Annotated in this window: 52 protein-coding genes and 1 tRNA gene (1 of these 53 running past the window's edge); 30 read left to right on the top strand and 23 right to left on the bottom strand. The window is 60.9% G+C overall.

The features are described from left to right. The 5 genes from BG455_RS02160 to recR form a co-directional block, all read left to right on the top strand. Positions 1-846: the 3' portion of a threonine ammonia-lyase gene (locus BG455_RS02160; RefSeq protein WP_084386089.1), read on the top strand. The gene continues 150 nt to the left of window position 1, outside the view; only the last 846 of its 996 coding nucleotides appear in the window; the start codon falls outside the window, past its left edge; its stop codon occupies positions 844-846. Then, positions 833-1621 (top strand): 3-oxoadipate enol-lactonase, encoded by a 789-nt coding sequence (gene pcaD / locus BG455_RS02155; RefSeq protein WP_071468319.1) that lies wholly within the window; start codon positions 833-835, stop codon positions 1619-1621. The genes BG455_RS02160 and pcaD overlap by 14 nt, the downstream gene beginning before the upstream one ends. A 141-nt stretch (positions 1622-1762) precedes the next feature. Further along, positions 1763-3526: a DNA polymerase III subunit gamma/tau gene (locus BG455_RS02150; RefSeq protein ID WP_071468318.1), complete on the top strand. Its 1764-nt coding sequence runs from the start codon at positions 1763-1765 to the stop codon at positions 3524-3526. 15 nt (positions 3527-3541) lie between these two features. Continuing rightward, positions 3542-3886, top strand: a complete 345-nt coding sequence (locus BG455_RS02145; protein WP_071468317.1) for a YbaB/EbfC family nucleoid-associated protein — start codon at positions 3542-3544, stop codon at positions 3884-3886. A 13-nt stretch (positions 3887-3899) separates the two neighbouring features. Further along, the gene (gene recR / locus BG455_RS02140) at positions 3900-4499 is read left to right on the top strand and encodes a recombination mediator RecR (RefSeq protein ID WP_071468316.1); all 600 of its coding nucleotides are present in this window, start codon (positions 3900-3902) and stop codon (positions 4497-4499) included. Positions 4500-4561: 62 nt separating this feature from the next. On the opposite strand, the gene BG455_RS02135 is transcribed toward recR, so the two are convergent. Continuing rightward, positions 4562-4954: a VOC family protein gene (locus BG455_RS02135; RefSeq protein ID WP_071468315.1), complete on the bottom strand. Its 393-nt coding sequence runs from the start codon at positions 4952-4954 to the stop codon at positions 4562-4564. A 16-nt stretch (positions 4955-4970) separates the two neighbouring features. Next, positions 4971-6452, bottom strand: a complete 1482-nt coding sequence (locus tag BG455_RS02130) for a replicative DNA helicase (RefSeq protein WP_071468314.1) — start codon at positions 6450-6452, stop codon at positions 4971-4973. A 241-nt stretch (positions 6453-6693) separates the two neighbouring features. Between BG455_RS02130 and hisS the strand changes: the two genes are divergently transcribed. From hisS to BG455_RS02105, 5 genes are all read left to right on the top strand, one after another. Continuing rightward, positions 6694-8184 carry a histidine--tRNA ligase gene (gene hisS, locus BG455_RS02125; RefSeq protein WP_071468313.1) on the top strand — a complete coding sequence of 497 codons (1491 nt, stop codon included), beginning with the start codon at positions 6694-6696 and terminating at the stop codon, positions 8182-8184. Continuing rightward, positions 8181-9266 carry an ATP phosphoribosyltransferase regulatory subunit gene (locus BG455_RS02120; protein ID WP_071468312.1) on the top strand — a complete coding sequence of 362 codons (1086 nt, stop codon included), beginning with the start codon at positions 8181-8183 and terminating at the stop codon, positions 9264-9266. Before hisS ends, BG455_RS02120 begins: the two co-directional genes overlap by 4 nt. Beyond that, positions 9263-9985 carry an ATP phosphoribosyltransferase gene (gene hisG / locus BG455_RS02115; RefSeq protein WP_071468311.1) on the top strand — a complete coding sequence of 241 codons (723 nt, stop codon included), beginning with the start codon at positions 9263-9265 and terminating at the stop codon, positions 9983-9985. Before BG455_RS02120 ends, hisG begins: the two co-directional genes overlap by 4 nt. Positions 9986-10157: 172 nt before the next feature. After that, on the top strand, positions 10158-11393 hold the full coding sequence (locus BG455_RS02110; RefSeq protein ID WP_177190865.1) for a hypothetical protein: 1236 nt from the start codon (positions 10158-10160) through the stop codon (positions 11391-11393). Then, complete coding sequence (locus BG455_RS02105) at positions 11390-12757, top strand: cytochrome P450 (protein ID WP_071468310.1); 1368 nt, start codon at positions 11390-11392, stop codon at positions 12755-12757. The genes BG455_RS02110 and BG455_RS02105 overlap by 4 nt, the downstream gene beginning before the upstream one ends. Before the next feature lie 321 nt (positions 12758-13078). Here BG455_RS02105 and BG455_RS02100 read toward each other — a convergent pair whose 3' ends face one another. Beyond that, positions 13079-14119, bottom strand: coding sequence for an NAD(P)/FAD-dependent oxidoreductase (locus tag BG455_RS02100; RefSeq protein WP_071468309.1), 1041 nt, complete (start codon positions 14117-14119; stop codon positions 13079-13081). A 52-nt stretch (positions 14120-14171) separates the two neighbouring features. Between BG455_RS02100 and mnmC2 the strand changes: the two genes are divergently transcribed. From mnmC2 to BG455_RS02085, 3 genes are all read left to right on the top strand, one after another. After that, entirely contained in the window at positions 14172-14828 is a 657-nt protein-coding gene (gene mnmC2 / locus BG455_RS02095; protein WP_071468308.1) for a tRNA (5-methylaminomethyl-2-thiouridine)(34)-methyltransferase MnmC2, read from the top strand. Then, positions 14825-15694 (top strand): DMT family transporter, encoded by an 870-nt coding sequence (locus tag BG455_RS02090; protein ID WP_071468307.1) that lies wholly within the window; start codon positions 14825-14827, stop codon positions 15692-15694. The genes mnmC2 and BG455_RS02090 overlap by 4 nt, the downstream gene beginning before the upstream one ends. A 76-nt stretch (positions 15695-15770) precedes the next feature. Continuing rightward, positions 15771-17273: a fused MFS/spermidine synthase gene (locus tag BG455_RS02085; RefSeq protein ID WP_071468306.1), complete on the top strand. Its 1503-nt coding sequence runs from the start codon at positions 15771-15773 to the stop codon at positions 17271-17273. A 303-nt stretch (positions 17274-17576) separates the two neighbouring features. Here BG455_RS02085 and BG455_RS02080 read toward each other — a convergent pair whose 3' ends face one another. From BG455_RS02080 to BG455_RS02030, 11 genes are all read right to left on the bottom strand, one after another. Beyond that, positions 17577-18839: an NAD(P)/FAD-dependent oxidoreductase gene (locus BG455_RS02080; protein WP_071468305.1), complete on the bottom strand. Its 1263-nt coding sequence runs from the start codon at positions 18837-18839 to the stop codon at positions 17577-17579. A 201-nt stretch (positions 18840-19040) separates the two neighbouring features. After that, complete coding sequence (locus BG455_RS02075; RefSeq protein ID WP_111361352.1) at positions 19041-19718, bottom strand: c-type cytochrome; 678 nt, start codon at positions 19716-19718, stop codon at positions 19041-19043. Between the two features lie 56 nt (positions 19719-19774). Then, entirely contained in the window at positions 19775-20815 is a 1041-nt protein-coding gene (locus tag BG455_RS02070; protein ID WP_342742035.1) for a c-type cytochrome, read from the bottom strand. Between the two features lie 22 nt (positions 20816-20837). Continuing rightward, the gene (soxC, locus tag BG455_RS02065; protein WP_071468304.1) at positions 20838-22124 is read right to left on the bottom strand and encodes a sulfite dehydrogenase; all 1287 of its coding nucleotides are present in this window, start codon (positions 22122-22124) and stop codon (positions 20838-20840) included. Between the two features lie 55 nt (positions 22125-22179). After that, positions 22180-23877, bottom strand: coding sequence for a thiosulfohydrolase SoxB (gene soxB, locus BG455_RS02060; RefSeq protein ID WP_071468303.1), 1698 nt, complete (start codon positions 23875-23877; stop codon positions 22180-22182). A gap of 141 nt (positions 23878-24018) precedes the next feature. Next, positions 24019-24876: a sulfur oxidation c-type cytochrome SoxA gene (gene soxA, locus BG455_RS02055; RefSeq protein ID WP_071468302.1), complete on the bottom strand. Its 858-nt coding sequence runs from the start codon at positions 24874-24876 to the stop codon at positions 24019-24021. 36 nt (positions 24877-24912) lie between these two features. Beyond that, positions 24913-25239 carry a thiosulfate oxidation carrier complex protein SoxZ gene (gene soxZ, locus BG455_RS02050; protein ID WP_071468301.1) on the bottom strand — a complete coding sequence of 109 codons (327 nt, stop codon included), beginning with the start codon at positions 25237-25239 and terminating at the stop codon, positions 24913-24915. A gap of 47 nt (positions 25240-25286) precedes the next feature. Beyond that, a complete protein-coding gene (soxY, locus tag BG455_RS02045) occupies positions 25287-25703 on the bottom strand; it encodes a thiosulfate oxidation carrier protein SoxY (protein ID WP_071468300.1) in 417 nt (138 codons plus the stop codon). 58 nt (positions 25704-25761) lie between these two features. Further along, positions 25762-26256, bottom strand: coding sequence for a sulfur oxidation c-type cytochrome SoxX (gene soxX, locus BG455_RS02040; RefSeq protein WP_071468299.1), 495 nt, complete (start codon positions 26254-26256; stop codon positions 25762-25764). A 193-nt stretch (positions 26257-26449) separates the two neighbouring features. After that, on the bottom strand, positions 26450-27019 hold the full coding sequence (locus BG455_RS02035; RefSeq protein ID WP_071468298.1) for a thioredoxin family protein: 570 nt from the start codon (positions 27017-27019) through the stop codon (positions 26450-26452). 24 nt (positions 27020-27043) lie between these two features. Then, positions 27044-27781 (bottom strand): cytochrome c biogenesis CcdA family protein, encoded by a 738-nt coding sequence (locus BG455_RS02030; protein WP_071468297.1) that lies wholly within the window; start codon positions 27779-27781, stop codon positions 27044-27046. Between the two features lie 94 nt (positions 27782-27875). Here BG455_RS02030 and BG455_RS02025 point away from each other — a divergent pair, with 94 nt between their 5' ends. The 4 genes from BG455_RS02025 to BG455_RS17235 all read left to right on the top strand — a co-directional run bounded on the left by BG455_RS02025 (position 27876) and on the right by BG455_RS17235 (position 31792). Next, complete coding sequence (locus BG455_RS02025) at positions 27876-28274, top strand: thioredoxin domain-containing protein (RefSeq protein WP_245735446.1); 399 nt, start codon at positions 27876-27878, stop codon at positions 28272-28274. Between the two features lie 151 nt (positions 28275-28425). After that, a complete protein-coding gene (locus tag BG455_RS02020; RefSeq protein WP_071468295.1) occupies positions 28426-28767 on the top strand; it encodes an ArsR/SmtB family transcription factor in 342 nt (113 codons plus the stop codon). A 76-nt stretch (positions 28768-28843) separates the two neighbouring features. Then, on the top strand, positions 28844-29911 hold the full coding sequence (locus BG455_RS02015; RefSeq protein WP_071468331.1) for a YeeE/YedE family protein: 1068 nt from the start codon (positions 28844-28846) through the stop codon (positions 29909-29911). Positions 29912-30223: 312 nt separating this feature from the next. After that, positions 30224-31792, top strand: a complete 1569-nt coding sequence (locus tag BG455_RS17235) for a hypothetical protein (protein ID WP_177190864.1) — start codon at positions 30224-30226, stop codon at positions 31790-31792. Positions 31793-31825: 33 nt separating this feature from the next. On the opposite strand, the gene gyrB is transcribed toward BG455_RS17235, so the two are convergent. The 5 genes from gyrB to speA form a co-directional block, all read right to left on the bottom strand. Then, positions 31826-34243 carry a DNA topoisomerase (ATP-hydrolyzing) subunit B gene (gene gyrB / locus BG455_RS02000; protein ID WP_071468292.1) on the bottom strand — a complete coding sequence of 806 codons (2418 nt, stop codon included), beginning with the start codon at positions 34241-34243 and terminating at the stop codon, positions 31826-31828. Positions 34244-34376: 133 nt separating this feature from the next. Next, entirely contained in the window at positions 34377-35234 is an 858-nt protein-coding gene (speB, locus tag BG455_RS01995) for an agmatinase (RefSeq protein WP_071468291.1), read from the bottom strand. Beyond that, the gene (locus tag BG455_RS01990; RefSeq protein WP_071468290.1) at positions 35231-36397 is read right to left on the bottom strand and encodes a carboxynorspermidine decarboxylase; all 1167 of its coding nucleotides are present in this window, start codon (positions 36395-36397) and stop codon (positions 35231-35233) included. Before BG455_RS01990 ends, speB begins: the two co-directional genes overlap by 4 nt. Further along, positions 36397-37620 carry a saccharopine dehydrogenase family protein gene (locus BG455_RS01985; RefSeq protein WP_071468289.1) on the bottom strand — a complete coding sequence of 408 codons (1224 nt, stop codon included), beginning with the start codon at positions 37618-37620 and terminating at the stop codon, positions 36397-36399. Before BG455_RS01985 ends, BG455_RS01990 begins: the two co-directional genes overlap by 1 nt. After that, positions 37613-39517, bottom strand: a complete 1905-nt coding sequence (speA, locus tag BG455_RS01980; RefSeq protein WP_071468330.1) for a biosynthetic arginine decarboxylase — start codon at positions 39515-39517, stop codon at positions 37613-37615. The genes BG455_RS01985 and speA overlap by 8 nt, the downstream gene beginning before the upstream one ends. A 138-nt stretch (positions 39518-39655) precedes the next feature. Between speA and BG455_RS01975 the strand changes: the two genes are divergently transcribed. From BG455_RS01975 to BG455_RS01915, 13 genes are all read left to right on the top strand, one after another. Further along, entirely contained in the window at positions 39656-40399 is a 744-nt protein-coding gene (locus BG455_RS01975; protein ID WP_071468329.1) for a TIM barrel protein, read from the top strand. A 142-nt stretch (positions 40400-40541) separates the two neighbouring features. Further along, a complete protein-coding gene (locus BG455_RS01970; protein ID WP_071468288.1) occupies positions 40542-42269 on the top strand; it encodes an AMP-binding protein in 1728 nt (575 codons plus the stop codon). A gap of 3 nt (positions 42270-42272) precedes the next feature. Next, the gene (locus BG455_RS01965) at positions 42273-43178 is read left to right on the top strand and encodes a bile acid:sodium symporter family protein (RefSeq protein WP_071468287.1); all 906 of its coding nucleotides are present in this window, start codon (positions 42273-42275) and stop codon (positions 43176-43178) included. 98 nt (positions 43179-43276) lie between these two features. Continuing rightward, the gene (locus BG455_RS01960; RefSeq protein ID WP_071468328.1) at positions 43277-44077 is read left to right on the top strand and encodes a TlpA disulfide reductase family protein; all 801 of its coding nucleotides are present in this window, start codon (positions 43277-43279) and stop codon (positions 44075-44077) included. Between the two features lie 89 nt (positions 44078-44166). Next, entirely contained in the window at positions 44167-45453 is a 1287-nt protein-coding gene (locus tag BG455_RS01955; RefSeq protein WP_071468286.1) for a homoserine dehydrogenase, read from the top strand. Between the two features lie 114 nt (positions 45454-45567). Continuing rightward, positions 45568-46530, top strand: a complete 963-nt coding sequence (gene glpX, locus BG455_RS01950) for a class II fructose-bisphosphatase (protein ID WP_071468285.1) — start codon at positions 45568-45570, stop codon at positions 46528-46530. A 158-nt stretch (positions 46531-46688) separates the two neighbouring features. Beyond that, on the top strand, positions 46689-48449 hold the full coding sequence (gene recJ, locus BG455_RS01945; RefSeq protein ID WP_071468284.1) for a single-stranded-DNA-specific exonuclease RecJ: 1761 nt from the start codon (positions 46689-46691) through the stop codon (positions 48447-48449). Between the two features lie 88 nt (positions 48450-48537). Continuing rightward, positions 48538-48612 (top strand) — tRNA-Glu (locus BG455_RS01940). A 381-nt stretch (positions 48613-48993) separates the two neighbouring features. Continuing rightward, entirely contained in the window at positions 48994-50367 is a 1374-nt protein-coding gene (locus tag BG455_RS01935) for a TolC family protein (protein WP_071468283.1), read from the top strand. Beyond that, positions 50364-52532 carry a type I secretion system permease/ATPase gene (locus tag BG455_RS01930; RefSeq protein WP_084386085.1) on the top strand — a complete coding sequence of 723 codons (2169 nt, stop codon included), beginning with the start codon at positions 50364-50366 and terminating at the stop codon, positions 52530-52532. Before BG455_RS01935 ends, BG455_RS01930 begins: the two co-directional genes overlap by 4 nt. Then, the gene (locus BG455_RS01925; protein WP_071468282.1) at positions 52516-53826 is read left to right on the top strand and encodes an HlyD family type I secretion periplasmic adaptor subunit; all 1311 of its coding nucleotides are present in this window, start codon (positions 52516-52518) and stop codon (positions 53824-53826) included. The genes BG455_RS01930 and BG455_RS01925 overlap by 17 nt, the downstream gene beginning before the upstream one ends. 117 nt (positions 53827-53943) lie before the next feature. Next, positions 53944-54375: a Flp family type IVb pilin gene (locus tag BG455_RS01920; RefSeq protein ID WP_071468281.1), complete on the top strand. Its 432-nt coding sequence runs from the start codon at positions 53944-53946 to the stop codon at positions 54373-54375. Positions 54376-54652: 277 nt separating this feature from the next. Next, entirely contained in the window at positions 54653-55114 is a 462-nt protein-coding gene (locus BG455_RS01915; RefSeq protein WP_143079863.1) for a hypothetical protein, read from the top strand. Positions 55115-55455: 341 nt separating this feature from the next. Here BG455_RS01915 and BG455_RS17230 read toward each other — a convergent pair whose 3' ends face one another. From BG455_RS17230 to BG455_RS17415, 4 genes are all read right to left on the bottom strand, one after another. Then, a complete protein-coding gene (locus BG455_RS17230; RefSeq protein ID WP_071468279.1) occupies positions 55456-55977 on the bottom strand; it encodes an NAD(P)H-dependent oxidoreductase in 522 nt (173 codons plus the stop codon). Positions 55978-56010: 33 nt separating this feature from the next. Further along, entirely contained in the window at positions 56011-57030 is a 1020-nt protein-coding gene (gene arsB / locus BG455_RS01905; protein ID WP_071468278.1) for an ACR3 family arsenite efflux transporter, read from the bottom strand. A gap of 10 nt (positions 57031-57040) precedes the next feature. Next, positions 57041-57364, bottom strand: a complete 324-nt coding sequence (locus BG455_RS01900) for an ArsR/SmtB family transcription factor (protein WP_071468277.1) — start codon at positions 57362-57364, stop codon at positions 57041-57043. A gap of 106 nt (positions 57365-57470) precedes the next feature. Next, on the bottom strand, positions 57471-57671 hold a 201-nt coding region (locus BG455_RS17415; protein WP_218147527.1), incomplete at its 5' end, for a transposase.

Genomic DNA, 57671 nt, shown 5'->3' with positions numbered 1-57671 from the left:
CATACCGGCAGCTTCAAGTTCCGGGGTGCATGGTCGGCCATGACCGCGCTGCCAGAGGCTGCGCGCGGGGTGATTGCGTTTTCGTCTGGCAATCATGCGCAGGGGGTGACCTATGCCGCGCGGCTGCGCGGGCTGCCTGCGCTGATCATTATGCCGCAAGATGCGCCTGCGGTGAAGATCGCCAATACCCGCGCCTTGGGGGCAGAAGTTGTGCTCTATGACCGCACGAGTGAAGATCGCGATGCGCTGGGCGCGGCGCTGGCCGCGGAACGCGGGCTGGAATTGATCCAGCCTTTCGACCATCCGCAGGTGATCGCGGGGCAGGGCACCACAGGTCTGGAAATTGCCGATCAGGCGCGCTGCGAGGGCGTCGCAGAGGCGCAGGTTCTGGTGTGCTGCGGAGGTGGGGGGCTGACCTCGGGCATTGCCCTTGCGCTGGAACAGGTCGCGCCACAGATGCGTGTCCGCACGGTCGAGCCGGAGGGGTTTGACGATGTGGCCCAATCGCTGGCGCAGGGCCGGGTGGTGGAAAACCCCACACGCTCTGGCCTGTGCGATGCGATTGTCACACCGCGCCCGGGCAGGCTGACATGGCCCATTTTGCAGCGTCTGTGCGGGCCGGGGCTGGTGGTCAGCGATGATGAGGCGCTGCGCGCGATGGCGCTGGCGCATGACCGGCTGAAACTGGTGCTGGAGCCAGGCGGCGCGGTGGCGCTGGCGGCGGCCCTGTTCCACCCCGGCCAGATTGCAGGTGAGGCTGTGATCGTCACCGCCTCGGGCGGGAATGTGGACTGCGCTGTGTTCCAGCGCGCCTTGGCAATGGGGGACGCGTATGCCGCTGGCTGATCTTGGCGAAATCCGTCTGCACTACCAGTTCACTGGCCCCGAGGGTGGGCTGCCTGTGGTGTTCTCGAACGGGCTTGGAACCGATCTGCACATGTGGGACCCGCTGATGCCGCATCTGCCGCCACATTGGCGCATCCTACGCTATGACAGGCGGGGGCACGCGCAATCCGATATCGCACCGCCCCCCTATTCCATGGGCCAGCTGGTGCGCGATACCGAAGCGCTGCTGGATCATCTGGGCCTGCGCGCATGCGTCTTTGTCGGCCTGTCGCTGGGGGGCATGGTTGCGCAAGGGCTGGCCGTCAAGCGCCCCGATCTGATCCGCGCGCTTGTCCTGTCGAACACGGCCGCGCGCATCGCCACCAAAGACATCTGGGAAGAGCGGGCGCGCCTTGCCCGCGCAGGCGGGCTGGAAGCGCTGGCCGATGCCTCGCTCGCGCGCTGGTTCTCGCCTGCCTTTCGCGCCAGCCCAGACGTGGCGCAGTGGCGCGCCATGTTCGTAGGGGCTCCGCTGGACGGCTGGCTGGGCGGTGCGGCGGCCATTGCGGGAACCGATTTCTACACCACCACGGCCAGCCTGCGCCTGCCAACCTTGGGCATTGCAGGGGACCGGGATGGATCGACCCCGCCTGATCTGGTGCGCGAGACGGTCGATCTGGTGCCCGGCGCTGAGTTTGCACTGATCCGGGGTGCAGGCCATCTGCCGCATGTGGAACAGCCCCGGAGATATGCTGAAATCCTGACGGGGTTCATCCACAAACACGGGCTGGAGTGATTGGCGCATGCCTCATTTTCTTGCTAAAAATACTCAAATAACCCCGCCTGCCAACACGGGCGAGGATGGGGGTGTGAAAACCCGTTTCCCATCCCGCCTCGGGCGCGCTAGGGTGGAGCATCCGACAACAGGCAGGCCCGCATGAGCGAGACGCAAACCCCCTATCAGGTTCTGGCGCGCAAATACCGCCCCGAGAGTTTTGCCGATCTGATCGGGCAGGATGCGATGGTGCGCACCTTGCGTAATGCATTCGCGGCAGACCGCATCCATCATGCTTTCGTCATGACGGGCATTCGCGGCACCGGCAAAACCACCACAGCGCGGATCATCGCCAAGGGGCTGAACTGCATTGGCGCAGACGGGCAGGGCGGCCCCACGACCGAGCCGTGTGGCGTGTGCGAGCATTGCCGCGCGATTACCGATGGCCGCCATGTCGATGTGCTGGAAATGGACGCGGCCTCGCGCACGGGTGTGGATGATATCCGCGAGATCATCGCCTCGGTCGCCTATCGCGCGGCCTCGGCACGCTATAAGATCTACATCATCGACGAAGTTCATATGCTGTCGAACAACGCATTCAACGCGCTGCTCAAGACATTGGAAGAACCGCCAGCGCATGTGAAATTCATCTTCGCCACCACCGAGATTCGCAAAGTGCCGGTCACGGTTCTGTCGCGTTGCCAGCGGTTTGACCTGCGCCGGATCGAACCGGAAATCATGATCGCGCATCTGGACCGTGTGGCGCAGGCCGAAGGGGGGCAGGTGGCGCAAGACGCGCTGGCGCTGATCACCCGCGCCGCCGAAGGGTCGGTGCGCGACGCGATGAGCCTTCTGGATCAGGCGATCAGCCATGGTGCGGGGGAGACCAGCGCCGATCAGGTGCGCGCGATGCTGGGGCTTGCGGACCGCGCGCGGGTGCTGGACCTGTTCGACCATATCATGCGGGGCGATGCGGGCGGGGCTTTGGCCGAACTGGCCGCGCAATATGCCGATGGCGCGGACCCGATGGCGGTGCTGCGTGATCTGGCCGAGATTACCCATTGGCTGAGTGTGACCAAGATCACCCCGGATGCGGGCAATGATCCCACCCTGAGCCCTGAAGAACGCGACAGGGGTGCCGCCATGGCGCAGGCCCTGCCGATGCGCACGCTGACACGCACATGGCAGATGCTGCTAAAGGCTTTGGAAGAGGTGGCCAGCGCCCCCAATGCGATGATGGCCGCCGAGATGGCGATCATCCGCCTGACCCATGTGGCCGACCTGCCCAGCCCCGAAGAGCTGGTGCGCAAATGGCATGACCAGACACCGCCCCCGCCCGGCACAACGCCGGGCGGGGGGGCGGACAGGCCAGCGCGTGCGCCAGAACCTGCCGGCGCGGGGCCGTCTGCGCAGCGCTCCGGTGGCGGCGGGCGGGGGGGCGGGGCGCAGGCCGCCTTGGCCGAGCCTGTGTCCGCCTTGGCGCATTATCCCGATTTCGACGCCGTGGTTGCAATGATCCGCGAGAAGCGCGACATGGCGCTGCTGATGGAGGTGGAAACCTGTTTGCGGCTGGTAAAATACTCTCCCGGCCGGATCGAGTTCCAACCGACCGAGACTGCCGCGCCCGATCTGGCAGCACGGCTTGCAGGTCGCTTGCAGGGCTGGACAGGGGCGCGCTGGGGGGTATCTGTCACTGCAACAGGCGGCGGCGCGACACTGGCCGAGCAGCGCGCCACAGAACTGGGCGTGAAAGAAGATGTGGCGTTGCAAAATGTCCTTGTGGCGGCCGTGTTTCAGTGCTTTCCCAATGCCAAGATATCCGAGATCAGGGATTTGAAAGATGCTGAAACCGCCGCTGCCGCCGAAGCGCTGCCCGAGGTGGAAGACGTGTTTGACCCCGACTGGGACCCGTTTGAAGAAACATGAAGAAAGGCTGACAAAATGTTGAAAGGTTTGGGCGGAATGGCCGATATGGCCAAGATGATGAAAGCCGCGCAGGATATGCAGGGCAAAATGGCGCAGCTTCAGGATGACTTGAAGTCGATCACTGTGACCGGCGAATCCGGCGCAGGGCTGGTCAAGGCGACGGCCACCGCGAAGGGCGAGTTGACCGCGCTGGATATTGACCCCTCGATCTTCAATTCCGACGACAAGGAAGTGGTGGAAGACCTGATCCTTGCCGCGATCAAGGATGCGCAGGTCAAGGCGGATGCGCGTGCCAAAGAAGAAATGGGCAAACTGACCGAGGCCATGGGCCTGCCGCGCGACATGAACCTGCCATTCTGAGCCGCGCAAGGGAATGGAGCGCGCGCCCAACGAGATAGAGGCGCTGATCGCGCAGATCGCGCGGCTTCCCGGTCTGGGGCCGCGCTCGGCGCGCAGGCTTGTGTTGCACCTGATCCAGCGCCGCGACCAAAGCCTGCGCCCGCTTCTGGCAGCACTCGATCGCGTGGCGCAAAGCGCGCAGACCTGCAGCGCATGTGGCAATATCTCGACCCTGCCTGTCTGCGAGATTTGCACCGCGCCAAAACGCGCCACAGGCGAGATTTGCGTGGTCGAGGATGTGGCCGATCTTTGGGCGATGGAACGTGGCGGTGTCTTTGTCGGGCGCTATCATGTGTTGGGGGGCACATTGTCGGCACTGGATGCGGTCGGCCCGGAAGAGTTGCGCATTCCCGAACTGGTGGCGCGGGTGCAGGCCGAAGGGGCGCGCGAAGTGATCCTTGCGCTGGCCGCCACAGTCGATGGACAAACCACCGCGCATTATATCGCAGACGCCTTGGCGGGGCTGGATGTGCAGGTCACGGCGCTGGCGCAAGGCGTGCCCATGGGGGGCGAGCTGGATTATCTGGACGATGGCACCATCGGGGCTGCCTTGCGCGCGCGCAAGGCGGTGTAAGGGGGCTTTGCCCCCCTGCGGCTGCGCCGCATTCCCCCCAGAGTATTTTCAGCAAGAAAATGTCAGAATACTTGCATCCCGTCCGGCGGGGATAGGCGGTAATGGGCAAGGCGGGATTCAAGACTGCCCAAATGCAGCTCCAGCTTATGGCCATCCGGGTCCAGCAGATAGAGCGAGGCACCTTCCGAGCGGTTGGTTTTCCATTGCCGCCAGTCTGTCAGCCGCGCGCAAAGGGTCTTGAAATCTTCGGCGGTGCAGGACAGCGCGATATGGCTGTCATCGGCCCGATGGGACGGTGTGCCCTGTTCCAGACACAGCCAAAGGCTGCCGCTTTCGAGATAGGCCGAGCACGGCCCTTGTGCGCGCAGCGACATGCCAAGGATGCTGGTATAGAATGTCACGGCGCGCGGCACTTCGGCAACCACCAAAGTGATATGGTTGACGCCGGTGATCATTGGCGCGCTGCCGCCATCAGAAATTCTGCTCGCCCTGCTGCCATGCCTTTGCCAGATTGCCAAAGCGGGTGAAGCGCCCCTCGAAGCTGAGTTCGACCGTGCCGATGGGGCCGTGGCGCTGCTTGCCGATGATCACCTCGGCCTTGCCATGGACGGTTTCCATCTTGGCTTGCCATGTGGCCATCTTTTCGTGCTCGTCCTCGCCGGGTTTTTCGCGTTCGCGGTAATATTCATCGCGGTAGACGAACATCACCACATCGGCATCCTGCTCGATCGAGCCGGATTCGCGCAGGTCCGACAGTTGCGGGCGTTTGTCTTCGCGCGATTCCACGTTCCGCGACAGCTGCGATAGCGCAATAACAGGGATGTTCAGCTCTTTGGCGATGGCCTTTAGCCCTTGGGTGATTTCCGAGACTTCCTGCACGCGGCTTTCCTTCGAGGTGCCGCGCAGAAGCTGGAGGTAGTCCACCATCAGCACATCCAGCCCATGCGTGCGCTTGAGGCGGCGCGCGCGGGCCGCAACCTGACTGATGGGCAGGGCGGGCGTGTCGTCAATGTAAAGCGGGCAGGCTTCCAGTGCCTTGGCGGCCTCGACGAAGCGGCGGAATTCGCCCTCGGTCATGTCGCCGCGCCGGATCTGTTCCGAGGGCACCTCGGAGGCCTCGGACAGGATGCGCGCGGCCAGCTGCTCGGCGCTCATCTCAAGGCTGAAAAAGCCCACCACCCCGCCATCCACAGCCCCTTCGGAGCCGTCATGTTTCAGCCCGTGTTTATAGGCTTTGGCGATGTTGAAAGCGACGTTTGTGGCCAGAGAGGTTTTGCCCATCGAGGGGCGTCCGGCAAGGATGATCAGGTCGGACGGGTGCAGCCCGCCCAGTTTTTTGTCCAGATCGATCAGCCCGGTTGAAATGCCCGCAAGCCCGCCTTCGCGCTGATAGGCGGCATTGGCCATGTTCACCGCATCTGTCACCGCCTTGAGGAAGCTTTGAAAGCCGCGTTCGGCCACGCCCTGTTCGGCCAGTTTATACAGCCGCTGTTCGGCCTCGACGATCTGTTCTTTCGGCTCGGACGTGACATCCATTTGGGCGGCGCGGGCGGATATGTCCTGTCCAAGGCGGATCAGGTCACGCCGCACTGCCAATTCGTAGATCATCTGTGCATAATCGCGCGCGGCATAGGCGGAAATCGCAGCCGCCGCGATGCGGGCCAGATAGGCGGGGCCGCCCAGTTCCTTCAGCCCCTCATCCTCTTCCATGAACGCCTTGAGCGTGACCGGAGAGGCGAGCGCGTTCTTGCGGATGCGGGTGCTGGCTATCTCGAATATGCGCTGGTGCACAGGGTCGTGGAAATGTTCGGGCTTCACCAGCGACGAGATGCGGTCATAGACATCGTTATTGACCAGAATCGCACCCAGAAGCTGCTGCTCTGCCTCGATGTTATGGGGCATCGGATTGGCTGTGCCATCGTTTTGCGACCGGATCGCCGTGATCTCGTTCATTGTGCCACCTGCCTGACCTGCTTTTGATTGGGGGTGTGATAGCAGATGGCAGGGGGGGCAGGCAAATTGTATAAGCCTGTGGGTTGCCTGTGGATAAGCTTTATCTGGTGGGGCGGCGTGTTTGTGCCGCAAAATGCAGGGGCGGCGCGCGAGAGGCAGGGGGCCGATGGCCTGCGCTCTTGCCCCTTGCCGCCCCTTGGGCTAAGGCCAAGCCGACCCCGAGGCCAAGGAGTGCGCGCGCATGGCGAAGAACAAGGGCCCCAGACGCCCCAAGGCAGAGACGCCCAAGGGCTTTCGTGACTATTTCGGCGCGGAAGTGACCGCGCGCAAGGCCATGCTGGACCGGATCGCGGCGGTGTATCATCGCTACGGATTCGACGCGCTGGAAACTTCCGCCGTGGAAACGGTCGAGGCATTGGGCAAGTTCCTGCCCGATGTGGACCGCCCGAATGAAGGCGTGTTTGCATGGGAAGAAGATGCCGACTGGCTGGCGCTGCGCTATGATCTGACAGCGCCGTTGGCCCGCGTGGCGGCGCAATATCGCAACGATCTGCCAAGCCCCTATCGCCGCTATGCAATGGGGCCGGTCTGGCGCAATGAGAAACCCGGGCCGGGGCGGTTCCGGCAGTTTTATCAATGTGATGCGGATACAGTGGGGGCGGCCAGCGTGGCCGCCGATGCCGAGATTTGCGCCATGCTCTCGGATGCCTTGGAAGAGGTGGGCATTCCGCGCGGGGATTATGTGATCCGCGTCAATAACCGCAAGGTGCTGAACGGGGTGATGGAGGTTGCGGGGATACTGGACCCCGCTGATCCGTCAAAGTTCGAGCACGAGCGCGGCATCGTGCTGCGCGCCATCGACAAGCTGGACCGGCTTGGGGTTGAAGGGGTGCGCGCGTTGCTGGGCGAGGGGCGCAAGGATGAGAGTGGGGATTTCACGAAGGGGGCGGGGCTGGGTGCTGTTCAGTCAGATGTGGTGATGGGTTTCATGGATGCCCTGCGCGACAGCGGCGCTGCAACCTGTGCGCGCCTTCGGGAACTGGTGGGCAGTTCACAGGGCGGCACGGAAGGTGTGGGCGAGTTGGTAGAAATTGCCGCCCTCCTTGACTCCCAAGGCTACGGCCCCGACCGCATCATCATCGACCCCTCGGTGGTGCGCGGGCTTGGCTACTACACCGGCCCTGTGTTCGAGGCTGAACTGACCTTTGAAATCCTTGATGAAAAAGGCCGACCGCGCCAGTTCGGCTCTGTGGCGGGTGGCGGGCGTTATGATGATCTGGTCAAGCGCTTTACCGGCCAGTCTGTGCCTGCAACTGGCGTCAGTATTGGCGTGGACCGGCTGCTCGCCGCACTCGCGGCCAAGGGGCGGCTGGACGATGCAGCACTTGGGCCGGTTGTGGTGACGGTCATGGACCGCACCCGCATGGCCGATTACATGGGCATGGTGAATGAGCTGCGCGCCGCAGGCATCCGCGCCGAAATGTATCTGGGCAACCCCAAGAATTTCGGCAACCAGTTGAAATATGCCGATAAACGCCAAAGCCCTGTCGCCATCATTCAGGGCGAGGATGAGGCCGCGCGCGATGTGGTGCAGGTGAAAGACCTGATCCTTGGCGCAAAGCTGGCGGTTGATGCCACAGTTGAAGAATGGAAATCCCAGCCCGCGCAAGTGGAAGTGCCGCGCGCCGATCTGGTGGCGACAGTGCGCGAGATTATGGGGCGGCACGGATGACACGCGCCCAAGCCATTGCAAGCGCCTTGCTGGCGCAGATGCAGGATGCGGGCGCGCTGCCTGTAGCGGCGGATATCCTGCAACCTGCGGAAACGCTGCTGGACCTGTATGGCGAGGATATCCGCGCGCGCGCCTATGTCACCCATGACCCCGCCTTGGGCGAGATGATGTTGCGGCCGGATTTTACAGTGCCGGTGGTGCAGGCGCATATGCGCGAGGGGGCAGAGCCTGCGCGCTATTGCTATTCGGGCGCGGTGTTTCGCAAGCAAGAGCGCGCAGGCGGGCGGGCGCGCGAATATCTGCAAGTGGGCTATGAGGTGTTTGCCCGCGATGACCCCGCGCGCGCAGATGCGGAAGTGTTCGCGCTGTTTGCGCGGCTGCTGGCAGAGTACGACTTGCGGCCTGTGACAGGTGACATGGGCATATTGAAAGCCGCTGTGGCAGGGTTGGAGACAAGCCCCCAGCGCAAGGCCGCACTGCTGCGCCATATCTGGCGGCCCCAGCGCTTTCGCGCGCTGCTGGAGCGGATGGGCGGGCATGGCCCCTTGGCGCAGGCCCGCGCCGACCTGATTGCGCAATTGCGCAGCCGCCCTGCTGACGCGCTGCTGCAAGAGGCAGGCCAGATGGTGGGCCTGCGCAGTGAAGATGACATTCGCGCGCGCATCACCACATTGCTGGCAGATGCCGCGACACCGCCCATCCCGCGCGCACAGGTGGCGGCGCTGGAAAACCTGCTATCGCTCAAAGCGCCTGCGCGTGCGGCGCTGGCTGCGATGCGCGTGCAGAACTGGGCCGCCCTTGCCCCCGCGCTTGACCGGCTGGAGGCGCGTCTGGATGCGCTGGACGCGGCTGGCATTGACAGTGCCAACCTGCCATTCGAGGCCAGTTTCGGGCGCACGACAATGGAATATTACGATGGCTTCGTGTTCGGTTTTGTCTCTGCGCGCGACGACCTGCCGCCTGTGGCCAGCGGCGGGCGCTATGACGCGCTGACGGCTGTGCTGGGGCAGGGGCGCGCCATTCCGGCAGTGGGCGGGGTGATCCGCCCCGGAACCCTGGCCGCACTGGAGGGCGCAGCATGACCCTGAAACTGGGTGTCCCGTCCAAGGGGCGGTTGATGGAGAAAACCTTTGAATGGTTCGCCGCGCGTGGTGTCAGCCTGTCGCGCACAGGCGAGGCGCGCGAATATGCCGGTGCGGTCGACGGGGTCGAGGGGGTCGAGCTGGTCTTGCTCTCTGCCTCTGAAATCCCGCGCGAACTGGCAGCGGGGCGGATTCATTTGGGCGTCACCGGCTCTGACCTTGTGCGCGAGGATCTGGCGGATTGGTCCGCGCAAGTGGCGGAACTGGCCCCGATGGGCTTTGGCCATGCCGATCTGATCGTGGCGGTGCCCAAAGCATGGGTCGATGTTGAAACGCTCGATGATCTGGATGCGGTCGCCAGCGCGTTTCGGGCACAGCACGGGTTCCGGCTGCGGATTGCCACGAAATACCATCGGCTGGTGCGCGACTATCTGCGCGCGCATGGGGTGGCGGATTATCAACTGGTGGACAGTCAGGGCGCGACCGAAGGCACTGTCAAGAACCTGACCGCCGAGGCAATTGCCGACATCACCTCCACTGGCGAGACATTGCGCGCCAATCATCTGAAAATCCTGCGCGATGCGCCGGTGCATTGCTCGCAAGCCACGCTATTTGCAGCGCGGGGCGCGGATTGGGGGCAGGTGGCCGCGCCAATGGCAAAGCTGGCGCAGCGCCTTGGCATCACGCTGCCGCAAGAGATGTCCCTGCAAGACAGCTAGAGCGGGGCGTCCCATTCCGGCGCGCCATGACCCCGGACTTGATCCGGGGTCTCCGTGTCGCTACCGTGGCGCATCAAGATTTGTCTGAAATCTTGGTTGTCCAAAAGCCGGATTGGCTTATTCTTGCCGTTTTTCCCCGGTATCATTCGCGCAATGACGGCAGGATTTTTAGATGCAAAGCATTCGGGACATTTCTTCCCCTTCCCCGCAAAACGTGCGCCGTAGGCGTGTTTTCTATATTCCCGGCTATGACCCGTTTCCTCCGCGCCGCTACCGCGAATTATACCGCTGCGAATCGACCGATCAGGCGCGCATTTCCGGCTACCAGATCACCCAGCGCCCGAAATCAGGCAGCGGGCCATATGGTTGGGTGGTCACCACAGATGTTGACGGGCACCACACCCAGAGCGAGATCAATATTCTACAATGGTCCGACATCGTGAAGGATTCGATGCAGGCCGGTATATTTGCCACCTATCTGCTTTTGGTGAAAACCGCATGGGTCTATTTGTCCACAGGGGTGTTGTTCCGGCTGTTCCGGCTGCGCGCGGGTCCGGGCATTGCGGCGATGTATCCGGTGGTCATGCTGCTGGGCCAGTTGGCGATTGCGATTCTGGCAGCGGGGCTGGTGGGCTGGGGTCTGGCTGCGCTCATGCCCCCATGGCTGGCCTATGTGCTGGGCCTTGGGGTTATCCCACCAGTCCTGCACGGGTTTCGCAAGATTGATGGCCGGTTTTTCGTGCATTACCTGCTGCTGGATTTCGCCTTTACCGCCAAGCACAAGGGCCGCAACCCGCCCGAACTGGAAGCGCGGCTGGATGAATTTGTAGACCTGATCGCCGCCGCCCTGCACGATGAGAGCCTTGATGAAGTGTTGGTCGTGGGCCATTCGTCCGGCGTGCATCTGGGCGTGTCGGTGCTGGCGCGGGTGATCCGCGCGGGCCATGCAGGAGCACATCAGAAACTGGCCTTTTTGTCCTTGGGCCATGCTGTGCCAATGCAATCCTACCTGCCAGAGGCACAGGGCTTGCGCGCGGATCTGCGCTACCTGTCGCAGCGCGACGAGCTGTTCTGGCTGGATGTGACCGCCCCCGGCGATGGGTGCTGCTACGCGCTATGCGATCCGGTGTCGTGTTCCGGGGCCGCGCCTGCCAGCGGCAAGCGCTGGCCCTTGATGATCTCGGCCGCTTTTACCCAAAGCCTGACGCCGCAAACTTACCGCAAATACAAGCGCCGCTATTTCCGGCTGCATTTCCAGTATCTCTGCGCGTTTGATGCGCCCAAGGATTACGATTATTTCCTGATTACCGCAGGCCCGCGCAGCTTGGCCGACCGCTATAGGGGGCGCAAACCCTCGGCCAGTGTCAGCACGGCCTGCTATTTACCCAAAAGCCAGCACTTGACATGACACGCCCCCCCATGCCCGACCACCGCCCCGAGCGCATTCGGTTCTGGCAGCATCTGGCCATGTTCCGGCGCGATATTCTGTCCACCCAGCCTGCGCGGCTGTATCGGGCGAAAATGGCCGAAGTGAAGCTGCCGTTTCTGCATTCTGTCATGGTGAATACGCCAAATCTGGTGCGTCTGGTGTTACAGGAACGCCCGCGCGATTTCCCGAAATCCGAACGTGTGCGCGAAGGGTTGCGGCCTTTGCTGGGCAATTCGGTCTTTGTCACCAACGGCCCCCTGTGGGAACGCCAGCGCCGCATGATCGACCCCGCCTTCGAGGGGGGGCGCCTGCGCGATACATTCCCCGCCATGTGGGACGCTGCCCAAGGCGCGGCAGCCCGCTTGCCCCAAGGCCCGACTGAGATTGAGGCGGTGATGAGCCATGCCGCCGCCGATGTCATTTTCCGCACCCTGTTTTCGGTGCCGATTGAAGATGACACGGCCCGGCAGGTCTATCAGACATTCCGTGCCCATCAACGCTCTGCCCCGATCCTGAACCTTGCCGCATTTGTGCGCTTGCCAAAGGTCTTTCCGCGCGTTTTTTCACGCAAGACGCGCGATACCGCAGCACAAATCCGCGCCTTGATCACACAGATGACCGCAGCGCGCATGGGCGCAATCCGCGATGGCACCGCCCCAGATGATCTGGCGACCAAGATCATGACCACCCGCGATCCGGTGACGGGGGACAGGTTCGACACGGATGAAATGGTCGATCAGGTGGCGATCTTCTTTCTGGCGGGCCATGAAACCAGCGCCTCTGCGCTGGCTTGGGCGCTGTATCTGATCGCCACCCACCCCGACTGGCAAGCGCAACTGGCCGACGAAGCCCAAGCCCTGCGCCCCTATCTGGAGGCAGGCACCGCGCCAGATTTCGGTGTGCTGCGCCGCTTCCCCCTGATCCGTGACACGTTCCGAGAGGCGTTGCGTCTTTATCCGCCTGTGCCGATGCTGGTGCGAGAGGCCGCACAGAGAGAGGCATTTCGCGGGCGCAAACTGGGACGGGGCACGCAAGTGGTGGTGTCGCTGTGGCATATGGGGCGGAATGAAAACATCTGGCCCGACCCGCATGAGTTCCGCCCCGAACGCTGGCAGCAGGACGACACAAAAGCCTGCGCGCGTGACGGGTTTTTGCCCTTTTCGGTGGGTGCGCGGGTTTGCCCGGGTGCAGGCTTTGCCATGGCCGAGGCTGTGCTGATTTTGGCGCGCCTGCTCTGCGACTACGAGTTTCGCCCCGTCGCAGGCCGCGTGCCGGTGCCGATGGCCCAAATGACCGTGCGCGCGCGCGATGGGATCTGGCTTGATCTGCGCGCGCGCCGCTGATGTTGTGCAACTGTCATTGGGTGCCGCCAATCGGTCACGAAGGTCGGTAAAGCGGGACTTTGCGGACATAGCAGTTATGGGTACTAAGCCGCGCAGCGTCGGGCCGCGGTGCGGCGATCCTCGCGCCCTGCTATAGCGCTTTATGCTGGCCAAATCCGCGTAAGATCAAAGCTTTGTGCATAGCCAAGCCAAATCGCCGTGCCGATGGTGCGGCCCGGCGATGCGCGGCGGGCCTGCGGCCCTTGATTCCGCGCAGGGTATGCCCCCAAGCCCGCCTTGCAGCCGTTAGGACTCTTGCGTGAGGTGCACAACACCAAATGCCTACAGCGCGCTGAAGCCGAAGCCTTGGGGGATCGTATCGCGCCCCTCCAGCACCAGATCGGCCATGCATCCGGCAAGGACAGGGGCCATTGCAAAGCCGATCTTGAAACCGCCATTGAAGACAAAATGCCCCTCGCGCCCCGGCCATGCGCCCAGCAGCGGCGCGCGGCTTTTGGCGCGGGGGCGCACGCCTGCCCATGCCTCTATCACAGGGGCGTCTTGCAGGGCGGGGCAGGTGGCGCGTGCACGCGCCAAAAGTGTGTCACATTGCCCGTCCACGCCAGCGGCGTCGGTAAATTCCCGCTCGCTGGTGGAGCCTATGGCCACAGTGCCATCGGCATGGGGAACGATATGCAAGCCGTCGGCAAATATCTGCGGGGCGTCGGGGCTGGCATGGCGCAGCAGGATCGACTGCCCCTTGACGCCGGACCCGATGGGCCGGCCCAGTGCCGCTGACAGATCATCCAGCCCTTCATGGCCCGTGGCCCAGACAGTCAGCCCATCACCCTGCGGCACCTCGCCTGTGCTGATCGTGCCCCCCAATGCTTGCACCGCCCCAGCCAGCGCCTGCCCTGCGCGCCTTGGGTGTAACCGCGCACTCAGCGTGTCATGGATCACCCAACCCGAGGGGGTGACCAGTGGCAGGCCCGGCGCGTCTTGCGCGCGCATGACCTGCCATGTTGCAAAGCCCTTCCACAAATGGGCGGCATTGTCCGCGCGGGCGTGCGCAAGCGCCAGCGCATCGGCAGAGACAGGCTGCACGCGCCCCAGCCGCGCATAGCCCGGATCAACCCCAGACACCCCTGCCACCCGCGCCCAGAAAGATGCCGCCATGCGCAGCGCCTCAAACTGGAACGCCTTTTTGTCGTTCCAGTTTTCCGGCACATGCGGGGCCAGCGCGCCGACCAGCCCACCGCTGGACCCCGCCCCGATATGGCGCTTCTCGATCACATGCACCCGCGCGCCGCGCTCGGCACAGACCAGCGCCAGCGCCAGCCCGAACACGCCCGCGCCCATGATCGTTACATCGGCCATTGTCATTTCCCTTCGCGCTCTGCATGACTGTTTCACATGTGACATAAAGCAGACCGGCATGAACGACCAGCACGCAGAACTCGACTGGAGAGAGGGCGAGATTCCCATCTCGACCCGCTTCGATGACCCCTATTTCTCGCTTGAAAGCGGGCTGGAGGAAACGCGCCATGTGTTCTTACGCGGCAACGGATTGCCCGAACGCGCGGGGCCGGATTTTCACATCGCAGAGCTTGGTTTCGGAACCGGCCTGAACCTGTTGACCACGCTGGCCGCCTTGGGCGACCGTGGGCCTGTCCGCTACACAAGTTTCGAGGCGTTTCCGATGTCGGGGCCAGATATGGCGCGCGCGCTGGCGGCCTTTCCCATGCTGGATGCGGCCCCTTTGCTGGCCGCATGGGGCAGCGGCGCGCGGCGCTTCACTTTGGGCGGGGCAGAGGTTGAGATTATCATCGGTGATGCGCGCGAAACCCTGCCGCGCTGGCAGGGCCTTGCAGATGCGTGGTATCTGGACGGCTTCTCCCCCGCGAAGAACCCCGAACTGTGGTCAGACGCTTTGATGCTGGAAGTGGGCCGCCACACTGCACGGGGCGGCAGTTTCGCCACCTATACCGCCGCAGGCCATGTGCGCCGCGCACTCAGCGCGGCAGGCTTCGACGTGACCCGCAGCGCCGGATACGGGCGCAAACGCCACATGAGCACAGGCCACAAACCATGACCGAGCAGAACAACACCCTTGGCATCTGGCTGATGATTGCCACAGCCTTTGTCTTTGCCATGCAAGACGGGCTGTCGCGCCATCTGGCAGGGGAATATAATGTCTTCATGATCATCATGATCCGCTACTGGTTCTTTGCCAGTTTCGTAATCGTGGTAGCCGCGCGGCAGGCGGGGGGGCTGCGCAGCGCAGTGGCGACGAAACAGCCGCTTGTGCAGATCTTTCGCGGCGTGCTGTTGGCGCTGGAAATCTGTGTGATGGTTACGGCCTTTGTCGTGCTTGGGCTGGTTGAAAGCCATGCCGTCTTTGCGGTCTATCCGTTGCTGATTGCAGCACTTTCCGGGCCGGTTTTGGGGGAAAAGGTGGGCTGGCGGCGCTGGGTTGCCATTGGGATCGGGTTTCTGGGGGTGTTGATCATCTTGCAGCCGGGCTTTGGGGTGTTCCAGCCTGCCGCGCTGATCCCCTTGCTGGCCGCCTTCATGTTCGCGCTGTATGGCCTGCTGACGCGCTATGTCGCGCGCGATGACAGCGCTGCTGTCAGCTTTTTCTGGACAGGCACTACGGGCGCTGTGACGATGACCGCCATCGGCATCTGGTTTTGGGAACCGATGGTGCAAAGCGACTGGCTGTGGATGGGGCTTTTATGCCTGACCTCGGCTTTCAGCCATTACCTGCTGATCCGCGCCTATGAGGTGGCAGAGGCCAGCGCCGTGCAACCCTTTGCCTATTTGCAACTGCCCTTCGCGGCAGCCCTTGGAATACTTGTGTTCCATGAGGCCATTCGCACCAATGTGCTGATTGGCGCAGGCGTCGTTGTGGGGGCGGGGCTGTTCACGCTGTGGCGCGCGCGCGTCAGCAAGGCGTAAGGTCTTCATATATTCGGATTGCACCATATAAACTGACACCCTAAGCTGCGCGACAGGGAAGAGACAGGAAGACACGATGCACAAGTTATGGGTTCTGGTTGCCATTCAGGCCACAGTTGCGGCAGCCTCGCTGGTGGTGGAGATTGTGGCGGGGCGGATGCTGGCCCCCTATGTGGGCATGTCGCTTTATACATGGACATCGGTGATTGCCGTGGTGCTGGCAGGGTTTTCCGCAGGCCATTGGGTGGGCGGGCGTCTGGCGGAATGGCCCGCTGACCGCGCCTTGCGCGCGAATGCATGGGCCATGCTGCTGGCCGCAGTCACAACCGCGGGCGCGGTGTTCTTGCTACGGGTCACGGCGGGGCCAGTGATTACAGTGCTGGAAGACCCTGTCGCCGCGATTGTCGCGCTGACCATGCTGGTGTTCTTCCTGCCATCCTTCTTTGCAGGTATTCCAGCACCGATCCTGTCGCAGATCGCTGTCATGCGCCACCCCGAACGCTCTGGCCGCGCTTTGGGGGCGATGTTTGCCGCAGGCGCATGGGGCGCGATTATCGGGACGCTGGCGGCGGGGTTTGTGTTCATCTCTTGGCTGGGGTCGGTGGGAACGCTGACTGTGGTGACAGTGGTTTACATTGCTGTCGCTTTCTACAGCTTCATGGCGGCAAACGGTGTCAGCCGTTGGCTGGTGCAGGGGGCGGTTGCATCGCTGGTGCCGCTGGCCTTGGCCGGTGCCGCCCTGTACCGGCCTGACCCTTGCACAGTCGAGAGCGATTATTTCTGCATCCGTGTGGTCGATATTTCCGCCACCGCAGATGAACCCGTGCGCCTGATGGTGCTGGACCACCTGGTGCATGGCATCTCGGACGGGACAGATGCCAGCGCCATGTTGACCCCGCATGGCATGATGCAGGACGGGCTGTCGCGCATGCGCATGGCAGGGCGCACGCATTGGGACGGGTTCATCATCGGGGGCGGCACCTATACGGTGCCGCGCGCATGGGTCGAGATGGGCGAGCCAGTGGATGTGACTGTCGCCGAAGTGGACCCTGCAGTGACGCAAGTGGCGGCTGAAAGCTTCTGGTTCGACCCGGATAGCATGCGCGTGGTCCATGCCGATGCGCGCAATGTGCTGGCGCGCGAGGACACAACCTATGACCTGATCCTTGGCGATGCCTTTACCGATATCGCGGCCCCGCCGCATCTGATCACGCGCGAGTTTTTTGATCTGGCGGCGTCACGGCTGAACCATGATGGCGCGTTTCTGATGACAATCATCGACCATATGGACCGGCTGGATGTTCTGGCCTCGCTAAGTGTGACCGCGCGCGAAGTGTTTGACGTGGTCGAAATCTGGGCCGATCCCAGCCATGATACCAGTCAGGCGCGGCGGGTGTTTCTGATGGTGGCGGGGGCCAGCCCTTCGCCTGTCAGCCAGATCCGCCATGACGGGCCGGAACCGCGTCAGGCCGTGCGGATCGCGGCATCCTCGCTGCAAGGGATTATCGAGGACCGCCGCGCGATTGTGCTGACAGATGACTTCGCGCCGATTGACCGCCTTCTGGGGCGCGGGGGCTGAGGGGGCGGTTCGAGGGCGTAAGGTACCATTGACTGTTGACTCAAGCCGCGCAGCGTCGGGCCGTGGTGCGGCGATCCTGGCGTCCTGCTACAGCACTTTATGCCAGCCAAATCCGCGTAAGATCAAGGCTTTGCGCATAGCCAAGCCAAATCGCCGTGCCGGGGGCGGCCCGGCGATGCGCGGCGGGCCTACGGCCCTCTATTCCGCGCAGGCGAACCGCTGAAACGTCCCGCATAGCAGCTACCACTAAAAAAAAGAGCGAGGCCGCAGCCTCGCCCTTACTCGTCATTGACTGAGTCCAGATCACCCGAAAATATCGGCCACGATCCCGTTATACCAGCCGATGCTTTCCTCATAGGTCTGCTGGCGCAGCTCTGCATCCTCGCCCGTCTGGCTTATGAAGCTGGAGACGGATTCGATCTGGTCTGCGCCTGCCTCGTAATTCGCGCCGACTTTCACACCGTCATTGGTGGCGATCAGCGACCAGCAGGTGTTGGAATAGCGCGCAGGGAAGATGCGGCTGCCCGTCAACTCGCCCCGGATGACGTTTGCCACAACCTTGGCCTGCGAATTGGCCGAGAAGCCCGATTTCGGCATGGCACCCTGTGCGCTGGCATCGCCCAGTACAAAGACATTCTCATCCATGCGCGAGCGCATGTCCGATGGCAGAACAGGTGCCCAGCCCGATGCATCGGTCAGCCCCGCCAGCTCCGCAATTTTACCGGCTTTCTGTGCAGGGATTACGTTGCACACATCGACAGCTTCGACCTGACCATCGATCACCACTTCCATGGAGTCGGGGCGCACCTCGACATTGTTGCCGCCGAAATCGGGGCCGATGCGGGTGACCATGCCGGGGTAGTGGCGTTCCCAGCCTTCTTCGAACAGGGCCTGTTTGGAATAATTTTCCTTCGGGTCCACGATCAGGATTTTGGCGGTCGGGTTGGTCTGTGACAGGACATGCGCCACCATCGATACACGCTCGCCCGGGCCGGGGGGGCAGCGATAGGGGTTCGGGGGCGCTACCATGCAGAATGTGCCGCCTTCGCGCATATTCTCGATCTGGTGTTTCAGCAGTTGCGCCTGCGTGCCGGATTTATAGGCATGGGGCATTTTGCTTTGCTGCGACACATCCCAACCGGGAACCGAGCCTTCGACAAAATCGATGCCGGGGGCCACAACCAGACGGTCATAGGCAATGGATTCGCCAGAGGCCAGCGCCACAGTCTGTGCATCGCGGTCCACACCCACGGCCCAGTCATGCACAACATTCACACCTGTGCGCGCGATATTGCCGTAATCATGGCCAAGCGCGTCAAAGTCCCAGAACCCGCCCAGATACAGGTTCGAGAAATAGCAGGTGTAATACATGCGCGATGGCTCGATCAGGGTCACATCGACTGCGCCATTGCTGTCTTTGGCGATGTAGCGCGCAACTGTTCCGCCGCCCGACCCACCGCCAATGACGACGACGCGGGGCTTGGCCTGACCCAAGGCCATGGGGGCTGAAAGGGCTGCCGAGGCTGCGGTCGCCGTGCCCAGAAATCTGCGTCTGTTCAGTATCATGAAGTCTCTCCCATTGGCGCCTTTTACAAGGCTGATTTCGCGCCCTCCCTCCCGGTTTGTCCAGAGCCTCGCGTGGTTTCAGGCAGGTCTTGACGGGAACATCATTCCTAGGAGCGCGATTTTTTCAGGAACGATGTATAGCTGCCCGCGTGCCAATCGCGTGCATGTGCTGCACCGGCCTGCGCCAGTGCAACACTATTCTTATTCACGGCCCAGTTTGTAAAAATACGCCGCAAGTGCGGCAATTTCTTCGTCATCAAGGCGTTGTGACACAGATTGCATCACCTCATGCGGGCGCAGTTTCTGCTTATAGGCATGCATCGCCACAACAAAGTCTTCTTGCGGCCAGCCCAAGATTCCGGGAATGCCGGAATGGTCGCCGCTGCGCTGGTGGCAGGTGGTGCATTCCGCACTCAGAAATTCGCCATATTCAACATCCCCCTCAAGGGCGAGGGTTTCTGCGGGAAGTTCCACCTCGCGCGCGATGGCGGTGGGCGAGGCTTCGGGGATGTTCTGGGGTTGATCAGAATAGGCGCGCATATAGGCGATAAGGTTTGCGCGCCTGTCTGCATCATTCAGGCCACGATAGGACATGCGGGTGCCGGAAACCAAGGCGCGCGGGTTTTCGATATAGGCATGCAAGCGCACCAGATCCCAGACCAGCCCATCGCGCCCCTGACGGACAAGCGCTTCGGAATAGCGGAAATCGTCATGGCTGCCTGCGCGCCGGTCGAAAATGCGGTTCAGATGCGGGCCGATGCGGTGCACTGCCCCCTCTCCGATTTGGTGACAACTGGCGCATTCACGCTGATACACTTGCGCGCCTGCGGCCGCATCGCCAATGGGGGTGGCTTGCCCCAAGGCGAGTGTCGGGGCCATAACAGCCCCGATGCAGAGTAGGATTTTCAGTTTCTCAAACAATAGACCACCGTGTTTCAGTTGGAATACGACATCAGATAGGCAATCAGTGCCGCCCGTTCATCCTCGCTGCGCACACCACGGAAGGACATCCGGTTTCTTGGGATCAAACCTGCCGGATTTTCAAGGAAGGCGTCAAGTGTTTCTTCCGTCCAGACCAGCCCCCCCTCGGATGCCTCGATCAGGGCGGGCGAGTAGCGGAACCCGTCCGCATGGCCTGCGGCTTGCCCGACAACACCGTTCAACTGCGGGCCTGTGCCATTGCGTGCCCCGTCGCCCAGCTGGTGACAGGTGCGGCATTGGCGCCAAGCGGCCTCGCCTGCGGCGACCAGCGCCGGATCAAGCGATGCCATCTGCACGGCCTCCTCTGCGGGTGCCGCTTCGGGTTCGGCAGATGCCTCTTCCACTGTGTCCGTCGGGGCAGGCGCGGGGGCGCTGCCATCGGAATAGGTGAAGCGGATGATCGGGAATTCCGGCGTGACGTCAATATCGGTCGCGCGGGCCGATATGGACACAGGCGCGCGGCAATCGCTCATGCACGGCTCTTGCGTGAACAAGGGCAGTTCCACGTCGTCACGGTCATCGACAAAGAAGCCGTCCGCATTGGGCAGTGTGATCGATGTGAAGTTTTCGTGCGTCAACTCGAAATCGTCATCCACAAGACCGCCCGAATACAGAATGTACGCGGTGATGGCATAGACCTCGTCGCCGGTCAGGGTTTGCGCCGCCCCAAAAGGCATGGAGCGGTTGACATAATCCCACACAGTCGACAGGTGGGGCCAATAGCTGTCGGTTGTCTTGACCGGACGGTCATCCATAAGCGTGCCAAGGCCACCCACGATTTGCGGCCAGTTGCCTGCACCTTCGGCGAAATCGCCATGGCACACGGCGCATTGCTCGATCCACAGGTCTTCGCCATCCAGCACATTGCCGCCGCCTTGTGGCAAGCCGCGCCCGTCTGGCATGATCGCAACATCCCAGGCTGCCACTTCCTCGGGCAGGGCCGCGCGGCCTATGCCCAAAGGCTCTGCCAGGGCCGGGACCGCACCCAGTGTCAAAAGGGCCGTTGAGGCGAGTAGATTACGACACTTCGACATTTTCAGCGTCCCCGTTTTCATTGACATACCAAGTCTGGATTGCATTGTTGTGATAGATCGAGTTCAGCCCGCGAATGGCGCGCAACTGTTCCTTGGTGGGCTGTACATAGCCAGTCTCGTCTATCGCGCGGGCTTGCAGGAACATCGGCGCGCCGTCCCAGACATGGTCGAAATAGAACCGCGTCACGGCCATGCTTTGCGGGTCGCCCGCGATGCGCGCCTCTTGCCAGTTCACGCCACCATCAACGGAGACATCCACCCGTGTGACCTTGCCCCGGCCCGACCATGCCAGCCCGGTAATGACCATCGGTCCCGGCCCGTGGCTGACGGGCACTTGCGGCGAGGGCGAGGTGATGACGGATTTCGCATCCATCACCCATGTCCATTTGCGCGCGCGCCCATCCGGCATCAGGTCGGTGTATTTCGAGGTTTCCTCGCGGCTTTCAATCGGGCCGTCATGCACGCCGATGCGGCGCAGCCATTTGACCCACATGTTACCTTCCCAGCCCGGCACGACCAGCCGCACAGGATAGCCATGTTCCATGCGCAGCGCCTCGCCATTGGCGTAAAACGCGACGATGCAATCATCGAGCGCCTTTTCCATCGGGATAGAGCGGCCGTTGGACGACGCATCATGCCCCTCGACATAGACCCATGTGCCCTCGGGCTTTACACCGGCTTCATTCAGCAGCGTGCGCAAGCTGACGCCGGTATATTCCATGTTATGGATCATGCCATGGGTGAATTGTGCGCCATTCAGCTGCGCGCCGCCCCATTCCATGCCGCCATTGGCCGCGCATTCGCAGAAATAGGTGTGCTGCACACGCGGCATGCGCATCAGATCACCAAAGGTGAAGACCAGCGGCTTGTCTACCAGCCCTGTGATCATCAGGCGGTATTCGTCCTTGCTCATCTCGATCGCGCCGGAATGGTGGCGCTCGAACGCGCAGCCCTGCGGGGTGATCGTGCCATCCAGCGCATGGATCGGTGTGAAGTTGATCGAGCTGATGGGGTCAGCGGTCAGCCATTCCACATTGCGGCGCACGACGTGATCTTCAAAATGGATCGGCATGCCGTAGGGCGTTGCATCCACCCCTTCGCCAAGGAAAGAGGCGTAGGGTTGCACTTCGGTAATCAGCGGGTCGGGGCTTGCGGCTTTCGCACCGGCCCCGACCATTGCGCCCCCTGCGGCCAGACCTGCAGTGCGCAGGAAATCACGGCGGGAGGTGCCGCGTGGCGTCTTGGCGGCGTCATTCGGCGTATCAGTCATGACGTCGGTTCCTCTGGTTTTGGGGGCAGGGCAAATGGCCCGCCCTTCGTTGATCTTACAGCCCTGTGACCTGTACCGATGTGTTCGGTTCCAGCGCCACGCGGCCAATCTTGCGGATATGGTTTTCGACGACATCCCAAATCTGGGGGCCTTCGGTTTCAGGGTTCACCGAGGCCCAGCCGCCCACAACATAATTGCGCGCAGGGTCAATCGCCTCACCTGTGGAGAGCAGCGTCATATCGGAAATACGCTGGTTCACCGGGGCCGAGACATCGACACGGTAGCCCAGACCCCCGATGCGGACCATGTCGCCGCCTTGCTGGAAATAGGGGTCGGGGTTGAAGATGTTATCGGCCACATCTTCCAACACGACTTTCAGGAAATCGCCCGTCATCTCGGTGCGGTAGCATTCGCCATAGGTCATCGAGGTGACAGAATGGATGTCTTCACGCGTAATTGCATCGCCCGGCAGCAGGCTGGCACCCCAGCGCACGCCGGGTGACATGGCGATTTCTGTGTCGCGCTCTTCCATGATCGCTTCGCAGATCAGGTCGTCCCAAGTGCCGTTGAAATTGCCGCGACGATACAGAAGCGAGTCTGTGTGGCCGATGACTTCTTCCAGCTGGTCCTTATAGGGCGCGCGCTCATTGTCGATCAGGGCGGCCATTTCGGGGTCTGGGGCGATGACATCTGCAAAGATCGGGATCAGTTTGTGGCGGAAGCCCATCATGCGCCCGTCGCGCACATCCAGATCAAGGCGCGTGACGAATTTGCCATGGCTGCCCGATGCGATGAGCAGCGTCTCGCCCACGATCACCGGCTCTGGCAGGGCGTCATGGGTGTGGCCGGTCAGCACAACGTCAATGCCGGTGACGCGGCTGGCCATCTGGCGGTCCACGTCGAAGCCGTTATGCGACAGCACGACAACCAGATCGGCCCCTTGCGCGCGCACTTCATCAACCATTTCCTGCATGCGTTGGTCACGAATGCCGAAGCTGAAATCAGGGAATTTCCAACCGGGATTGGCGATGGGCATATAAGGAAAGGCTTGCCCGATAACCGCGATTTTGACGCCGCCGCGCTCGAACCATGTATAGGGGTCGAATTCTTCCGAGGGTTCATTCCATTCATTGTCAAAGATGTTCTGGCCAAGGAAAGGGAAGGGCAGGTCGGCCACAATCTCGCGCACGCGGTCTTGGCCGAAGGTCCATTCCCAATGCGAGGTCATTGCCTCTACGCCCAAAGCATTCATCACATTGACCACGTCCTGACCCTTGGTCAGGTAGCTGGTCATGGAGCCGTGCCATGTATCGCCGCCATCCAGCAGCAGCGCATCGGGGCGGTCGGCGCGGATGGCGTTGACCACGGTCGCCACGCGGTCCATGCCGCCCATGCGCCCATAGGTGCGCCCAAGTGCTTCAAAATCCACATAGGTCAGCGCATAGGCATCAGCTGATCCGGGTGTAAGGTTGAACATCTCGATGAAGTCTTTGCCCACGACATGCGGTGGTTTGCCCTTCACGCCGCCCACGCCGATATTCCATTCCGGTTCGCGGAACCAGATGGGTTTCAGATGGGCGTGAATATCGGTGATATGGATCAGCGACACATTCCCGAACGTGTCAAAGCGCAGCAGATCATCTTGCGTCAGCGCCTGTTGGGCAGAGAGTTTCGACCAGTTGCCAAAACCCGAGATGCCATACAGCGCCGAGGCTGCGATGGACGCTTGCAGAAATTCGCGCCGGGATATCATGTGAAGTGCTCCTTGAGGATGGTCTGGCACATGGCGGGGAGGAGATCGCCATATGCCAATCTGCGAAAGTGTGAATATTATTTGGCAGAGTCAGTCCTCTGGCCGAGTGGGGCGCGAGGCTATGCCCGCGCCCGCGATTGGTTACTGACGAACCGAGATGCCTTCGACCGGCAGGCCCAGACCGCGAGAGGACACATAAAGTTCCAACTCGCGGAACTCTTGCGACCCTTCAGCGAAGGATTCCCCGCGCGTATCGCGGATACATCCGCGGAAACGCTGGTGCAGCGGTACGATCGACGCGTTCTTCAGGCGGTAGGTCGGAAAGCCGTTCGACATGCCCTGTGACAGGTGGTCTGCGCGGATCATCCGGCCCCAGTTGTCTTCGTGGCAATTGGCACAAGACAGTTCCAACTGGCCAAAGCGCGTGTAATACATTTCACGCCCTTTTTCCCAGAATTCAGCCGCTTCGCCATCGATTTTGACAGCAACCGGCATGCCGCGCGACTGCAACGAGATCAGCGAGGTGACGTCTTTCATCGGCTCGCTGTTCCAGCCCCAAGCGTCGGCGCCCATGCGTTCTGTCCGGCAGTTGTTGATGTAGTTCTGCATCGACCACAACTCGCCGTTTTCATTGACCTTTGGCATGACAGCGCGCACGCCTGCCATCGATTCAACATCGCCGTGGCAATCGGCGCAAGACTGGTTTGCCGTGCCTTCCGCCAATTCCCAGCGGTCTTCACCACGTTCGGCAAATAACATGCCGGGATTGTCGAAATCATCCATTTGCAACTCACGGGTTTCATCCGTGCGGAACAGCCAGCCGGAATAAATCTCGGGCAAGACGCCGCCCAGATGCTCGGGCGGCTCTGCGCGGGTGGCGATGTGCAACTCACCCTCGATAATCAGTTCAGCATCGGGATGCGGGTCTGCAAAGGCTGTGCTGCTTAGCATAGCCCCGCAAATTGCCACAGTGGCCCAAAGCTTGGTCATGGTCTTCATGCGTGTCTCCTCCCAGACTGGCTGTGACCTGTCGTATCAGCTGACTTCGAAACTCTGTGTCTCGGAATAGACAGAGCCATCATCGTCATACCATGTGAAAACAAAGTCTGCGGACTCGTCGACCTGCACATCGAATTCCATGTACGGGTTGGCCGAAATCGCAGGTTCCATCGTCACATCAAGCACCATCTGCCCTGCATATTCGCAGGTGAAGCGGTTGATGATCTGGCGCGGGATCGCGTTGCCCGAACCATCGCGGCGCAGGCCGGTTTCCATGTTGTGGCTGATAAGGGTTTTCACCTCGATCACGTCGCCAGCATTGGCAGAGCGTGGAAGGCGGATGCGGGGTCTGACGTCAGACATATCTTTTTCTCCTAGAATAGGGATGGAAAGGCGATGCTGGCAGGCCCTTAGCCGCCGCAACCGCCGATGGTGACCTTCACTTCCACAGCGCCGCGCGCAAAGCTGCCATCGCTCATTTTAGCGATTGCAACAACGTCCTGTGTGCCGCCAAGGCGGATGCGGGTGGCCGCGCGCGATGTGGCCGCACCCTCGCCAAAGCCGAATTTGGCCACGCCCGGTGTCGGGTTGCCAGCGGCAAGCAGCAAAATCTCGGTCGCGCCCGGTGCATCTACCGCGATTGGCACAGTGTTGCCGTTTTCCGCGATTTCGGGTGCGCTGATTGTTACGCCGCCATCAGTGACGGAAGCACCGCCGGTGAAAGCGGAAATGGCATCGTCAACGGCCGAGGCGCTGGCTACGCCGGGGACCATTGCGACAGCTGCTACGCCAAGGCCCAGTGCCATGGTATCGCGTCTTGTCAGCATTGAATTATCCTCTCATGATTGGTGCTTCAGGGAACTGTCCCGTTGCGGGATGGCGCTGTTACCAGTCGGTCAGCGTCATCAGATAGGCCACGACATCTTCAACCTGCTGGGCTGTCAGAAGCGTGGAAAAGGTTTCAGGGTTATAGGCGCGGGCGGTGTACGCCTCGCCGGGGCGAATATAGTCTTCGGGGTTGTCATTGTAAAACACGGGCATCATGCTTTCGGGAAACACGCGCTTGGCATTGGCCACGATCCCGCGCAATTCTGCTTCGGACCATCTGGCCCCCGACCCGTCTAGCGAGGGGCCGATATTGCCTTGGAAATCGTGTTCCGGCATCGCTGTATTCTGGTGGCAGGACAGGCAATTCCCCGCTGACCGGCTGGAAACTGTAACTGCGCCAGCGACCGGATCACCCGGTGTTCCAGATAGCGATGCGGGAATCGCGATTTCATCTTCCCAGACTATATCCGCCGGTGAAATTTCGGCAAATGTTGCTCCGCCCCAAATCACTGCCGTGGCGGCACAGGCTGCGGAAAGTGATCGTCTTGTCATGAAAGCCCTCCCAGACGGTTAAACGGTAATGCGCTCTCCCAAGCTTACCGTTATGCGACAATAGACCACAGTATACCGATGCTGCAAATGAAAATTCGATTTTTTGCATATTGTTTTTTGTGAATATTGATGAACGAAAAAAGCCATGCCGGATTTCTGCGGCATGGCCTTGAGATTTAAGAATTATTTTACCTCAATCCGAACGGGCTTGCAGCATGCGTGCGACGTAATGCTGGAAATGTTCCTCGCCCTCATAGCCTTTTTCCAGCACCCATTGCAGCATCAGCCGCGTCGTCCCGCGCTCGAACGCGCCGGGCATGGTCATGACGGCCGCATCGCGCATGCTGCCCGATTCGGGAACGTGCTCGGGTGCGAAGATCATGGTGGGTGTGAACACCACACCCCAGCGCCGCGCCATGTCGCGTTCATCCAGCGTTGTGCCATCGAAATCCGTGATTGGCACATTGCCGAACAGATTGATCTGCACCACCATGAAGTCCTCGGTCAGCATGCGGGTGATTTCAGGGTCGGGATAGACATTTTCATGCATGCGCGTGCAATAGATGCAGCCGCGCTGCTCGAACATCAGCAACAGGCGTTTGCCTTCGGCCTGCGCGTCTTCCAAGTCATCGCGCATGTCGCGGAATGTCTCGACCAGCCAGTCGGGTTTGTGCAATCCGTCCTCGCCCACGGGTGTGGCCTGCACAGGTGCTGCCACGACCAAGGCCAACAGCCCTGCGCTTATCAGATTCAGAAGTTTCATGTCATCCTCCCCCCTGTGGTGTGGTCAGCCTATGGTGGCGAACCACGGAAAAATTTCCAGCATGCCTTCGGCGATATAGGCCACCGAATCAGTGGCGATCAGCACGGCGAATAAAACCAGCATAGCGCCCATGACCTTTTCGACATGCGCCAATTTGCTGCGATGGCGGCCCACCCAGTTCAGGAACGGGCGCGCGAACAGGGCGGCCAGAACAAATGGCAGCGTCATGGCCAGACCATAGACGGCCAGCAGGGCGGCCCCTTCCCAGATATTGCCCATGCCCGATGCGATCATCAAAATCGCGGCCAAAGCGGGGCCGACACAGGGCGTCCAGCCAAAGCCAAAGGCCAGCCCCATGACATAAGACCCGATAACCGATTTCGGCGCGGTGGATGTTTCAATCCGCGCTTCCCGATACAACAGGGAGATGCGCAACAGCCCCAGAAAATGCAGCCCGAAGATGAACAGAACCCCCGCCGCGACCCATTTCAGAATGTCGCGGTAGGCGATGAATGTCTGCCCAAGCGCCGTGGCCCCCATGCCAAGCAGCATGAAAATCGTCGTCACCCCAAGTGCGAAGGCGACCGAGGCCAGCACAAGCCGCTTTTGCGCACCGGGGGCCAGACCCTGTTCATCGCGCAATTCCGACATGGACAGGCCCGCCATATAGCACAGGTAAAAGGGCACAATGGGCAGGATGCAAGGCGACAGGAACGATAAAAGCCCCGCAATCGCTGCCCCACCATAGCTGATATCAAACATGTGTTGTGACCTTTGCTTGTCTTGCGCTGCGACAGGACATCTTGTGGTTGCCTTCCAGAGATCGACATATTACTTTGTTCATATGTTTACATCTATGCGTCAATCCCTTGTTTCCGCTGCTGTGCAGAAAGCCCTTGTGGTGGCGCTGGCGTTGTCGCTTCCTGCGATGGGTTCCGCGCAGGCGCAGGAGTTGCGTTTGCTGATGGTCGAGCAGGCGGGATGCTATTACTGCCGCGTCTTTAACCGCGATATCGCGCCGGTTTATGAAAAATCGGCAGAGGGGCAGGCGGCGCCTTTGGTGCATGTGCAGCTTCGGGGTGATCTACCCGAAGGGGTGGTGCTGAACACGCAACCCTTTGTCACGCCGACATTTATTCTGATCGGCCCAGACGGGGCCGAGATTGAACGCCTGACAGGTTTTCCCGGCGAAGATTTCTTCTGGCCCTATATCAGTGATATGATTTCAACGGCGCAAGCAGGACTTGCACAGTGACCTTGGCTTGAACGCTACCTTTCGCAAAGCGCATGTGCTAAACTGACAGGTGAAACAAGACTGCACCGCCTTCACGCAGTCTTGTGCGACCGAAAGTTCATGCATGCCGGACGGACAAAATCGCGAACAGACTCTTCCCCCAGAGGATGAGATGGCTGTGCGGCGCAGGCAGCAGCGCGCGACAGCGGGTCTGACATTGGACGAATTGCAGGCCGAAGCGCGCGAGGCATCGGAATTCCTGAAGGCCATGGGCCATGAAGGCCGGCTTCTGATGCTGTATTACCTGTGCGAGCGCGATCATTCTGTGGCGGAACTGGAACGCCTGATCATGTCGCGCCAAGCGGCTGTCAGCCAGCAACTTGCCCGTCTGCGCCATGAGAAACTGGTGACAACACGGCGCGAGGGGAACCAGATTTTCTACTCTCTGGCAGATGAACGCGTGCGCGAGGCGGTGCAAATGGTGCAGCGCCTGTTCCGCGCGACAGCGCCTTGATGATTTAGATCAAGGCCCGTTCCGCCGCCCCTGTGGCATAAGCCGCCATCTGCAATGCTGCATGCGGGGGGCGGCGATGGACCTTTACGACATTATCGACAGATTTGGTGAAGGCAATATCGAGGCCCTGATGGGCCTGATGGTCGGGCTTGTGTTCGGGGTTGCGGCGCAACGCTCGCGGTTTTGCCTGCGTGCGGCGACAGTGGAATTTGCGCGCGGCCAGTTCGGGCCAAGGCTGGCAATCTGGCTTCTGACCTTCTCGACCGCAGTTGTCTGGGTGCAGGGCGCGCAGGCTTTGGGCCTGTTCCGCGTCAGTGATGCGCGCATGATGGCGGTGCCGGGGTCTTGGTCGGGGGCAGTAATCGGAGGGCTATTGTTCGGGGTGGGCATGGTGCTGGCGCGCGGCTGCTCGGGGCGGTTGCTGGTGCTGGCGGCGACAGGCAATCTGCGTTCGGTCATTGCGGGCATGGTCTTTGCGATCGTCGCACAGATGAGTCTGTATGGCTGGCTTGCGCCCTTGCGCAACAGCCTTGCCGCGCTGTGGATCACACCGGACGGGCGCAATCTGCATCTGTTGGCGATGGTGCAGCTGCCGGAAACTTTGGCGCTGTGGATCGGTGTGGCGCTGGCCGCGCTGGCCATTGCGCTTGCGCTGCGCAACCAGCTTGGGGCGCGCCCGCTGGTCTTTGCCTCTGGTGTGGGGTTCGCGGTGGCGCTGGGCTGGATGATGACATGGAATCTGGCGCAGGTCAGCTTTGATCCGGTCAATGTGACCTCGGCCACCTTTACCGGCCCCTCGGCCAATACGCTGATGTTCTTTCTCAACCCCAATCCAAGCTTGCGCTTTGATGTCGGTCTGGTCCCCGGTGTGGTGCTGGGTGCATTTCTGGCGGCATTGGTCAGCCGCGAATTGCAATGGCAGGGCTATGACGGCGCGGATGCCATGCGCCGCTCGCTGCTGGGGGCAGGGTTGATGGGCTTTGGCGGGATGCTGGCGGGTGGCTGCGCAATTGGTGCAGGTGTAACGGGCGGGTCGATCTTTGCCGCGACAGCCTTGCTGGCTTTGCTGTGCATGTGGATCGGCGCGGCGCTGACCGATTTTCTGGTCGATCAACGACAGGACCGCTGTGCTGCCACGATTTAACTGGCGGGCCGTTTCATGACAGGCTGCAATCACACTTGGGCATCGCGCCGAAATCTGTCTTGTGGGCTGTCAGCTGCGGCGCAAGCGGGCGCAGGGCTGGTGCCCCGCTGCGCAAAAGATGTGGTATGAAAGCGGCCAATGCTTCGCAAAAATGCCCAAATCGCGCCTTGGTGACACCATAAAGAACGCTTACCAGTTGCAAATTCCTATCGCTTAGGCGTTTTGAAAGGTTATTTTGCAATGGCTAGATTGTTCAACAAAATTGTCCGACCAGCACTGATTGCGGAGTTTTTCCGCCGTGAAGGCGGCGCAATGACAGTTGACTGGGTCGTTCTGGGGGCGGCGACGGTGGGGATGGGCATCAGCTCGGCCGTTGTTGTGCGCAACGGGTCTGAAGATCTGGGGCAGCGCATTCTGAATTCGCTCAACAGTGTTCAGGTGGGCGAGATGACTTTGAATATCGGGGGTCTCAGCGGCATTGATCCAGCTGTTATCGAAACCTATTCAACGTCGCTTCTGTCCGGTGGGCGCGTGCAGACCGATGTTTATGTTGACGGTCAGCTGGTCCGCACTGAAATCACCGACCCGCAAAATACCCATGACTGGGAAAATATCGTAAGACATTTTGACGAAAACGGACAGATGGTTTCCGAACATGTCAATTATGATGACGGGCGCATTCGCAACACATTCTTTGAAGATGGTGTGCGCACCGCGCAGGATTGGTCTGATCCAAACAATGCCCATGCGTGGAAAACGATCGATGTGACATATGACGAGCAGGGCCGCATGCTGACCAGACTTGAGGTTTTGAACAACAACCACAATATTGCGGATCAACATGTTGACGGGCGGTTGGTTGAACGCGTCCGCAGCACCCCTGAAGGGATTATCACCTCGACCGAAGCGCATAGCTATGTGCTGGCCGAAAACGGTCAGCAACTGGAACGCAGGATCGATTATAGCGACGGGCGTATCCTGAACACGATATATGAAAATGGCCGTGCCGTGTCGCAAACTGTGACCGACCCCGACAATTCGCATAACTGGACCAACCAGAACTGGACTTGGAACGAACAGGGGCAGGTGGCCAGCCACAATATCACCAACAACGACGGCACACGCAACGAACACATCTATGCAGACGGGCGCGTTGCAATGACCAATCGCTTTGATGCCAATAATCAGCATGTATCGACGGAAGAGCGCGGATATGATGCAGCGGGGCGGCTGATCTCGTTGACAGATACGGGCGTGAATGGCGTGTTTGTGCGCAATGAAACCCGCACCTTGGACGCAGCAGGCAGGCTGATTGGCCAGAATATCAGCCACGCAGATGGACGGCAGGTTGTTATAGCCCACGAAAACGGTGTGCGTACCGAACAGACGATTACCCACGCGCAGCATCAGCATGGGTATGCAACCGAGGTCCTGCGTTTTGATCAAAACGACCGTATCGCTGAACGCACGGTCACGCGAACCAACGGCACCTCTTATCTGGAGACCCGTGATCAGGGGCGTATAAGCCATCGGACCGAGTTCAACGCAGCAGGCAATGTGGTCGGTACATCAGACTGGACGTATCAGGTTGATGAATTCAACAGAATTCAGCTGCGCAACATCAACCATAGCGACGGGCGCCAGTCAGTAACCACATATTCTGGCATTGATCGCCCTGTGCAGCAGACGGTTGTTGATGTCCAGAACCGTCACTGGTGGTCAGATCAGGTCACTTCGTATGACAGCATGGGCCGCATTTCTAATACGATCGTGAACTATAATGACGGGCGGCAATACGAAGATATTTATGTTGTAGGTATTCGGACCCAACGCATCTTCCGCGATGTCGACGGCAACGTAACCTCTACCGAATCATTCTGAGCTAAGAAACACCTGCGCTGGACGCCTGATCACTCAGGCGTCCAGATTTTCCACACTTAGCGCATTGCGCTGGATGAATTCGCGCCGCGGTTCAACCACATCGCCCATCAGCTTGGTGAAAATGTCATCCGCTTCGGCCAGATCGTCGACCTTGACCTGCAACAGGGTGCGCGCTTCGGGGTCCAGCGTGGTTTCCCATAGCTGGTTGGGGTTCATCTCGCCCAAGCCCTTGTAGCGTTGCAGCGACAGGCCCTTTTCCCCTTCTGTCAGGATCGCATCCAGCAGGTCAACCGGCCCGTAGATTTTCTGCTTGCGGTCGCGGCGCACCAGTTCGGCGGGGCGGGCATAGATTTCTTGCAGGCTTTCGGTATGGCTGGCCAGACGCCGCGCTTCGCCCGAGCGCAGGACAGGTCCGTCCAGCCTGCGCACTTCTTCCACGCCGCGCAGGATGCGCGCAAGCCGCAAGCCGCCATCCTGTGTGGGCCGCCCTTCCCAGCCGCGTTCATATTCCGCCGCGATCAGGTCAAGGCGTTGTGCAACACTGTCGGCCAGTTGCTGCGGGTTGGCCGCCAATGCCTCTGGCAGCAGCGCGCCTGCGATGCTGGCCTGTTCCAGAATATGCTGCGGGTAATGCGTCGGAAACGCCACCAGCGAGCGGCGCACAGCGCGCGCTTCGGTCACGACGCGGGCCAGATCCTGCCCCACGATTTCTTCACCCGTGGCAAGGCGTAAGGAAGCCCCCTCGACCCCTTGTTCGATCAGGTAATCTTCCAGCGCGGGTTTATCCTTGAGATAGACCTCGGACTTGCCGCGCGCGACTTTGAACAAGGGCGGCTCGGCAATATACAAATGCCCCCCTTCGATCAGTTCCGGCATTTGCCGGAAGAAGAAGGTCAGCAGCAGCGTGCGGATATGCGCGCCATCCACATCGGCATCGGTCATGATGACAATCTTGTGGTAGCGCAGTTTTTTCAGGTCGAATTCGTCGCGCCCGATGCCCGTGCCAAGCGCGGTGATCAGCGTGCCGATTTCCTGCGACCCCAGCATCCGGTCAAACCGCGCGCGTTCCACATTCAGGATTTTCCCGCGCAGGGGCAGCACGGCTTGGTTCTGGCGCGAACGGCCCTGTTTGGCGGACCCACCAGCCGAGTCCCCCTCGACCAGAAACAGTTCCGACTTCGCAGGGTCGCGTTCCTGACAATCGGCCAGCTTGCCGGGCAAGGATGCCACATCCAGCGCGGTTTTGCGCCGTGTCAGCTCGCGTGCCTTGCGCGCCGCTTCGCGAGCCAGCGCGGCCTCGATGATCTTGCTGACAATGCTTTTGGCATGGACAGGGTTTTCCTCGAACCATTCGGCGAGTTTCTCGTTCACCAGCGATTCCACCGCAGGGCGCACCTCGGACGATACCAGCTTGTCTTTGGTCTGGCTGGAGAATTTCGGGTCCGGCACCTTGACCGACAGCACGCAGGTCAGCCCCTCGCGCGCGTCATCGCCGGTGAAGCTGACCTTCTCTTTTTTGGCAATCCCCGAGGATTGCGCATAGGCATTGATCGAGCGGGTCAGCGCGCCGCGAAAGCCCGCCAGATGCGCGCCACCATCGCGTTGCGGGATGTTGTTGGTGAAGGGCAGCACTGTTTCATGATAGCTGTCATTCCACCACATCGCCACTTCGACGCCGATCTCGTCACGCTCGCCCACGATATAGATGGGTTCGGCCATGACTGGCGTTTTCGAGCGGTCCAGATGGCGCACGAATTCGCGCACGCCCCCCTCATAGAACAATTCCGAGCGCAGCATTTCGGCGGGCCGATGATCTTCCAGAATGATGCGCACACCGGAATTCAGAAAGGCCAGCTCGCGCAGGCGGTTTTCCAGCGTCTTGAAATTGTATTCAAGGTTGGAAAATGTCGTGGTTGAGGCAAGAAAGCGCACTTCAGTGCCGGTTTTGTCGCCCGCATCGCCCACCACTTCGAGAGAGCGGACAGTATCGCCGCGTTCAAACCGCGCGATATGTTCCTTGCCCGCGCGCCAGATGCGCAGTTCCAGCCAATCCGACAGCGCATTGACGACCGAGACACCCACGCCATGCAACCCGCCCGACACTTTGTAGCTGTTCTGGTCGAATTTGCCGCCTGCATGCAGCTGGGTCATGATGACTTCTGCCGCCGAGACGCCTTCTTCGGTGTGAATATCGGTGGGAATTCCGCGCCCATTGTCCATGACCGACACAGAACTGTCGGCATGAATGGTGACTGTCACGAAATCGGCATGACCGGCCAATGCCTCGTCAATGCCGTTATCGACCACCTCATAGACCATGTGATGCAGGCCAGAGCCGTCATCGGTGTCACCGATATACATGCCGGGACGTTTGCGAACGGCATCCAACCCTTTGAGAACCTTGATCGAATCGGCGCCATACTCTTCGCGCTTCACGGCATCAGCAGACATTCGGGACATTCCTTGTTAGACTGCCGCACTTATAGGCGTCTCTGGCGGGATTGTCACGCACCGACCACAAGATTTAGCGGTTTCAGGGCGGTGGACGCAGAGGCCCCGGCGCAAGGCCGGGGCTGCGCTGCACCTAGTCGTTCTGCTGGACAATGCCCATCAGCGCATAGGTCAGTTGCGCGGCGGTGAAATTCCAGACATCCCAACCGGCAATCGGGGCCAGTTCCACCACATCAAGGCCCACGCAGCGCCGCCCCCTGAGGGCCGATCGCACCAGCGCCAACGACTGGTAATAGCCCAAGCCGCCCGGAACCGGCGTGCCGGTGGCGGGCATGATGGCCGCATCCAGCCCGTCCACATCGAAGCTGATATAGACATCTTGCGGAAAATCATCGGGCAGGGTCACGTCATGGATATTGCCCGTGACCAATTCTTCCGCGTCGATGAAGATGACGTTGTTTTGCGTGCGGATATCTGCCTCTTCCTGACATAGGGCGCGCACGCCGTATTGGGCCAGGGCCACGCCCTCTTCCTCGACCAGCAGTTGCATGACGGACGCGTGGGAATGCCGGAAGCCCTGATAGGCGCGGCGCAGATCGGCATGGGCGTCAATCTGAATAATCCCGATAGGGCGATCAATCGCGCGTTTGACGCCGATGACCGCCGCCCATGTCAAACTGTGTTCGCCCCCCAGTGTGACAGGAATATGCCCCGCCCGCGCAATGGATTCGGTGCGCGCGGCAAGCGAGTCGAGCGCGTATTCCAGCGGCACGCTGCAATCTATGGCAGGCGTTGTGGTGATGCCTGCCGCGCAAGGCTCGATCCCGCGCCAGAGCCGTTCCAACTGGTCGGACGCCTCGATCAATGCGGCAGGCCCGTCGGCGGTGCCAGAGCCGTAAGAGACAGTTTTCTCCAGCGGCATGGGCACAATCTGAAAGCGCGCCTCGGGGCCGCGTTCGGATTGGGTCAGTTCGGAATCGAGAAAGATCATGAGAGGCGGCCTTTGAAGTCCTGATAGTCGAATTCGCGGATGACGCGCAGCGCGTCAGTCTCGCTGTTCCAGATGGCGATTGCGGGCAGGCGCACGCCGTTGAAGGTGGTGGTCTTGACCATCGAATAATGTGCCTGATCAAGAAAGGCGATGCGGCTGCCGATCTGGGGCGGGGCGGCAAAGGCATAGCGCCCGATCACATCGCCCGCCAGACAGCTTGGCCCGCCAAGCCGGACAAGGACAGGGCCATCCTCGCCCAGCAGGGCAGGGCGGTAGGGCGCTTCAATCACATCGGGCATGTGGCAGGTGGCAGAGATGTCGAGAATGGCATTGGGGCCGTCATTTTCGACCACATCCAGCACTTCGCCCACCAGAATGCCGCAATCCAGCGCCACAGCCTCGCCCGGTTCCAGATAGCAGTGCAGGCCCGTCTCTGCGCTTACGCGTTGCAGAAAGGCAATCAGCCCCTCGCGGTCATAATCGGCGCGGGTGATGTGATGGCCGCCGCCGAAATTGATCCATTTCAGATGCGGTGCAAGGGTGCGGATGCGCGGGGCGATATGGTCCCAGATGGCCAGCATTGGTTCCAGATCCTGTTCGCACAGCGTGTGCATATGCAACCCGTCCACGCCTTCCAGCGCTTGCGCGTCGATTTGCTCCAGCGGAGTGCCAAGGCGCGAACCGGGGGCGGCGGGGTCGTATTTCGCATCTTCCCCCATGGGCAGGCCGGGGTTGAAGCGCAGGCCCACATGGATGTCGCGGCCCGACTCAGCGATCATAGGCAGGAAGCGGGTTTTCGCAGCGGGGGTGTTGAAGATGATATGGTCTGACAGCGCGATGATCTGCGCCATTTCATCTGCCTTGTAGCCCGCCGAATATGTCTCAACGATGCCGCCATAATGCTCGCGCCCAAGGCGCGCTTCCCATAGGCCAGAGGCGCAGACGCCCGACAGGTAGCGGCTGACCAAGGGCGCCAGCGACCACATGGAAAAGGCTTTGAGCGCGCAAAGAACAGTTGCGCCGGAACGGGCCTGTATATCGGCCAGCACGCGCAGGTTTTGCTCCAGCCGCGCTTCATCCACAACAAAGCAGGGCGAGGGGACGCGGTGCAGGTCAAACCCTGCAAACGCGCCCGGATCGCCCGCATGGGTCTGCATTGCCATCAGAAATCGACCGGCGCAGACATTTCAACGATCTGCCATGGCAGGCCATGCTTGTTCAGCAGGTCCATGAAGGGGTCAGGGTCCAGCTGCTCGGTGTTGAACACGCCCGCACCCGACCATGTGCCGTTCAGCATCAGCGCCGCGCCGATCATCGCAGGCACGCCGGTGGTATAGCTGACCGCCTGAGAGCCCACTTCGCGGAAGCATTCCTCATGGTCGCAGATATTATAGATGTAATAGGTCTTCTCGCCAGACCCATCCTTGGCGGGGCCGGTGATGATGTCGCCGATATTGGTCTTGCCTTTGGTGCGTTCGCCCAGATCGCCCGGGTTTGGCAGCACGGCTTTGAGGAATTGCAGCGGGATGATCTGCTGGCCCTGATACTCGACAGGCTCGATCCCTGTCATGCCGACATTTTGCAGCACGGTGACATGGTTGATATAGGCATCGCCAAAGGTCATCCAGAAGCGCGCGCGCTCGATCTCGGGGAAATGGGTCACAAGCGACTCCAACTCCTCGTGATACATCAGATACATGTTCTTCTCGCCCACCGCCTCGAAATCATAGGGCACTTTGGTGGACATGGCAGGGCTGGTCACCCAGCCGCCGTTTTCCCAATGCTTCACTTCGGCCGTGACTTCGCGGATGTTGATTTCGGGGTTGAAATTGGTGGCAAAAGGATGGCCGTGATCACCGCCATTGCAATCCAGAATATCGATCTGGCGAATGCCCGACAGGTAATGTTTGCGCACATAGGCGGCAAAAATGCTGGTCACACCGGGGTCAAACCCCACACCCAGCGTGGCCATAAGCCCTGCCTGCTTGAACTGGTCATGCAGCTTCCACTGGTGCGAGTATTCGAATTTCGCTTCTTCGGGTGGCTCGTAATTCGCGGTGTCCAGATAATGCACGCCGGTTTTCAGGCAGGCGTCCATCAGCGCCAGATCCTGATAGGGCAGCGCCAGATTGACCAGAAGCGCGGGTTGCACGGCTTCGATCAGGGCGACGGTCTGTTCCACATCATCTGCATCGATCTGATAGGTTTCGATCTCGATTCCGGTGCGGCTTTTGATGGCTGCGGCAATTGCTTCGCATTTTGACAATGTGCGGCTGGCGACCGCAATGCGGCCCGGAAACAGGTCACGGTTCATTGCCATCTTGTGCAGGGTCACGGATGCGACGCCGCCTGCGCCGATGACCAGAACATCTTTGTTTTCAGCCATTGGTGTGCTCCTCATGTTCATAATAGGTATAGCCGCCAAGCGCGTGCCGGTAGGTTTCCATCAGCATCCGCCGCTGTGACGGGTTCAGCGTGCCATCTTGCACGCCGCGTTCCACAATGCGCTTGAACGCGTCAAGGCATTGCTTGGGTTCATATTCGACATAGGCCATGACCTCGGCCACGGTGTCGCCTTCCACCTCGTGCAGGATTTCCAGCACGCCATCATCGTTGAAATCGACTGTCACGATATTGGTGTCGCCGAACAGGTTGTGCAGATCGCCCAGCGTTTCCTGATAGGCCCCGATCAGGAAAATCCCGATAAAATACCGCTCGCCCGCGCGCAATTCATGGACGGGCAGGGCGTTGCCCACCCCGTCGCCCAGAACAAACTGGTCGATCTTGCCATCACTGTCGCAGGTAATGTCCGACAGGACCGCGCGGCGCAGGGGTGTTTCATTCAGCCGCTGCAAAGGTGCGATGGGAACAAGCTGGTCAATCGCCCAGACATCGGGCAGGGACTGGAACAGCGAGAAGTTGGCGCGGTAGATGTCACGATGCGCAGACAGCGCTTCCAGCACCTCTTGCGGGACATCCGGCGTCTGCGCCACCAGATCCTTGATCCGCCCGACGATGAACAGGAAAATCTGTTCGGCGCGCGCGACCTCTTCAATGCCGATCACGCCGCGACGGAACAGGGCGCGCAATTCCTCGCGGTAATATTCGGCGTCGTTCAAACATTCCTGCACACGCTTGGGGGTCATGTAGCCGGTAATCGCGGCCATATCCGACAGCATGTGATGGTCGTCTGCTTCCGGCGTGATAGGGGCAGAGCGGTCGAAATAGCTGGCTTCCAGAATATCCGACAGCAGCATGGACGAATAGGCGACAATCGCGCGGCCTGATTCCGTGACCAGTGTGGGGTGGGGAACTTCGGCCTCGTCCATCTGGTATTTCACGGTTTCAACGATATTGGCGCAATATTCCTCGACCGTGTAGTTCACCGAATTGTCAGAGGCGCGCGCCTCGCCAGTGTAGTCGATGCCAAGGCCGCCGCCCAAATCCAGATAGGTCAGCGGCACGCCAAGACGGCGCAATTCGGTGTAAAAGCGGCACGCCTCGTCCACGGCCTGACGGATATCCATCATCTGCGGCACCTGAGAGCCAAGATGCGAATGCTGCAATACCAGACAATCCAGCATATCTTCGGCGCGCAGTTTATCGACCAGATCAACCACTTCCTTGGTGGTCAGACCAAAGGTCGAGCGGTCGCCGGAACTGTCGGCCCAATTGCCGGTGACGCGCCGTGTCAGCTTGATGCGCACGCCTAGCGCGGGCTTTTCACCCAGACGCTTTGCCTCGGCGATTACGGTGTCGGCTTCGCCGGGGCTTTCGATGACCAGCACACAGTTGATGCCCGCCTTGCGCGCCAGAATGCCCAAGCGGATGAACTCGGCATCCTTGATCCCGTTGCAGATCAGCAATGCGCCTTTTGGCAGATCGCGCGAGAGCGCCAGAATCAGCTCTGGCTTTGACCCCGCTTCCAGCCCGAACTGGTAGGGGCGGCCATAATCCACGATCCGGTCAATCACCTCGGCCTGTTGGTTGACCTTGATGGGAAACACCCCGCGATAGGGGGCCTGGTAGCCATTCGCCTCGATCGCTTTGGCGAAAGAGGTGTTCAGCATCTCAAGCTGACGCTTGAGAAATGCGCCCACGCGCACCAGAACTGGTGTGTGGATGCCGCGCGCATCCAGATTGTGCAGCAATTCCGGAAGACTTGCTGGCGTATCTTGTGGCCGCGCGGGGTTGACCAACCCCATATCGCCATTCGGCAGTGGCGCAAACATTCCTGCGCCCCAACGATGAACCCCGTAACTCTGGAAAACACGATCCTGCATGTGGTACCCCCAATATTGACCCCATGACATGAAGCGCCCGATTATGAAATCCACAAAACAAACGCAAGGAAAACTGTTGAGTTCCTTGTTTTGCGCGGAGCCGCTATGCAGGGCTATCGTGCAACATGTGACAACATCATGAAATTATCAGCAAATCTGGGGTTTTTGTTTTCCGACCTGCCGCTGGCCGCGCGCATTCATGCGGCGCATCAGGCGGGGTTTGATGCGGTCGAATTCCATGACCAGCCCCAATCGACCCCGCAGGGGCCGGTGTTGCAGGCCTTGGCGCAAACAGGCTTGGGGGTCATTGCGCTGAACACCCATATGGGCGCGACACTAGGGCGCGCGGCCCTGTCGCAGGCTGAATTCGCGGGCGACCTTGATGCAGCGATTGCGGCCGCCACGGCCCTTGGGGCGGGGGCTATTCATATCACCGCAGGGATTGGCGGGCAGCCAGAAGTGTATCTTGCCGCACTCACGCGTGCCTTGGCGCAGACGCAATGCCCCATCCTGATCGAGCCGATCTGCCCGCAGGCCATGCCCGGCTACCATCTGGGCAGCCTTGCCCAAGCCGAAGCGATTTTGGCCCAGCTTGCCCACCCGCGCCTGAAACTGATGTTCGATTGGTATCATATCGCCACGATGGAAGGTGTCGCCGCCGCCTTGGCGCATCTGGAGCGCCTTGCCCCGTATATCGGGCATATGCAGCTTGCCCGCATTCAGGATCGGGGTGATCCTGTGCCCGACCAGATGCCGGAACTGCCCGCGCTGCTGCGCTGCGCGCGGGATGCAGGCATTCGCGTGGTGGGGCTGGAATACCGGCCAACACTGCCCGCCAAGACGACAGTTGCCCAATTGCGCAGCCTGATAGCGGCGCTATAGCACGAAATGGCGTGACTTCCTGCGTGTGACGTAGGGAAATAAAACCGGGTGCGCCACGTCAACTCTTGCCTGATGCGACACTCTGGGGAAAAGTAACGGCAGGAGGCTCGCAGCATATGCGGGCGGGAGGGGATTTGTAACCATGACAGTAGTGAACCGCCCGTGGTTGGCGGCGTATAGCACCGATATTTCGCCCGAATTGCCAGCGCCAGAGCATGCCTCGCTGGCGCATCTGATCGACCAGACCTGCACCACCCATGCACAGCGCCGCGCATTCACCTGTGTTGTGCCGAATGGGATGAACGGCACGCTGACATATCGGCAGGTGGGCGAGATGTCGGATGATTTCGCATCCTTCCTGCGCCACCATTGCAACCTTGAACCGGGCGCCCGGGTGGCGGTGCAACTGCCCAACGGGCTGGCCTATCCGGTCGCGGCTTTTGGCGTGTTCAAGGCAGGCTGCGTTTTGGTCAACACCAACCCGCTATATACCCCGTCCGAGATGGTGCACCAGTTCAAGGATTCGGGCGCCGAGGTGCTGGTCATCAGCGATATGTTCGCCGACAAGCTGGAAGAGGTGATCGCCCATACAGGTATCCGCCATGTGGTGCTTGCAGGCGTGCCAGAGTTCTTTCCCCGCATCCCCGAAACCATTGTGCGCGGGGTGCAGAAATTCTGGTCGCGCACCTTGCCGCCAGTGCCGGCGCTGGCCGTGCCGGTGCTGCGCCTGCGCGAGGCGCTGCGCATCGGGCGGGGTGCAGAAAAGGTGGGTGACTGGGACAGCTTGCTCCGCGATGATCTGGCGCTGCTGCAATATACCGGCGGGACCACAGGCGTGGCCAAGGGCGCGATGCTGACACATGGCAATATTCTGGCCAATCTTGCACAGGTCAAGATCATGGGCGGGCGGCATATGTCTGGTGCGGATTGTGTGCTGACAGCGCTGCCGCTGTATCACATCTTCGCCTTCACCGCGAATCTGATGACCTTTTTCGATCTGGGCGCGCGCAATATTCTGGTGCCATCGCCGCGCCCTGTGCAAAACATCCAGCGCGCGCTGGAAAATTATCCGGTGACATGGATCACTGGCGTCAACACCCTGTTCAACGGGCTGATGAATGAAGAATGGTTCGCAGCCTATCCGCCCAAAACACTGAAAGCCGCGATTGCGGGGGGCACTGCGCTGCATCAGGCGGTGGCCGAACGCTGGCAGGCTGTCACGGGCACGCGGGTGGCCGAAGGTTACGGGCTGACCGAAACCGCGCCGCTGGTCAGTTTCAACCCGCTGGACCAGCCGGTGCGCGCAGGCTCGATCGGGGTGCCGGTGCCGGGCACCGATGTGGTGCTGGTCGATGACGCAGCCGAGCCGGTCGCGCAGGGCAAACCGGGTGAATTGCTGGTCAAGGGGCCGCAGGTCATGCGCGGCTATTGGAACCGCCCCGACGATACGGCCAAAACGCTTCAGAACGGGTGGCTGTTCACAGGCGATGTGGCGGTCATGGATGAAGACGGCTTTCTGACCATTGTGGACCGCAAGAAAGATCTTGTTCTTGTGTCCGGCTTCAACGTCTACCCCAACGAGATTGAAGATTGTCTGTCCAAACTTGATGCCGTGCTTGAGGCGGCAGTGATCGGCGTGCCCGACACCTCCACAGGCGAGGCAGTGCGCGCCTATGTCGTCCAGAACCCCGACGTGCCCGACACGCTTAGCAAAGAGGCGGTGATCGCGCATTGCCGCAAATATCTGGCAGCCTACAAGGTGCCGCGCTCGGTGGTGGTGCGTGACGAGTTGCCAAAATCGCCCATCGGGAAAATCCTTCGCAAGAACCTCAAGGCAGAGGCACGCGCCGAAGCCGCCGGAAAGGTCTGAGCCATGCTGACAGAACTTGAAACCACACTTTTGGGCGTGATGATGATGGTCATCATGCTGGGCATGGGCGCAAGCATGACCCCGCGCGATTTCCTGATCGCCTTTCGCAAGCCCAAGGGCATTCTGGTGGGGCTGCTCAGCCAGTTTGCGGTCATGCCGTTTCTGGGCTTTCTTTTGGCCGTGGCGCTGGGCTTGCCGCCTGCGCTGGTGGTGGGGCTGTTGCTGATCGCTTGTATGCCGGGGGGGACCACCTCGAACATATTTGCCTATTTCAGCAAGGGTGTTCTGGCGCTGTCAATCATGATGACGACAGTTTCAACACTGGCCGCTGTGCTCATGGTGCCGGTGCTGTTGTCTTTCTATGGCGGACTTGCCGGTGTGTCGGGTGACTATGCCATTCCGGCAAGCAATGTGGCGCAAATTCTTGTCGTGCTGCTGGTGCCCACGGCTTTGGGCATGGTGCTGCGCAAGCTGAACCCCAATGTGGGCGCAACGGTCGAATTGATCGGCTCTTTCATGGGGGTGGCGGTGATCGTGTTCCTGATTGCAACATGGGTGCCGCGTAACTACCTTTTGCTGCTGGAAACGCCCGCGCATGTTTATGCCGCGACCAGCAGCATCGGCCTGATTGGCATGTTGTTCGGCTATTGGGTCGCGCGCGGGTTGGGGCAGGATACCAGCCGATCGCGCACGATCAGCCTTGAAACCGGCATTCAGAACGGGCCGCTTGCGGTGCTGGTCATCACGCTGAGTTTCAGCGCAGCGATGCAGCAAGAGGTGTTGCTGATCCCGATTCTGTATTCGCTGTTCATCGTGTTGTCGTCCACAGTCATCACGCTGTGGTATCGCCGCAACGCCACGCGCGAGGCTTTGGCCCGCGACGCGGCCAAACTGGGCACTGCACCCTGACCTGCATCGCGGCCTTGCATCGCGCATAGCTGCAAGGCCGCACTCTGGACATGGGCGCGCGCGCCAGCGATAAGCGGGCCACCGCGTCAGGGGGGCATATGAACGCCATTCAACTTGGCCCGCTCGTTCTGGGCTGGGACCGTTTTGCAGCGATTGTCAGCGTGCTGGCCTTTGTGCTGGTGGCCGAAGTGATCGCGCGCGTCTCGCGCCAGCCCGCGATTGGCACTTGGGCAGGGCAGGCGGTTCTGTGGGGGTTCATCGGCGCGCGGCTGGGCCATGTTGTGCAATTCCCCCAAGTTTTTCTGGCAGAGCCGTGGCTGGTTGTCGCCATATGGCAAGGCGGGTTCTCACCGCTGGGGGCGGCGTTGGGTGTGGGGGTGGTGACGGCTGTTGCGTGGCAGCGTGGTTTGTCCTTCGTGCCTGCGTTCGGGGCGCTGTGGGTGGGTGGTGTGCTGTGGTTCGCTTTGACGCTGGATATAGGCGCGCGTCCCGAAACTGCTGCGCCTGATCTGACATTGGCGATGGTCTCGGGGGCCGAATTCGCCTTTGCGGATGCGCCATTGCAGCCCATGGTGATTAACCTATGGGCGACATGGTGCCCGCCCTGCCGCCGCGAATTGCCGATGCTGGCCGATGTGGCGGCACAGACCAGGGGTGTGACCTTTCTGTTGGCCAGTCAGGGCGAGGCGCTGTCAACTGTTGCCGCGCATCTGAACAATGCGGGCATAAGCCCAACCCATATGGCGCTTGACCCCGCAGGTGCATTGGCGCGCCATTACGGCACGATCGGCCTGCCGGTGACGCTGTTTCTGGGGGCGGATGGCATGCTGGCCCATGTGCATGTGGGCGAGATTTCGCGCGCTGTCCTGTTGCGCGAAATCACCGCGCTGACACGCTGAGGCCCGCGCAGCCGACAGGCCGCATTGCAAGCCAGCCCTCAAGCCGCTAACAGAGCGCCAACACCCAGTTCACAGACGGAGCCTTTGCCATGACCACCCCTTTGCGCCTTGGAATTGCAGGGCTTGGCACTGTTGGCACCGGATTGATCAAGATTGTGCAAACCAATGGCGATCTGCTGGCGCGCCGCGCAGGCCGCGCGGTCGAGATTGTGGCGGTCTGCGCGCGCTCTCGCACCCGCAACCGCGGGGTCGATATTTCTGGCTATGCATGGGAAGATGACCCTGTCGCCCTTGCGCGCCGCCCCGATATTGATGTGGTGGTCGAGTTGATGGGCGGCGAGAATGGCCCCGCTAAAGCCCTGACCGAAGCCGCAATCGCAGCGGGCAAGCATGTTGTCAGCGCCAATAAGGCGCTTTTGGCAATTCACGGGCAGGCCCTGGCCGAAGCCGCCGAGGCGCAGGGCGTGTCCTTGCGCTATGAAGCGGCGGTCGCGGGGGGGATTCCGGTTATCAAATCGCTGGCAGAAGGGCTAGCAGGCAACCGGATCACCCGCATCAAGGGTGTGATGAACGGCACCTGCAACTATATTCTGACGCGGATGGAAGATGCGGGCCTGCCCTATGATACAGTGTTCGAGGAAGCCAACCAGCTGGGCTATCTTGAAGCGGACCCCACACTGGATGTGGGCGGGATTGATGCGGCGCATAAGCTAACCCTGCTCTCGGCCATCGCCTTTGGTGTCCGGCCCGATTTCGACGCCATTGCACTGGAAGGCATCCAGCGCATCTCGATCGAGGATATTCGCGCCGCTGCTGATCTGGGACTGCGCATCAAGCTGTTGGGCGTGGCGCAGATGACAGGGCGCGGGCTGGAGCAGTCGATGACGCCCTGCCTTGTGCCGGCTGACAGCCCGCTGGGGCAGCTGAAAGGCGGCACGAATATGATCGTGATCGAGGGCGACGCGGTTGACCAGATCATCCTGCGTGGCCCCGGTGCGGGCGAGGGGCCAACCGCCAGCGCCGTGATCGGCGATGTGATCGACATTGCGCGCGGCTTTCACATGCCGGTTTTCGGCCAACCTGCGGCAACGCTGGACGTGGCCGTATCGGCCAAGGCAATGGGGTCGAAGCCGTGGTATCTGCGTATGGGCCTGATGGACAAGCCCGGCGCTTTGGCCAAAGTGGCCGAAGCCCTGGGCAATGCGGGCGTTTCGATCAACCGGATGCGCCAATACGGCCATCAGGACACGCGCGCGCCTGTGCTGATTATCACCCATAAAACCACCCGAGATGCGATTGACCATGCTGTGGACCTGTCGATGAAAACAGGCGTTGTGGTGGGCGAACCCGTTGCCCTTGCGATTGAAGAAGACTGAGTCCCATCTGCCGCGCAGATCGCGCCGTTAGCGCTGCCGGTTCGCTAATGGCTTGTGTCCTGTGCCTGCAACCCGCTAGACGTGATGGAAATCATTACCCGAGGGAATAGTTCCATGACCACACAACCTGAATTTCACGACCGTATGCTGTCACTTGGCCTTGCCCGCGTCTCCGAGGCGGCCGCGCTGGCCTCGGCCAAGTTGGTGGGGCGGGGCGACGAGAAAGCCGCCGATCAGGCGGCCGTGGATGCAATGCGCAACCAGCTGAACCTGCTGGACATCAAAGGGCGCGTGGTGATCGGCGAGGGCGAGCGCGATGAGGCCCCGATGCTGTATATCGGCGAAGAGGTGGGCAATGGAAACGGCCCCGAGGTTGACATCGCGCTGGACCCGCTGGAAGGCACCACGCTGACCGCCAAGGATTTCCCCAACGCGCTGACCGTCATCGCGATGGCCCCGCGCGGCACCATGCTGCATGCGCCTGACGTCTATATGGACAAGCTGGCCATCGGTCCGGGCTTTGCACCTGACACAGTGACAATGGACATGACCCCATCCGAGCGCGTGCGCGCATTGGCCAAGGCGAAAGGCTGTGATCCGTCGGATATTTCTGTCTGTGTGCTGGAACGTCCGCGCCATGACGCGATGATCACGGACCTGCGCTCGACCGGGGCGGCGATCCGGCTGATCATGGATGGGGATGTGGCGGGCGTGATCCATTGCGCAGAGACAGAGCTTACAGGCATCGACATGTATATGGGCTCGGGCGGCGCGCCAGAAGGTGTGCTGGCAGCGGCGGCCCTGAAATGCATGGGTGGCCAGATTTATGGCCGTCTGGTATTTCGCAATGATGACGAGATTGCCCGTGCAAGGCGCGCAGGTATTGAAGACCTCGACAAGGTGTATACCCGCGACGAGATGATCACGGGTGATGTGATCTTCGCGGCAACCGGGGTCACGGACGGGTCGATCGTGCGGGGAATCAAGACCGAGCCGGGCTGGGTGACGACAGATACGCTGTTGATGCGGTCCAAAACCGGGTCCGTGCGCCGCATGAGCTACCGCACACCCTTGTAAGTGCTGGGGGGCTTTGCGCAGAAAATATCCTGCCACAGCGCTTGCGGCCTGCCTTTTTGAGTATTTAAGGCAAGAAAATGCTGGATGAGTGCGCGCGGCAGGCAGCCTTGCGCCTGTGGCGTGCCGTGCAGCACTGGTGATGGGATGGGGCATGTCGGATGCACAGTGAAACCGCGTTTCTGGGGGTTGAACACTCGGTTCTGGGGCGGCGCTGGCGCGGGCCTGACCCCATGCAGGAACGTTTGACAGATGCAATGGCGCAGCAAACCGGCCTGCCGCGCGCGGTCTGCACGATTCTGGCGCGTGCAGGCGTGGCGTCAGAGGGGGCAGAAAGCTACCTTGCGCCTTCGCTGCGCGATCTGCTGCCCGACCCGCGTGGCTTGCGCGACATGGAGATGGCCGCCTTGCGCGTTCTGGCTGCGGTGGATGGGCGCGAGAAGATTGCAATCTTTGCGGATTACGATGTGGACGGGGGCGCATCGGCGGCGCTGCTGATCTGCTGGTTGCGCGCGCTTGGGCGCGAGGCGACACTGTATATTCCTGACCGGATCGACGAAGGCTACGGCCCGAATTCAGCCGCGATGGCGATGCTGGCGCAAAGCCATGATCTGATTGTATGTGTCGATTGTGGCACCGTCAGCCATGAGCCGATTGCAGCTGCAAAAGGCGCGGATGTTGTGGTGATCGACCACCATCTGGGCGCAGAGACCTTGCCGCCCGCGCTGGCCGTTGTGAACCCGAACCGGCAGGATGAAAGCGGTGATCTGGGCCATCTTTGCGCGGCGGGTGTTGTGTTTCTGTTGCTGGTCGAAGCCAACCGCCAGCTGCGCATGCGCCATGTCGCAGGGCCTGATCTGATGTCGCTGCTGGATCTTGTCGCGCTGGCGACTGTCGCGGATGTCGCCCCCTTGATCGGGGTGAACAGGGCCTTTGTGCGGCAGGGCTTGCGGGTGATGGCCACGCGCAATCGGGTCGGTCTGCGCGCGCTTGCCGATGTTGCGCGGCTGGAGGCAGCGCCAACGGCCTATCACCTGGGCTTTGTGCTTGGCCCAAGAGTGAATGCGGGCGGGCGCATCGGGGCCGCCGATCTGGGGGCGCGGTTGTTGTCCTGCGATGACCCCGCACAGGCCGGGGCGCTGGCCGAGCGGTTGGAGCTGCTGAATGCCGAACGCCGCGAGATTGAAGCCTTCGTGCGCGCACAGGCGCTTGCCCAAGCCGAATCGCGCGGCACCGAGGGCGCGCTGGCATGGGCCGCAGGCGAAGGCTGGCACCCCGGTGTGATTGGCATTGCGGCGGCACGGCTGAAAGAGGCCACATCGCGGCCCTCTGTCGTGATCGCGCTGGAGGGAGACGAGGGCAAAGGCTCGGGCCGTTCGGTTGCGGGGGTCGATCTTGGCGCTGCAGTGCAAAGGCTGGTGCGCGAAGGGCTGTTGCTGAAAGGGGGCGGCCATAAGATGGCCGCGGGCCTGACAGTGGCGCGCGCGCAGATCGATGAAGCAATGGCGCGGCTGGGCGAGTTGCTGGCGCAGCAGGGGGCAGGGGCCGCAGGGGCCGCACGCGAGCTGCGCATCGACAATGTGCTGATGCCCGGCGCCGTGACGGTCGCGCTGATCGAGCAGATCGAGGCGGCTGGCCCCTTCGGGGCTTCAGCCCCCGCGCCGCGCTTCGCATTCCCTGACATGCGGATACATTCCATCCGGCGCATGGGCGAGACGCATCTGCGGCTGCGCTTCGGAGATGGGCAAAGCAATATGCTGGAGGCTGTGGCCTTCGGGGCATACGAATCAGAGTTGGGGCCTGTGATTGCGGCCGCCCAAGGCAAGCGCCTGCATCTTGCTGGCAAAGTCGAGATAAACCAGTGGGGTGGGCGCCGCAGCGTGCAGTTGCGGCTGGATGATGCAGCGGTCCCGGCGGTCTAGGTCAATAATCCTGCGATCGATTGCAAAAAAGCGCGCATACCCTCTTGCGCTGGTTGGTGGCTTTAAATAAGTAGCTCTCAATCTAGCTGGCCCGTTCGTCTATCGGTTAGGACGCCAGGTTTTCAACCTGGAAAGAGGGGTTCGATTCCCCTACGGGCTGCCAGTTTTCCTTCAGACGTCAGCTGCTACGGGCGCTAATCTTTCGCGCGTTTCAGAAAGTGCCTTCATAGCGTCAGGTGCGTCCTTGCAGGGGTGCCCTTCAGCTGTTTTTGGTCTATATTTCGGACAAAATTCCGACACGGGCGCACGCGTGAAACCCCCGCCGCAGTGGAAAACCCGTCTCTGTCCGAGATTTTTACCAGTAGGCGTGGCGCTGTTGCGCAAAATGGACTAGGACTATTTCTGAAGTTGAAAGAGATTCTCTGGTATCGTCGCTGGTTGTGTTCAGTGCGGGGCCACACAGCGTTCACGTTAAATTATTTTGCGATACGAATTTGAGATAAAGGTTGAGCTGGGCATGTTTTCAAGGCTTTCCGGGTCAAAGATGACCACCGCCACCGGGTTTATCGTGCCGCACAAGGCTGTAATGGTGCTGCTGGGGGTGGCGTTGCTAAGCGGTTGCGCCCCGAAACCCGATCTGGACGAGATTCGCGCCAGCTTTGATGCGCCGCCCGATATGCGGGCTGCGCGTGTGTCGGCGGATGTTGCGCGCAGCGCATTTGGCCGGCAAGTGATGCAGGCGGTTGAAAGCCATCCGCAACTGGCCTCTTCCAGTGCGGGCGTGCGCGCCGCGCAAGCCCGCGCCGAGGCAGAGGGGCGCGGTTTTTACCCAAGGTTTTCTTTGGGCGCGACCTTGGGATCGATTGTAAACGGAACAGTCAGCGGCAACAGCATCAGCCCTGTCTTGCAGGTCATGCAGCTTGTGTTTGACGGCGGGGAATCGGCCAGCAAACAGGTCGCGGCACAGGCGCGGGTGTTCGAGCAGCGCGGCGGGCGGCAGGAACTGGCGGCAGCGCTGACGCTGGACTCGGTCGCTGCGTGGTATGATCTGCGCGCCGCGCGCGAGCGTGCGCGCATTGCGGGGGAAAATGTCCGCGCGCATCAGACTGTTCTGACGCAGGTGCAAGAGCGCGCGGATGCAGGCGCGGGCGCGGGGTCCGATGTGTTGACCGCGCGGGCGCGTCTGGCCACGGCACGGGCGCGTGCGGCTGAAGCGGATGCGCGGGTCGAGCGTGCCGAGGCAGGCTTTGGTGCCAGTTTCGGCCAGCGCCCCGGCCCTGCATTGCCGGAACCGCCCCGCGCGCCGAATCTGCCGCGCGCCTCGGATGAAGAGTTGATCGTCACCAGCCCGCGAATTCTGGGCATGGAGGCGCGAATTGCTGCTGCAAAGGCCGATGTCGCTGTCGCCAGATCACAGCGGTTCCCACAATTACAGGTTGAAGGCAGAGCGCAGCGCGGCACAAGCAGTGCAAATCTGGATGTGGTGTATGATCCCGGTGCGCCGGGCAGCCAGCAAGCGCGCATTCGCGCCGCCGAAGCGCAGCTGGATGCTGTGCGCGCCGAGCGTGAGGGGCTGGCGCGTGACATTGCGCGCGCGCTCGCCGATTTGCGCTCTGACCAGCGGGCAGGGGCCGCGCGTGTTGCCGCAGCGCGCGAGGCCGTAACCGCCAACCGCGCCACGGTCGATGCGTCGCGCGAAGAATTCTCGATTGGGCGGCGCTCGCTTCTGGGCTTGCTGGACGCGCAACGCGATCTGTTTGAAGCGAATGAGACGCTGATCGCAGCCGAGCGCGAAGTTGCGCTGTCAGGCTATGCCGCGCTGGCGCTGACGGGCGATATTCTGGATGCGTTTGCAATCTCGCTGCCAAGTCCGACCGATGATGCGCCTGTTCCGGCAATAACCGGGGATGGCGCATGAACGAGCAGCGCGACATAGAACCCTATGCAACGGCGCCAACCGGGACTGAGCCTGATGATATGACCGCGCTGGAAGCTTGCGCGCTGCATGTCGCGGCCAGTCTGGACAGGCCCATGACATTGGCGGCATTGCAGGCCGCGCAATCGGGGGCAAAGGGCAGTGTGACGCTGCGCGATGTCATCACCGCCGCAGAACGCGCGGGCCTGCAAGCCGGTTTTGGCAGGCGCGCGTTGAAGGATTTTGACACCAGCCTGACGCCTGCCATCCTGATACTGGATGAGGATCGCGCCGTGGTGCTGGAAGATGTGCTGGCAGATGAGCGGCTGGCCCTTTTTGACCCTGCCTTGGGGCAGGGGGTGGGGGTGATTGCCCGCGAGAAGCTGGATGCGGCCTATACCGGTTTCGCGCTGCTGATGCGGGCCGAGCATCGTGAAGATATTGCGCTGAATGCGACCGGGCGGCAGGGGCATTGGTTCTGGTCCACACTGGCGGAAAACCGTTGGGCCTATAGTCAGGTTTTGCTGGCCGCCGTGCTGGCGAACTTCCTTAGCCTGTCCACGTCTTTGTTCATCATGGTGGTGTATGACCGTGTCTTGCCGAATGAAGCGATCGAATCGCTGATTGCCTTGACCGTGGGGGTGGGTATTGCGCTGATGTTCGATTTCCTGATCAAATCCTTGCGCGCGGGCTTTATCGACCGCGCGGGCCAGCGGGCTGATCTGGTCATGGGGCGGCGGATTTTCGACCAGATTCTGGATTTGCAGATGCGCGCGCGCAAAGGTTCCACTGGCGCGCTGGCCAGCACCCTGCGCGAGTTTGAAACTTTGCGCGATTTCTTCACCTCGGCCACATTGGTGGCTGTGGTGGACCTGCCGTTCATCCTGCTGTTCATCGGGGTGATCTATCTGATCGGCGGGCCATTGGCGATTGTGCCTGCGCTGGCGGTGCCCTTTGTGCTGATTGTGGGCATCGCGGTGCAGCCGGTTCTGGCGCGTCTGGCCGAGAAAAGCTTTGCAGACGGGCAGTCCAAGCAGGGGGTTCTGGTGGAAACCCTGTCAGGGCTGGAAACCATCAAGGCCGCAGGCGCACAACGCCAGATGCGCGCGCGCTGGGAAGACGCGATAGCGCGCCAGTCTGATCACGGTTTGAAAAGCCGCGCTGTGACGCAATTTGCCATCAACGCCACTGCCTTTGCCCAGCAGGCCGCGCAGGTGATGATCGTGTTCTACGGTGTGTTCCTGATCACAGCGGGCGAGGTCAGCATGGGCGCGCTGATTGCAGGCGTGATCCTGACAGGGCGCACATTGGCCCCGCTGGCGCAGCTTGCGCAGACGCTGACGCGGTTCAATCAGGCGCGCACCTCTTATCGCAGTCTGGATGCGCTGATGAAGGCCGAGAGCGAGCGACCAGAGGGCAAGGGCTGGATCTCGCGCCCAAAACTGGATGGCGAGATCAAGTTTGACGGGGTGTCTTTCGCCTATCCCGACCAGACAGTGGACGCGCTGCGCGATATCTCTTTCACCATCAAACCGGGCGAGAAAGTTGCTATTCTGGGCCGGATCGGCTCTGGCAAAAGCACTGTCGCGCGGCTGATGCTGGGGCTGTACCAGCCCCGCGAAGGGGCGGTTCTGGTGGATGGCGTCGATATCCGCCAGATCGATCCGGGCGATCTGCGGCGCAATATGGGATCTGTGCTGCAAGATATCTGGCTGTTTTCGGGCACGGTGCGCGAGAATATCGCCATCGGGGCAATGCAGGCGCGCGACCACGAGATTATCGAGGCCGCGCGCATCGCGGGCGTCGAGGATTTTGTGCGCCGCCACCCCTCGGGCTATGACATGATGCTGGCCGAACGCGGCGAAGGGCTGTCGGGGGGCCAGAAACAGGCGATCACGCTGGCGCGCGCGCTGCTGGGGCGGCGCCCGATCATGCTGATGGACGAGCCGACATCGAGCATGGATGTGCAAAATGAAGCGGGCGTGATTGCGCGGCTGAAAACCGAGATGGCAGACCGCACCTTGGTGATCGTCACCCACCGCACCAGCCTGTTGGAACTGGTGGACCGCGTGATCGTGATTGATCAGGGCCGCGTGGCGGCGGACGGGCCGAAAGCGATACTGTCGCGTGGTGGTGTAAAAGGGGGGGCAGATGGCACGCAGACATGATCTCGACAGCCTTGCGCGCGAAATGCAGGGCCGCCAAAGCTGGCGCGGCAGCCTGTTGCTGGCGGTGATCTTGCTGTTCTTCCTGTCAGCCGGCGTCTGGGCCGCGCGCACCGAGATTGATGATGTCACCCGCGCCGAAGGGCGCATCGTCCCCTCGCGCGATTTGCAGCTTATTCAGGCCACCGAACCGGGGGTGCTGCAAGCGCTGCATGTCTCGGAAGGCGACATTGTCGAAGAGGGGCATATCCTGATGGAGCTGGACGGGACGCAACTGTCCAGCCAGCTGGATCAGGAACAGCAACGCGCCTATGGGCTGATGGCCCGGATCGAGCGGTTGCAGGCAGAGATTGACCGCGTCGATCTGGCCTTTTCGGATGTGTTGATCGCACAGGCCCCTGCGGTCGTGCGTTCTGAAACGGCGCTGTATCATGCCCGACAGGACGAACTCGCCTCAGAAATCAACATTCTGGAACGCCAGCGCAACCAACGGCAGGAACAATTTGCCGAAGGGCAGGTCGATCTGGAAACCGCGCGCGAAACGCTGGTCATTCTGTCGGAAGAACGGGCCATGATGGAACCGCTTGTGCGCCGCCGGGTCGAGCCGGAAACCACATTGCTGGAAATGCGCCGCCGCGAGTCCGAGTGGCGTGGCCGCGAAACCCGCGCACGCGCCAGCATCGCGCGCCTGCAAGCGGGGCTGGACGAGATTGATGACCAGATCCGCGCCCTGCGCGCGCGCGGGCGTGCCGCTGCCCTGTCTGATCTGGCCCTTGCCACAGCGGAACTGGCGGCATTGGAACCCAGCCTGCCTGCATTGCGCGACCGCGCAGACCGCGCCGCCATCCGCGCGCCCATGCGCGGGGTGGTGAACCGCATTCACCGCTCTACCCTTGGCAGCCTTGCGCGGCCCGGCGAAGACCTGATCGAGATTGTGCCGCTGGATGACACGCTTCTGGTCGAAGCCTATGTGCGCCCTGCCGATATTGCCTTTGTCTATCCCGGCCAGCCGGTGAAGGTGAAGGTCACCGCCTATGACTTCTCGCGCTATGGCAGCCTGAATGGCGAGATTACCCGCATCGGGGCTGATGCTGTGACAAGGTCCGAACGTGATCCGGAAGAATTCTTTGTTGTTCATGTCCGCACGGAAGATAACTTCCTCGACCGTGATGGGGTGGTGGTCGAGGTGATGCCGGGCATGGTGACAGAAATCGACATGCTGTCCGGCCGCAAATCGGTGCTTGAATACCTGACGACACCAGTTGTCCGCGTCAAGGATCGCGCCTTTCGGGAATGACCTGTCATTATCTGCGCATACCACCTGAATCCATGCGGCCAAAGCCCTGTTTTCGCCATAGTTTCACCAAGATTACCCGCCAGAGATAGAGCATTTGGAGAGATCACAGGTTTCGCAATGAAGATGTCCTTGTCATATTTTCTGCGCGCTGAGGATGGCGCTGTGACAGTTGATTGGGTGGTGTTGACAGCCGCTCTGGTGGGCATGGGCCTGACAAGTGTTGCGGCTGTGCGCACTGGCACCTCCAGCGTGGGCGACGCTATTGGCGCGAGCCTTATGAATTACACGATGCCGCATCCTTGGACCCTTGATGTAGATCTTGTTGCGCATGCTGAAAACGTGCGTTTGCAAGTTGCAGGATTCGGGGACAACCGCTTGAGAATGCACTGGTATTGGTGGGAAGAAAAAAGGGGAGTATTCAGTGATAACAGCATCGCCATGCAACAGCAGATCGGGCTGGAGGAATTGGCAAAGCGCGGGTTGACGCTTGAGGCACCTGAAGGTGCAACGCGCTGTGACCAACTGCATACTATGGCCTGTTGGAACTGATGCCCAAGAGCGCGGCGCGGCCCATAGGCAACACCACAACACCGCGATTCTGGATAAAATACCGCTGCAAAAGCGAAATTGTCATGCGTGAACGCAGACAGGCTTCCATCTCGGGCTTTCCAGAGTCGTAGCGCTTGATCGGGCCAACGTCGCATCCAGACCGCGCGTCATGTTCGCTTTGGGTGCCGCGCGTCTGAAACCTTGGTCGCGCCAGAGTTTCACCACGATTATGAGTCAGAAAACAGCATTTGGAGGGATCACAGGTTTGGTAACAAAAATGTCCTTATCGTATTTTCTGCAGGCCGAGGATGGTGCTGTGACAGTTGACTGGGTGGTGTTGACAGCCGCTTTGGTGGGCTTGGGCCTGACAAGTGTTGCGGCTGTGCGCACTGGCACCTCCAGCGTGGGCGACGCGATTGGCGCGGCGCTCAGCTCTGGGCGGGTTTCGGATGGCATTTTCGTTATGGATGGCTTCGAATTCTTGCGACATGTGCCCGTGGCACAGAGAAATGCCCTTGCGCTCTTTCGTGACCGCACTGATGACGAATTGCTTGCCGCTGCGGGTGGGCAATCGCGGAACTCTCTGAATGCGCTGGCCGAAGGTGATCTGGATACAGCCCGGTTCTGGGCCGAACGCCGCTACATCAGCGAGATTGTCGCCAAAGAACGCGGCCTTACCCCCAATCCCAACCAGCCAAGCGCCGCTGAACTGATCGCAGCAGTCGACGCTGCATCCTGACTGTGTGCCGCTTTTGGTATAGGCGGGCCGTGTCGATTGGATGGAGGGTTCAGCCCCGGGGTTCGGGTTGTGGATGTGGCCCGCAAATCTGATTTGTGCCAACATCACTTGCCTGAGTGACGCCGAAATCCCGGTTTAGGTCGTCTGGCGTTGCCGGAGCTGGTTCCTCGACCTGCCGCCATATTTAGCAGACCTGAACCCGATTGAGTACGCATTCGCAAACTGCGCAAAATCGGCGCCCGAAGCTCAAGCGATTTGTCCAAAGCCCGCGACGATGTCTGTGACATGTTCAGCCCACAACAGTGTTGGAACTACCTTCACGCTGCCGGATATTTATCAGGTTAAAGTCGAAAAGCTTTAAGCTGTAACAGCGTCTCGCGGATCGCAGCATTCAGCTCCTCCAGTGAGAAGAAAGCCTGATTGCGCAACTTCGCGACAATCCATCTCTGAACCAGAAGGACCCCTCCCTCCGCGCGAGATTTAGCTTTCGGTTTATAGGGCCGCGCTGGAAGAATTGCTGTGCCATCATGCTGGGCAAGTTCGGTGTAGCTGCGGTTCACGGCCGGTTCATGGAAGCAGGCGCAAACAACAGCGGATTTGAGGGTATCCGAGACAACCAAGGTCAGTGCCCCGCCGAAAAAACTCGAACGCCCGGAGATGCGCACTTCTGCTCCCAGGCGCAACAGGATGCGCCCGGCCTCTTCGGCGGCGAGGCGACTGAAAGAGCGTTCGCGCAATGACCCATACAAGATCAGGATGCGCGGCGCGTGCGCACTGATTTCTGGGCGCAGCAGCCGGTCACGGTCGATGGGAGCGAAGTATTTTTCGGTGATTTGCGGTGTGTCATGGGGGTCTGTGTGCATATTGCATGGCTTTCTGTGTAGGGTTGGTCCAGTTCAGGCTGGAAATCTTTGCCTTGTGCGATTTGCAAACCAGACAAGCGACAGCATCACCGGCACTTCGACCAGCACACCAACAACTGTCACCAGCGCTGCGCCCGAGTTCAGGCCAAACAGCCCGATAGCCACAGCCACGGCGAGTTCGAAGAAATTCGAAGTGCCGATCAGTGCGCAAGGCGCGGCCACATTATGCGGGACATTCCATTTCCACGCCCATGCATAGGCAATTGCGAAGATGCCATAGGACTGGATCAAAATAGGCGTTGCCAGCAGCAGGATCAGGAACGGGTTGTTCAGGATCACATTGCCTTGAAAGCCAAACAATAACACCACGGTCAGCAACAGACCCAACATGGATGCGGGCTTGATGCGTGCGGTAAACTCGGACACAGCCACCTCTCCAGCCCTTGCAACCAGCCGCGCCCGGGTCCATGCGCCCACGGCCAATGGCAACACGACATAGAGCACCACCGACAGCATCAGCGTTTCCCACGGCACGCTGAGTTCCGTCACGCCCAGCAGAAGGGCGACGATGGGGGCGAAAGCAAAGACCATGATAACGTCATTGAGCGAGACTTGCACCAGCGTGTAATTCGGATCGCCCTTGGTCAGATGCGACCAGACGAACACCATCGCCGTGCAGGGTGCTGCCCCCAGCAAGATCAGCCCGGCGATATACTGGCCTGCATCCGCAGGGTCGATCAGATCGGCAAAAACATATTGGAAGAACAGCACCCCAATGGCCGCCATGGTGAAGGGCTTGATCAGCCAGTTCACGGTTACAGTGATGACCAACCCTTTTGGCCGTTCGCCCACACGTTTGAGGCTAGAGAAATCGACCGCTACCATCATCGGATAGACCATTGCCCAGATAAGCACGGCAACAACCAGATTGACCGAGGCGTATTCCAACGCCGCAAGCCAGCCAAACAGGCCGGGCATCAGCGTGGCCAATACGATTCCTGTAATGATGCTTGAGGCAACCCAGACCGACAGATAGCGTTCAAAGACAGACATAAGCGGGCTTTCAGCTATAGGCAGGGGTGACACAGCAGGACGGATTTGCAGATGCTGCCTCTAGCGCGGCAATCGTCGCCGCGAGATGCGCGAGCGCATCGGGGGCAAGCGCATAACAGACGCGCGGCGGGTCGATCTGCCCCTCGATCACACCCGCAGTTTTGAGGATGCGCAGATGCTCTGACACAGTCGGTTGCGCCAGTCCCACTGCTTGCACGATGTCCCCCCCGATGCAGCCGGGCGTGCGCGCCAGCAGCATCAGGATCTTCAACCTCGCCGGATGCCCTAGCGCCTTGGCAAGCGCAGCAAGCAGTTCGTCATCAATCTCGCTCATGAGGCTAAATCCGCAGCTTACAGAATTGATTTCGTCTACCGACGTTCATCGATATATGCATCGCAAAGAACCTCCGTATAAGCTCTTAAGATAAAACCGGAGCGACTCACAGCACCATCCCGGTGCCGCCCCACACCAGGATCTTCAACCTGTCCCTGCGCTTCAACCACCTCAGGGCACTTTTGACCCTGATTGTTGATGGCCACTGAGAATTGACCCATGTGCAACCTTGCTCCGGCTTGAACCAGCTGGGAGCATATGGAGTGATCGACATGGGATTTTTGAAGGTTATCAGGACATGGGCGCT

The organism is Roseinatronobacter thiooxidans (assembly GCF_001870675.1).
Taxonomy (GTDB): domain Bacteria; phylum Pseudomonadota; class Alphaproteobacteria; order Rhodobacterales; family Rhodobacteraceae; genus Roseinatronobacter; species Roseinatronobacter thiooxidans.
This window is presented reverse-complemented; position numbering and strand designations above follow the sequence as displayed.

What these genes read in the sequence shown, in the direction of transcription:
- BG455_RS02090 (WP_071468307.1), top strand. Translation starts at nt 14,825, where the DNA reads ATGACCGAGCAGAACAACACCCTTGGCATCTGGCTGATGATTGCCACA.
- BG455_RS02150 (WP_071468318.1), top strand. Translation starts at nt 1,763, where the DNA reads ATGAGCGAGACGCAAACCCCCTATCAGGTTCTGGCGCGCAAATACCGC.
- BG455_RS01920 (WP_071468281.1), top strand. Translation starts at nt 53,944, where the DNA reads ATGAAGATGTCCTTGTCATATTTTCTGCGCGCTGAGGATGGCGCTGTG.
- pcaD (WP_071468319.1), top strand. Translation starts at nt 833, where the DNA reads ATGCCGCTGGCTGATCTTGGCGAAATCCGTCTGCACTACCAGTTCACT.
- mnmC2 (WP_071468308.1), top strand. Translation starts at nt 14,172, where the DNA reads ATGAACGACCAGCACGCAGAACTCGACTGGAGAGAGGGCGAGATTCCC.
- BG455_RS02035 (WP_071468298.1), bottom strand. Translation starts at nt 27,019, where the DNA reads ATGAAACTTCTGAATCTGATAAGCGCAGGGCTGTTGGCCTTGGTCGTG.
- arsB (WP_071468278.1), bottom strand. Translation starts at nt 57,030, where the DNA reads ATGTCTGTCTTTGAACGCTATCTGTCGGTCTGGGTTGCCTCAAGCATC.
- BG455_RS02085 (WP_071468306.1), top strand. Translation starts at nt 15,771, where the DNA reads ATGCACAAGTTATGGGTTCTGGTTGCCATTCAGGCCACAGTTGCGGCA.
- speB (WP_071468291.1), bottom strand. Translation starts at nt 35,234, where the DNA reads ATGATCTTTCTCGATTCCGAACTGACCCAATCCGAACGCGGCCCCGAG.
- BG455_RS01925 (WP_071468282.1), top strand. Translation starts at nt 52,516, where the DNA reads ATGGCACGCAGACATGATCTCGACAGCCTTGCGCGCGAAATGCAGGGC.
- BG455_RS01985 (WP_071468289.1), bottom strand. Translation starts at nt 37,620, where the DNA reads ATGGCTGAAAACAAAGATGTTCTGGTCATCGGCGCAGGCGGCGTCGCA.
- BG455_RS01915 (WP_143079863.1), top strand. Translation starts at nt 54,653, where the DNA reads ATGTCCTTATCGTATTTTCTGCAGGCCGAGGATGGTGCTGTGACAGTT.
- soxC (WP_071468304.1), bottom strand. Translation starts at nt 22,124, where the DNA reads ATGACTGATACGCCGAATGACGCCGCCAAGACGCCACGCGGCACCTCC.
- BG455_RS17235 (WP_177190864.1), top strand. Translation starts at nt 30,224, where the DNA reads ATGACAGTTGACTGGGTCGTTCTGGGGGCGGCGACGGTGGGGATGGGC.
- gyrB (WP_071468292.1), bottom strand. Translation starts at nt 34,243, where the DNA reads ATGTCTGCTGATGCCGTGAAGCGCGAAGAGTATGGCGCCGATTCGATC.
- soxA (WP_071468302.1), bottom strand. Translation starts at nt 24,876, where the DNA reads ATGAAGACCATGACCAAGCTTTGGGCCACTGTGGCAATTTGCGGGGCT.
- glpX (WP_071468285.1), top strand. Translation starts at nt 45,568, where the DNA reads ATGACCACACAACCTGAATTTCACGACCGTATGCTGTCACTTGGCCTT.
- BG455_RS02110 (WP_177190865.1), top strand. Translation starts at nt 10,158, where the DNA reads ATGCAAAGCATTCGGGACATTTCTTCCCCTTCCCCGCAAAACGTGCGC.
- BG455_RS02075 (WP_111361352.1), bottom strand. Translation starts at nt 19,718, where the DNA reads ATGGCCCCGACACTCGCCTTGGGGCAAGCCACCCCCATTGGCGATGCG.
- recJ (WP_071468284.1), top strand. Translation starts at nt 46,689, where the DNA reads ATGCACAGTGAAACCGCGTTTCTGGGGGTTGAACACTCGGTTCTGGGG.
- soxY (WP_071468300.1), bottom strand. Translation starts at nt 25,703, where the DNA reads ATGCTGACAAGACGCGATACCATGGCACTGGGCCTTGGCGTAGCAGCT.
- BG455_RS01965 (WP_071468287.1), top strand. Translation starts at nt 42,273, where the DNA reads ATGCTGACAGAACTTGAAACCACACTTTTGGGCGTGATGATGATGGTC.
- BG455_RS02105 (WP_071468310.1), top strand. Translation starts at nt 11,390, where the DNA reads ATGACACGCCCCCCCATGCCCGACCACCGCCCCGAGCGCATTCGGTTC.
- BG455_RS02020 (WP_071468295.1), top strand. Translation starts at nt 28,426, where the DNA reads ATGGCTGTGCGGCGCAGGCAGCAGCGCGCGACAGCGGGTCTGACATTG.
- recR (WP_071468316.1), top strand. Translation starts at nt 3,900, where the DNA reads ATGGAGCGCGCGCCCAACGAGATAGAGGCGCTGATCGCGCAGATCGCG.
- BG455_RS01960 (WP_071468328.1), top strand. Translation starts at nt 43,277, where the DNA reads ATGAACGCCATTCAACTTGGCCCGCTCGTTCTGGGCTGGGACCGTTTT.
- BG455_RS02135 (WP_071468315.1), bottom strand. Translation starts at nt 4,954, where the DNA reads ATGATCACCGGCGTCAACCATATCACTTTGGTGGTTGCCGAAGTGCCG.
- BG455_RS02100 (WP_071468309.1), bottom strand. Translation starts at nt 14,119, where the DNA reads ATGACAATGGCCGATGTAACGATCATGGGCGCGGGCGTGTTCGGGCTG.
- soxX (WP_071468299.1), bottom strand. Translation starts at nt 26,256, where the DNA reads ATGACAAGACGATCACTTTCCGCAGCCTGTGCCGCCACGGCAGTGATT.
- BG455_RS01990 (WP_071468290.1), bottom strand. Translation starts at nt 36,397, where the DNA reads ATGGCAATGCAGACCCATGCGGGCGATCCGGGCGCGTTTGCAGGGTTT.
- BG455_RS02015 (WP_071468331.1), top strand. Translation starts at nt 28,844, where the DNA reads ATGGACCTTTACGACATTATCGACAGATTTGGTGAAGGCAATATCGAG.
- BG455_RS02120 (WP_071468312.1), top strand. Translation starts at nt 8,181, where the DNA reads ATGACACGCGCCCAAGCCATTGCAAGCGCCTTGCTGGCGCAGATGCAG.
- BG455_RS01935 (WP_071468283.1), top strand. Translation starts at nt 48,994, where the DNA reads ATGACCACCGCCACCGGGTTTATCGTGCCGCACAAGGCTGTAATGGTG.
- BG455_RS02130 (WP_071468314.1), bottom strand. Translation starts at nt 6,452, where the DNA reads ATGAACGAGATCACGGCGATCCGGTCGCAAAACGATGGCACAGCCAAT.
- BG455_RS02030 (WP_071468297.1), bottom strand. Translation starts at nt 27,781, where the DNA reads ATGTTTGATATCAGCTATGGTGGGGCAGCGATTGCGGGGCTTTTATCG.
- BG455_RS02080 (WP_071468305.1), bottom strand. Translation starts at nt 18,839, where the DNA reads ATGATACTGAACAGACGCAGATTTCTGGGCACGGCGACCGCAGCCTCG.
- hisG (WP_071468311.1), top strand. Translation starts at nt 9,263, where the DNA reads ATGACCCTGAAACTGGGTGTCCCGTCCAAGGGGCGGTTGATGGAGAAA.
- BG455_RS01930 (WP_084386085.1), top strand. Translation starts at nt 50,364, where the DNA reads ATGAACGAGCAGCGCGACATAGAACCCTATGCAACGGCGCCAACCGGG.
- BG455_RS01970 (WP_071468288.1), top strand. Translation starts at nt 40,542, where the DNA reads ATGACAGTAGTGAACCGCCCGTGGTTGGCGGCGTATAGCACCGATATT.
- hisS (WP_071468313.1), top strand. Translation starts at nt 6,694, where the DNA reads ATGGCGAAGAACAAGGGCCCCAGACGCCCCAAGGCAGAGACGCCCAAG.
- BG455_RS01955 (WP_071468286.1), top strand. Translation starts at nt 44,167, where the DNA reads ATGACCACCCCTTTGCGCCTTGGAATTGCAGGGCTTGGCACTGTTGGC.
- BG455_RS17230 (WP_071468279.1), bottom strand. Translation starts at nt 55,977, where the DNA reads ATGCACACAGACCCCCATGACACACCGCAAATCACCGAAAAATACTTC.
- BG455_RS02145 (WP_071468317.1), top strand. Translation starts at nt 3,542, where the DNA reads ATGTTGAAAGGTTTGGGCGGAATGGCCGATATGGCCAAGATGATGAAA.
- BG455_RS01900 (WP_071468277.1), bottom strand. Translation starts at nt 57,364, where the DNA reads ATGAGCGAGATTGATGACGAACTGCTTGCTGCGCTTGCCAAGGCGCTA.
- soxB (WP_071468303.1), bottom strand. Translation starts at nt 23,877, where the DNA reads ATGATATCCCGGCGCGAATTTCTGCAAGCGTCCATCGCAGCCTCGGCG.
- BG455_RS01975 (WP_071468329.1), top strand. Translation starts at nt 39,656, where the DNA reads ATGAAATTATCAGCAAATCTGGGGTTTTTGTTTTCCGACCTGCCGCTG.
- speA (WP_071468330.1), bottom strand. Translation starts at nt 39,517, where the DNA reads ATGCAGGATCGTGTTTTCCAGAGTTACGGGGTTCATCGTTGGGGCGCA.
- soxZ (WP_071468301.1), bottom strand. Translation starts at nt 25,239, where the DNA reads ATGTCTGACGTCAGACCCCGCATCCGCCTTCCACGCTCTGCCAATGCT.
- BG455_RS02025 (WP_245735446.1), top strand. Translation starts at nt 27,876, where the DNA reads ATGCGTCAATCCCTTGTTTCCGCTGCTGTGCAGAAAGCCCTTGTGGTG.